49 protein-coding genes and 2 pseudogenes (2 of these 51 running past the window's edge) are annotated in these 57,671 nt (G+C 34.1%); 44 read left to right on the forward strand and 7 right to left on the reverse strand.

Going from position 1 to position 57,671, the window contains the following annotated elements; all coding sequences use genetic code 11:
* The 24 genes and pseudogenes from ILT06_RS06330 to ILT06_RS06445 all read left to right on the forward strand — a co-directional run.
* Positions 1-185, forward strand: the end of a protein-coding gene (locus tag ILT06_RS06330; RefSeq protein ID WP_000574107.1) for a DUF3388 domain-containing protein. 601 nt of this gene lie to the left of the window's left edge; only the last 185 of its 786 coding nucleotides appear in the window; its start codon lies beyond the left edge, outside the window; the stop codon is at positions 183-185.
* 21 nt (positions 186-206) lie between these two features.
* Positions 207-1,118, forward strand: a complete 912-nt coding sequence (locus ILT06_RS06335) for a helix-turn-helix domain-containing protein (RefSeq protein ID WP_064475028.1) — start codon at positions 207-209, stop codon at positions 1,116-1,118.
* A 63-nt stretch (positions 1,119-1,181) separates the two neighbouring features.
* The gene (pgsA, locus tag ILT06_RS06340; RefSeq protein ID WP_048563304.1) at positions 1,182-1,760 is read left to right on the forward strand and encodes a CDP-diacylglycerol--glycerol-3-phosphate 3-phosphatidyltransferase; all 579 of its coding nucleotides are present in this window, start codon (positions 1,182-1,184) and stop codon (positions 1,758-1,760) included.
* A gap of 20 nt (positions 1,761-1,780) precedes the next feature.
* Complete coding sequence (cinA, locus tag ILT06_RS06345; protein WP_088047316.1) at positions 1,781-3,019, forward strand: competence/damage-inducible protein CinA; 1,239 nt, start codon at positions 1,781-1,783, stop codon at positions 3,017-3,019.
* 142 nt (positions 3,020-3,161) lie between these two features.
* A pseudogene (gene recA / locus ILT06_RS06350) lies at positions 3,162-3,770 on the forward strand (recombinase RecA); the annotation flags it as partial.
* A gap of 97 nt (positions 3,771-3,867) precedes the next feature.
* Entirely contained in the window at positions 3,868-4,491 is a 624-nt protein-coding gene (locus tag ILT06_RS06355; RefSeq protein WP_088047317.1) for a PDDEXK family nuclease, read from the forward strand.
* Between the two features lie 268 nt (positions 4,492-4,759).
* Positions 4,760-5,182 (forward strand): annotated as a pseudogene (locus ILT06_RS06360) (recombinase RecA family protein); the annotation flags it as partial.
* Between the two features lie 482 nt (positions 5,183-5,664).
* The gene (gene rny, locus ILT06_RS06365; RefSeq protein ID WP_064475030.1) at positions 5,665-7,227 is read left to right on the forward strand and encodes a ribonuclease Y; all 1,563 of its coding nucleotides are present in this window, start codon (positions 5,665-5,667) and stop codon (positions 7,225-7,227) included.
* A 164-nt stretch (positions 7,228-7,391) separates the two neighbouring features.
* Positions 7,392-8,186 carry a TIGR00282 family metallophosphoesterase gene (locus ILT06_RS06370; protein ID WP_001221093.1) on the forward strand — a complete coding sequence of 265 codons (795 nt, stop codon included), beginning with the start codon at positions 7,392-7,394 and terminating at the stop codon, positions 8,184-8,186.
* A 149-nt stretch (positions 8,187-8,335) separates the two neighbouring features.
* Complete coding sequence (gene spoVS / locus ILT06_RS06375; protein WP_000404341.1) at positions 8,336-8,596, forward strand: stage V sporulation protein SpoVS; 261 nt, start codon at positions 8,336-8,338, stop codon at positions 8,594-8,596.
* Positions 8,597-8,654: 58 nt separating this feature from the next.
* The gene (locus ILT06_RS06380) at positions 8,655-9,578 is read left to right on the forward strand and encodes a dipeptidase (RefSeq protein WP_222654928.1); all 924 of its coding nucleotides are present in this window, start codon (positions 8,655-8,657) and stop codon (positions 9,576-9,578) included.
* 227 nt (positions 9,579-9,805) lie between these two features.
* Positions 9,806-11,563 (forward strand): 2-oxoacid:acceptor oxidoreductase subunit alpha, encoded by a 1,758-nt coding sequence (locus tag ILT06_RS06385; RefSeq protein WP_000625413.1) that lies wholly within the window; start codon positions 9,806-9,808, stop codon positions 11,561-11,563.
* Positions 11,550-12,416: a 2-oxoacid:ferredoxin oxidoreductase subunit beta gene (locus ILT06_RS06390; RefSeq protein ID WP_000190158.1), complete on the forward strand. Its 867-nt coding sequence runs from the start codon at positions 11,550-11,552 to the stop codon at positions 12,414-12,416. Before ILT06_RS06385 ends, ILT06_RS06390 begins: the two co-directional genes overlap by 14 nt.
* Before the next feature lie 429 nt (positions 12,417-12,845).
* Complete coding sequence (gene miaB, locus ILT06_RS06395; protein WP_001005383.1) at positions 12,846-14,375, forward strand: tRNA (N6-isopentenyl adenosine(37)-C2)-methylthiotransferase MiaB; 1,530 nt, start codon at positions 12,846-12,848, stop codon at positions 14,373-14,375.
* Positions 14,376-14,378: 3 nt separating this feature from the next.
* Positions 14,379-14,810, forward strand: a complete 432-nt coding sequence (locus ILT06_RS06400) for a YlbF/YmcA family competence regulator (protein ID WP_000649386.1) — start codon at positions 14,379-14,381, stop codon at positions 14,808-14,810.
* A gap of 125 nt (positions 14,811-14,935) precedes the next feature.
* On the forward strand, positions 14,936-15,478 hold the full coding sequence (gene cotE, locus ILT06_RS06405; protein ID WP_001288802.1) for an outer spore coat protein CotE: 543 nt from the start codon (positions 14,936-14,938) through the stop codon (positions 15,476-15,478).
* Between the two features lie 181 nt (positions 15,479-15,659).
* Positions 15,660-18,332 carry a DNA mismatch repair protein MutS gene (gene mutS / locus ILT06_RS06410; protein ID WP_064475033.1) on the forward strand — a complete coding sequence of 891 codons (2,673 nt, stop codon included), beginning with the start codon at positions 15,660-15,662 and terminating at the stop codon, positions 18,330-18,332.
* Between the two features lie 8 nt (positions 18,333-18,340).
* Positions 18,341-20,284 (forward strand): DNA mismatch repair endonuclease MutL, encoded by a 1,944-nt coding sequence (mutL, locus tag ILT06_RS06415; RefSeq protein WP_149173484.1) that lies wholly within the window; start codon positions 18,341-18,343, stop codon positions 20,282-20,284.
* A gap of 269 nt (positions 20,285-20,553) precedes the next feature.
* Entirely contained in the window at positions 20,554-21,258 is a 705-nt protein-coding gene (locus ILT06_RS06420; protein WP_000138158.1) for a lantibiotic protection ABC transporter ATP-binding protein, read from the forward strand.
* A gap of 3 nt (positions 21,259-21,261) precedes the next feature.
* Positions 21,262-22,014 (forward strand): lantibiotic immunity ABC transporter MutE/EpiE family permease subunit, encoded by a 753-nt coding sequence (locus ILT06_RS06425; protein ID WP_064475035.1) that lies wholly within the window; start codon positions 21,262-21,264, stop codon positions 22,012-22,014.
* Between the two features lies 1 nt (position 22,015).
* Complete coding sequence (locus tag ILT06_RS06430; RefSeq protein WP_000279847.1) at positions 22,016-22,774, forward strand: lantibiotic immunity ABC transporter MutG family permease subunit; 759 nt, start codon at positions 22,016-22,018, stop codon at positions 22,772-22,774.
* A gap of 41 nt (positions 22,775-22,815) precedes the next feature.
* Positions 22,816-23,478: a response regulator transcription factor gene (locus ILT06_RS06435; protein WP_064475036.1), complete on the forward strand. Its 663-nt coding sequence runs from the start codon at positions 22,816-22,818 to the stop codon at positions 23,476-23,478.
* Positions 23,466-24,827: a sensor histidine kinase gene (locus ILT06_RS06440; RefSeq protein WP_222654929.1), complete on the forward strand. Its 1,362-nt coding sequence runs from the start codon at positions 23,466-23,468 to the stop codon at positions 24,825-24,827. Before ILT06_RS06435 ends, ILT06_RS06440 begins: the two co-directional genes overlap by 13 nt.
* 214 nt (positions 24,828-25,041) lie before the next feature.
* The gene (locus ILT06_RS06445) at positions 25,042-26,028 is read left to right on the forward strand and encodes a choloylglycine hydrolase family protein (protein WP_064475038.1); all 987 of its coding nucleotides are present in this window, start codon (positions 25,042-25,044) and stop codon (positions 26,026-26,028) included.
* 468 nt (positions 26,029-26,496) lie between these two features.
* Here ILT06_RS06445 and ILT06_RS06450 read toward each other — a convergent pair whose 3' ends face one another.
* Complete coding sequence (locus ILT06_RS06450; protein WP_000461129.1) at positions 26,497-26,682, reverse strand: hypothetical protein; 186 nt, start codon at positions 26,680-26,682, stop codon at positions 26,497-26,499.
* Between the two features lie 482 nt (positions 26,683-27,164).
* Between ILT06_RS06450 and ILT06_RS06455 the strand changes: the two genes are divergently transcribed.
* A complete protein-coding gene (locus ILT06_RS06455; RefSeq protein ID WP_064475039.1) occupies positions 27,165-29,948 on the forward strand; it encodes a dynamin family protein in 2,784 nt (927 codons plus the stop codon).
* Between the two features lie 98 nt (positions 29,949-30,046).
* Here the strand turns inward: ILT06_RS06455 and ILT06_RS06460 are convergent, their stop codons facing one another.
* From ILT06_RS06460 to ILT06_RS06470, 3 genes are all read right to left on the reverse strand, one after another.
* The gene (locus ILT06_RS06460; RefSeq protein WP_222654930.1) at positions 30,047-31,966 is read right to left on the reverse strand and encodes an LTA synthase family protein; all 1,920 of its coding nucleotides are present in this window, start codon (positions 31,964-31,966) and stop codon (positions 30,047-30,049) included.
* Between the two features lie 465 nt (positions 31,967-32,431).
* Entirely contained in the window at positions 32,432-33,769 is a 1,338-nt protein-coding gene (locus ILT06_RS06465; protein WP_064469397.1) for an NAD(P)/FAD-dependent oxidoreductase, read from the reverse strand.
* Positions 33,770-34,033: 264 nt separating this feature from the next.
* Entirely contained in the window at positions 34,034-34,831 is a 798-nt protein-coding gene (locus ILT06_RS06470) for a cell wall hydrolase (protein ID WP_064475041.1), read from the reverse strand.
* Between the two features lie 290 nt (positions 34,832-35,121).
* Here ILT06_RS06470 and ILT06_RS06475 point away from each other — a divergent pair, with 290 nt between their 5' ends.
* The 12 genes from ILT06_RS06475 to ILT06_RS06530 all read left to right on the forward strand — a co-directional run bounded on the left by ILT06_RS06475 (position 35,122) and on the right by ILT06_RS06530 (position 47,416).
* A complete protein-coding gene (locus ILT06_RS06475; RefSeq protein ID WP_064475042.1) occupies positions 35,122-36,963 on the forward strand; it encodes a S8 family peptidase in 1,842 nt (613 codons plus the stop codon).
* A 177-nt stretch (positions 36,964-37,140) separates the two neighbouring features.
* The gene (locus ILT06_RS06480) at positions 37,141-38,121 is read left to right on the forward strand and encodes a phosphatidylinositol-specific phospholipase C (protein WP_064475043.1); all 981 of its coding nucleotides are present in this window, start codon (positions 37,141-37,143) and stop codon (positions 38,119-38,121) included.
* Positions 38,122-38,354: 233 nt separating this feature from the next.
* Complete coding sequence (locus ILT06_RS06485; RefSeq protein WP_222654931.1) at positions 38,355-40,070, forward strand: methyl-accepting chemotaxis protein; 1,716 nt, start codon at positions 38,355-38,357, stop codon at positions 40,068-40,070.
* Positions 40,071-40,301: 231 nt separating this feature from the next.
* Positions 40,302-41,711 carry a glycoside hydrolase family 1 protein gene (locus tag ILT06_RS06490; RefSeq protein ID WP_064469402.1) on the forward strand — a complete coding sequence of 470 codons (1,410 nt, stop codon included), beginning with the start codon at positions 40,302-40,304 and terminating at the stop codon, positions 41,709-41,711.
* 30 nt (positions 41,712-41,741) lie between these two features.
* A complete protein-coding gene (locus ILT06_RS06495; protein WP_064469403.1) occupies positions 41,742-42,449 on the forward strand; it encodes a GntR family transcriptional regulator in 708 nt (235 codons plus the stop codon).
* Between the two features lie 214 nt (positions 42,450-42,663).
* Positions 42,664-42,855, forward strand: coding sequence for a hypothetical protein (locus ILT06_RS06500; protein WP_000006469.1), 192 nt, complete (start codon positions 42,664-42,666; stop codon positions 42,853-42,855).
* 53 nt (positions 42,856-42,908) lie between these two features.
* Complete coding sequence (bshB2, locus tag ILT06_RS06505; RefSeq protein WP_064469420.1) at positions 42,909-43,589, forward strand: bacillithiol biosynthesis deacetylase BshB2; 681 nt, start codon at positions 42,909-42,911, stop codon at positions 43,587-43,589.
* A gap of 23 nt (positions 43,590-43,612) precedes the next feature.
* Positions 43,613-44,386 (forward strand): alpha/beta fold hydrolase, encoded by a 774-nt coding sequence (locus ILT06_RS06510; RefSeq protein ID WP_064475045.1) that lies wholly within the window; start codon positions 43,613-43,615, stop codon positions 44,384-44,386.
* A gap of 67 nt (positions 44,387-44,453) precedes the next feature.
* Complete coding sequence (pdxR, locus tag ILT06_RS06515; RefSeq protein WP_064469404.1) at positions 44,454-45,887, forward strand: MocR-like pyridoxine biosynthesis transcription factor PdxR; 1,434 nt, start codon at positions 44,454-44,456, stop codon at positions 45,885-45,887.
* Positions 45,888-45,917: 30 nt separating this feature from the next.
* Positions 45,918-46,274, forward strand: a complete 357-nt coding sequence (locus tag ILT06_RS06520; RefSeq protein WP_000878487.1) for a CidA/LrgA family holin-like protein — start codon at positions 45,918-45,920, stop codon at positions 46,272-46,274.
* Positions 46,275-46,297: 23 nt separating this feature from the next.
* Positions 46,298-46,969: an LrgB family protein gene (locus ILT06_RS06525; protein WP_048545914.1), complete on the forward strand. Its 672-nt coding sequence runs from the start codon at positions 46,298-46,300 to the stop codon at positions 46,967-46,969.
* A 21-nt stretch (positions 46,970-46,990) separates the two neighbouring features.
* Positions 46,991-47,416, forward strand: a complete 426-nt coding sequence (locus ILT06_RS06530; RefSeq protein WP_064469405.1) for a YfmQ family protein — start codon at positions 46,991-46,993, stop codon at positions 47,414-47,416.
* A 22-nt stretch (positions 47,417-47,438) separates the two neighbouring features.
* Here ILT06_RS06530 and ILT06_RS06535 read toward each other — a convergent pair whose 3' ends face one another.
* Positions 47,439-47,852: a CBO0543 family protein gene (locus ILT06_RS06535; RefSeq protein ID WP_088047322.1), complete on the reverse strand. Its 414-nt coding sequence runs from the start codon at positions 47,850-47,852 to the stop codon at positions 47,439-47,441.
* On the reverse strand, positions 47,815-48,993 hold the full coding sequence (locus ILT06_RS06540; RefSeq protein WP_222654932.1) for a DUF2515 domain-containing protein: 1,179 nt from the start codon (positions 48,991-48,993) through the stop codon (positions 47,815-47,817). The genes ILT06_RS06535 and ILT06_RS06540 overlap by 38 nt, the downstream gene beginning before the upstream one ends.
* Positions 48,994-49,303: 310 nt before the next feature.
* Here ILT06_RS06540 and ILT06_RS06545 point away from each other — a divergent pair, with 310 nt between their 5' ends.
* Genes ILT06_RS06545 through ILT06_RS06560 form a run of 4 tightly spaced genes read left to right on the forward strand, consistent with a single transcriptional unit; the run spans position 49,304 to position 52,657 of the window.
* Positions 49,304-50,290 carry a UDP-N-acetylglucosamine 4,6-dehydratase family protein gene (locus tag ILT06_RS06545; protein WP_064475047.1) on the forward strand — a complete coding sequence of 329 codons (987 nt, stop codon included), beginning with the start codon at positions 49,304-49,306 and terminating at the stop codon, positions 50,288-50,290.
* Positions 50,287-51,198 carry an SDR family oxidoreductase gene (locus ILT06_RS06550; RefSeq protein WP_064469409.1) on the forward strand — a complete coding sequence of 304 codons (912 nt, stop codon included), beginning with the start codon at positions 50,287-50,289 and terminating at the stop codon, positions 51,196-51,198. The genes ILT06_RS06545 and ILT06_RS06550 overlap by 4 nt, the downstream gene beginning before the upstream one ends.
* A gap of 25 nt (positions 51,199-51,223) precedes the next feature.
* Entirely contained in the window at positions 51,224-51,544 is a 321-nt protein-coding gene (locus ILT06_RS06555) for a DUF6572 domain-containing protein (protein ID WP_064475049.1), read from the forward strand.
* Positions 51,545-51,592: 48 nt separating this feature from the next.
* On the forward strand, positions 51,593-52,657 hold the full coding sequence (locus ILT06_RS06560) for an undecaprenyldiphospho-muramoylpentapeptide beta-N-acetylglucosaminyltransferase (RefSeq protein ID WP_064475050.1): 1,065 nt from the start codon (positions 51,593-51,595) through the stop codon (positions 52,655-52,657).
* A gap of 99 nt (positions 52,658-52,756) precedes the next feature.
* On the opposite strand, the gene ILT06_RS06565 is transcribed toward ILT06_RS06560, so the two are convergent.
* Complete coding sequence (locus tag ILT06_RS06565) at positions 52,757-55,477, reverse strand: sensor domain-containing phosphodiesterase (protein ID WP_142289353.1); 2,721 nt, start codon at positions 55,475-55,477, stop codon at positions 52,757-52,759.
* 438 nt (positions 55,478-55,915) lie between these two features.
* Here ILT06_RS06565 and ILT06_RS06570 point away from each other — a divergent pair, with 438 nt between their 5' ends.
* The 3 genes from ILT06_RS06570 to ILT06_RS06580 all read left to right on the forward strand — a co-directional run.
* On the forward strand, positions 55,916-56,731 hold the full coding sequence (locus tag ILT06_RS06570; RefSeq protein ID WP_064469413.1) for an alpha/beta fold hydrolase: 816 nt from the start codon (positions 55,916-55,918) through the stop codon (positions 56,729-56,731).
* A 30-nt stretch (positions 56,732-56,761) separates the two neighbouring features.
* Positions 56,762-57,337 carry a histidine phosphatase family protein gene (locus ILT06_RS06575; RefSeq protein WP_064469414.1) on the forward strand — a complete coding sequence of 192 codons (576 nt, stop codon included), beginning with the start codon at positions 56,762-56,764 and terminating at the stop codon, positions 57,335-57,337.
* A gap of 318 nt (positions 57,338-57,655) precedes the next feature.
* Positions 57,656-57,671: the beginning of a hypothetical protein gene (locus ILT06_RS06580; protein ID WP_064475052.1), read on the forward strand. 302 nt of this gene lie beyond the right edge of the window; only the first 16 of its 318 coding nucleotides appear in the window; it begins with the start codon at positions 57,656-57,658; its stop codon lies off the right edge, out of view.

A 57,671-nucleotide genomic window follows, 5' to 3' on the forward strand; every position in this document is an offset into this window, starting at 1 on the left:
TGAGATTACCTGCAACGAAAGTTGTGGAACATCCTGACGTATTTGTGAGTCAGTCAGAATACACATTGGATGATTTTGATTATATTATCGAGTTGCGTAACGATTATGATGAAGAAATCCAATATAATTTAGTAGATGAAATTGAGCAAGGTACGCAAAATAATTTCTCTATGTTTGACTTTTAAAGAAATATTGAGGTGTTAGTAGTGACAGAATTAGGACAAAAGCTGAAAGAAGCAAGAGGAACGAAGGGCTTGTCTATGGATCAGCTGCATGAGATTACAAAAATTCAAAAACGCCATTTAGTAGCGATTGAGGAAGGCAATTATGATGTATTGCCCGGAGCTTTTTATGCGCGTGCATTCATTAAACAATACGCAGATGCGGTTGGGTTAAATGGAGAGGAACTGCTTGTAGAATATCAGAGTACGATACCACAATCTGAAAAACGCGACGTTCCACAAGTATCAACAGGACAGAAAACGCAAGAAACAATGCAAAAATCTTCATCATGGCCAATTGCAGATCATATGCCGAAAGTTTTAGTTGCGCTATTAGTAATTGCATTTGGAGTGGTAATTTGGTTTGTTTTCCAAGCGTTAACTGGAAAAGGTGATGAGAAAGTTCCGAATGCTCAAAGTGAGAAAATTGAAGTTAAAAAAGCAGAAAACTCTCCGTTAGATACGAAGAAAGATGAAGTGAAAGCGGAAGAGCCGAAAAAAGAGGAACCAAAGAAAGAAGAGCCAAAGAAAGAGGAACAACCAGCACAACCAACGGGACAAGAAGAAGTAAAAGTAGTTGGTACAACTGGTAAAGTATCTACTTTGGAAATTCATAACAATAAAACATTAGAACTGGAAATATCGGGTAAAGGTGCGAGCTATGTAGATGTTAAAGATGATGCGGGGAATGTGATTCTAAACGCTACAGTACAAGAGGGCCAAATAGAAAAACGTGATGTATCAACATTAAAAGAAGTGCGACTTAATATTGGGAATGCAACGAATGTTGAAGTTAAACTGAATGGCCAAGTGGTCGCTTATCCATTGAATCCAGAAAAAGAACTTCACCAAAGATTGGTGATAAAAAACCAAGGGATAGGGCAACCTGCACAATAATAGTCATCGCCTCGATGACTTTTTTCAATGAACAAATGTTTTTGATATGATGGAGGAATAGCTGTGAATTTACCAAATAAAATTACAATATCTAGAATCTTCTTAATTCCAGTTTTTATGGTAATTATGTTAGCGCCCTTTGATTGGGGTTCATACACAATTGGTGATGTTGATTTACCAATTCAACATTTAGTAGGGGCACTTATCTTTATTATTGCTTCGGCTACAGATTGGATTGATGGACATTACGCAAGAAAGTATAATCTTGTAACGAATTTAGGGAAGTTTCTTGACCCGTTAGCTGATAAATTACTTGTTTCAGCAGCACTTATTACATTAGTTGAGATGCAATACGTACCTGCTTGGATCGTTATTGTAATTATCAGCCGTGAGTTTGCAGTAACTGGTTTACGTCTTGTACTTGCTGGAACAGGAGAAGTAGTGGCAGCAAATCAGTTAGGGAAAATTAAGACGTGGACACAAATTATTGCAATTGCGGCGTATTTATTACACGATGTACCTTTAAATTTAATCCATATCCCAGTTGCTGATATTTTCATATGGATTGCATTAATCTTTACTGTTATTTCAGGGTGGGATTATTTCTGGAAAAATAGAGCTGCTTTTGTAAACTCAAAATAGAAGTTTATGGGGGAATTGGGATGAATGCTGAAATTATTGCGGTTGGAACTGAATTATTACTTGGACAAATTGCAAATACAAATGCCCAGTTTTTATCTGAAAAGTTAGCTTCAATCGGAATTAATGTGTACTACCATACTGTAGTTGGAGATAATAACAAGCGATTACAGCAGGCGATTGAAGTTGCGGAAGAACGTGCTGACATACTTATTTTCACAGGTGGATTAGGCCCGACAAAAGATGATTTGACGAAAGAAACGATATCTTCTAGTTTGGGTGAAGAGCTTGTATATGATGAAAAGGCATTAGCATCGATAAGCGAGTACTTTAAGCGTACAGGTCGCGAGTTCACAGAGAATAATAAAAAGCAAGCGCTCGTTTTGAATGGAGCAACTGTATTTGCGAATGATCACGGCATGGCACCTGGTATGGGGCTAAATAAGAACAGGAAAGTTTATATTTTATTACCAGGACCACCGAAAGAGATGAAGCCGATGTATATAAGTTATGTAGAGCCTTTTTTACGTAACTTTACAACAGGAGAAAACATTTATTCTCGTGTGCTTCGCTTTTTCGGGATTGGGGAATCTCAATTAGAAGTGAAAGTTCAAGATTTAATTGATGGACAAACGAACCCGACAATCGCCCCCCTTGCGAATGATGGAGAAGTGACACTACGTTTAACTGCCAAACATCAAAATGCTGATGAAGCTGCGAAACGCATTCAGCATATGGAAGATTTGATTTTAGAAAGAGTAGGAAAATTTTTCTACGGGTATGATCAAGAGTTTCTGCATGATAAGGCAATAGAGTTATTGAAGAAAAAAGGATTAACTTTAGCGTGTGCAGAAAGTTTAACCGGTGGTCTCTTCGGCAATCAAGTAACAGAAAGTGCTGGTGTGTCTTCAGTATTTAAAGGCGGTGTCATTTGTTATCATAATGATGTGAAGCAACATGTTTTACATGTACCTGCGGAAGTGTTGTCTACTGATGGTGCAGTTAGTAAAGAATGTGCTCGTTATCTTGCTGAAAATGTTAAGGGCTTATTAAAAGCGGATATCGGAATTAGTTTCACTGGGGTAGCAGGACCGGATGCTTCAGAACATAAAGAGCCGGGAACAGTATTCGTTGGATTGGCGATGAAGGATGAACCAACTGTAGTCTTTCCTCTTATTTTAAGTGGAAGTCGTCAACAAATTAGGGAACGTTCGGTGAAATATGGATTTTATCATTTATATAAAAAGCTAGAAGAGATATAAGTTTCTTCTAGCTTTTTTTATGGTTAAATTCATTTTTATTTAATGGAAAATAAAAAAATCGAATAAATGTTCGATTTTGTTGGCAAATTGAATTGAAAATAGGTATAATAAGATTAGCAATTCAGTTAAGGAGGAATTTTGAATGAGTGATCGTCAAGCGGCGTTAGATATGGCGTTAAAACAAATAGAGAAGCAATTCGGTAAAGGTTCAATTATGAAATTAGGAGAACAAGCGGAGCGTAGAATTTCTACAATTTCAAGTGGTTCTTTAGCACTTGATGTGGCATTAGGGGTAGGCGGATACCCACGTGGCCGTATTATCGAAATTTATGGACCAGAAAGTTCAGGTAAAACAACAGTTTCATTACACGCAATCGCGGAAGTACAGCGTCAAGGTGGACAAGCAGCGTTTATTGATGCGGAGCATGCAATGGATCCTGTATATGCACAAAAATTAGGCGTTAACATAGATGAATTACTATTATCACAACCTGATACAGGAGAGCAAGGACTAGAAATCGCAGAAGCACTTGTACGAAGTGGCGCGGTTGATATTATCGTAATTGACTCTGTAGCAGCACTTGTACCGAAAGCTGAGATTGAAGGAGACATGGGGGACTCACACGTAGGTCTACAAGCTCGTTTAATGTCTCAAGCACTTCGTAAGCTGTCAGGTGCAATCAATAAATCAAAAACAATTGCAATCTTTATTAACCAAATTCGTGAAAAAGTTGGGGTTATGTTCGGAAATCAACCACAAGTTGCTTAATCAGAGCGTAGTACTTGAATCTTTATTTGTCTTCTTCATTTAAGTCTTTATAAGGGATTTCTTATAAGGAGAGATTAAGGTGGCAGTGACAATTGGAAATAGAACTTATCGAAACATAGAACAATGGCAAGTGGATTTTATCGCGACACATGCGGAGAGAAAATTAAAAGATATAGGTAAAGAAATTAATCTTGATGAAAGGCGAGTAGGTGAAATATTAAAGTTACTCGGAATTAAAAGAACCAGACATAGGAAGGTTTATTTACCTAAAACCGCAGAAGTTGAACAGGAGTTAAAAAATCCATATTTATCACATGTTGAAATTGCCGTTAAGTATGGCGTATCCTATACATGTGTTGCTAAAAGGAGAAAAGAGCTTAATGTAAAGGTCAGAAAGAAAAATTATGATACTTTACTGGAACAACAGGTTGAACAGATATTATTAAGCTTAGATCTGGCGTTCATTAAGCAAAAAAGAATCGATAAGTGGTCTATTGATTTCTACTTAGGTAGAAAATATTGTTTAGACGTCCATGGGAAATGGGCACACTCACTCAAAAAAATAAAAGAACGAGATAAAAGAAAACTTTTATTTATGGAAGAGAGCTGCTATAAATATCTTGTTATACATGAAGAAGAGTTAGTAAATAAAGAAAAAGTCGCACAAAAGATTAAGGAGTTTACCATGGGTTTCCCTTGCTAGTGATAGCATGTTAAAAAACCTTGTGAACCTTATTGCCTAAGGGTGTAACTATTTATATAGTTGCTAACGGTGAAGCCCACCATTATTTAGGGTAATACCGTGCCAAGCTTCATATTTATATGGGGAAGGTGTAGAGACTACCGAAAAGGACTTTTAGTTAACTGAGTAGGGTACGGCAGATGATAGGCTACTGCTGGAAGTGCAAGGCTCTCTGTAAAGAGATGAAGAGATAGTCCGGACTATAGAGATGGAAAATCTATAGATAGTGCCAGAAACAACTCCAGGTGGTCGTGCGTTGAAATTCTATTCAACAGTTCGTCTTGAAGTACGTCGTGCGGAGCAATTAAAGCAAGGCAATGACATCGTTGGTAATAAAACAAAAGTAAAAGTAGTTAAAAATAAAGTGGCACCACCATTCCGTGTTGCTGAAGTTGATATTATGTATGGAGAAGGTATTTCAAGAGAAGGTGAAATCTTAGATATGGCTTCTGAACTTGATATCGTTCAAAAGAGTGGTGCTTGGTACTCTTATAATGAAGAGCGTTTAGGGCAAGGTCGTGAAAATTCGAAGCAATTCTTAAAAGAGAATACGGATTTAAGAGAGGAAATTGCCTTCTTTGTTCGTGACCATCACGGAATTGGTGAAGACTCTGGTGCTGAAGACACGGAAGATTCAAATCTTCAAGATTAAAAAATAAAAGACACGGTTCCGTGTCTTTTATTTTTTAATCATTATGAAAGCGTTGTATATCATTGGAGATAAAATATTTAATCTGCCTAAAAGGCTATGTATAAAGAGGGATATATGCATGTTTTGTATGCATAAACTGGAATTTACTAAGGTTTTCCAGGATAATATGCTGTCTTCTTTTTAAATTCATATATGAATTAGGGCTGAAGGTAAAGAAAGTAAAAGTAGACAACGCTTGACAATGAAAATTGCGATAGATACAATGAGAATGTATATTTTTTCTTATATACGAAACACTCTTCTCAAGAAGAGAAGTAATATTCGGAGTAAGACTTAAATCTTGCCGAAATAATAATATGACATTTTAATTGTGAAATGAAGAAAGTCCCTTAAAAAAGCGGGACGACGGTCTTTGCTGTATGTTGGTATTCAATGTACATGCCGACAGTCTTTTTTCATTCATAGCAAGGGGAGGTGAAATCATGAGTAGTACAGTTTGGATACTCATCTCCATTTTGCTTGCAACAGTCGGTGCAGTTGTTGGCTTTTTTGTTCGAAAGTCTATTGCTGAAGCGAAGATTAATGGTGCAGCTAATGAAGCGAAACGTATTCTAGACGAAGCGAATCGTGAGGCTGAAGCACTTAAGAAAGAAGCGCTTTTAGAAGCAAAGGATGAAATTCATACACTTCGTACAGAAGCTGAATTAGAAATTCGTGACCGTAGAAGCGAATTACAAAAACAAGAAAATCGTTTAATGCAAAAAGAAGAGAACCTTGATCGTAAAGACGAAACGCTCGATAAACGCGAGCAACAGTTAGAAAAGAAAGAGGATTCTTTTGTAGCGAGACAACAACAGATTGAAGAGTTGGAAAGCAAAGTGGGAGAGTTAGTTCAAAAGCAACAAACAGAATTAGAGCGCATTTCCAATCTGACACGCGAACAAGCGAAAGCAATTATTCTTGGTAAAGTAGAAAGTGAAGTTTCTCATGAAATTGCCGTAATGGTAAAAGAAAGTGAAGTTCGTGCGAAAGAAGAAGCGGATAAGAAAGCAAAAGAGATTTTATCTCTTGCAATGCAAAGATGTGCAGCTGATCATGTTGCTGAAACAACCGTTTCGGTTGTAAATCTTCCAAATGACGAAATGAAGGGACGTATTATCGGACGTGAAGGTCGAAATATTCGTACGTTAGAAACGTTAACAGGTATTGACCTAATTATCGATGATACACCAGAAGCAGTTATCCTTTCTGGATTCGACCCAATTCGTCGTGAAACAGCTCGTATCGCTCTTGATAAACTAGTACAGGACGGACGTATTCACCCAGCGCGTATTGAAGAGATGGTCGAAAAATCAAGACGTGAAGTGGACGAGTATATTCGCGAAGTCGGAGAGCAAACAACGTTTGAAGTGGGTGTTCACGGATTACATCCAGATTTAATTAAGATTTTAGGTCGTTTAAAATACCGTACAAGTTACGGACAAAACGTCTTAAAACATTCTATGGAAGTTGCATATTTAACTGGACTTATGGCAGCGGAGCTTGGTGAGGATGAAAAACTAGCAAGACGTGCTGGTCTATTACATGATATCGGTAAAGCAATTGATCATGAAGTAGAAGGTAGCCACGTTGAAATTGGTGTCGAACTCGCAACGAAGTATAAAGAGCATCCTGTAGTTATAAACAGTATTGCATCTCACCATGGGGACACAGAACCAACTTCTATCATTGCAGTTTTAGTTGCAGCAGCAGATGCATTATCAGCTGCAAGACCTGGAGCTCGTAGTGAAACACTTGAGAACTATATTCGTCGTCTTGAAAAGTTAGAAGAGATTTCAGAGTCTTATGAAGGCGTAGAAAAATCTTTCGCAATTCAAGCAGGACGAGAAGTTCGTATTCTGGTAAAACCAGATACAATTGATGATTTAGAAGCTCATCGTTTAGCTCGTGATATTCGAAAACGTATTGAAAATGAACTGGATTACCCAGGACATATTAAAGTAACTGTTATTCGTGAAACACGTGCAGTGGAATACGCAAAATAAAGTGGTGAAACACCACTTTATTTTTTTGTGTTGGAATTGGTTAAAATAAAGGAAATTAGTTATACCTAGTATATAAGTGAAACAAACTTATAATAAATATATTGTAAGGAAATCACTTGAAGCTATAGTAATAAAAAATGTAGTACATAGGAAGGGTAAGACATATGAGAATATTATTTGTTGGGGATGTAGTAGGATCTCCTGGTAGAGGTATGATTCAACAATACGTACCGGCATTAAAAAAGAAATATACACCTACAGTAACCATTATTAATGGAGAAAATGCAGCAGGTGGACGTGGAATTACGGAAAAAATATATCGAAACTTTTTAGAATGCGGGGCACAAGCGGTTACACTTGGAAACCACGCTTGGGATAACCGTGAAGTATTTGAATTTATTGATGACGCAAAATATCTTGCAAGACCAGCTAACTTCCCAGAAGGAACTCCAGGAAAAGGACTTATCTTTGTGAACTGTAATGGAACAGAAGTTGCAGTTATTAACTTACAAGGACGTACATTCCTTCCTCCGATTGATTGCCCATTCCGTAAAGTGGATGAATTGATTAACATTGCAAAAAAACGTACGAATATTATCTTTATTGATTTTCATGCGGAAACTACAAGTGAAAAACAAGCGTTAGGTTGGTATGTAGATGGTCGTGCTACGGCAGTAGTGGGTACACATACACATGTTCCTACAGCAGATAATCGTATTTTACCAAGCGGAACCGCATATATCACAGATGTTGGTATGACAGGACCTTACGATGGGATTTTAGGTATGGATCGAGAAGCGGTATTGAAGAAGTTTTTAACAAACTTACCAGTACGATTTGAAGTGACAAGTGGTAGAACACAATTAAGTGCAGTGTTAGTTGATGTGGATCCTAATACAGGAAAAGCTAAGAAAATCCAGCGTATCTTAATTAATGATGATCAGCCATTTTTTGAGTAATTCCTGGATAGAATTTAGAAAAGTTATTATTTTTTAATTTTTTAGAAAAATTACAGAAATTTAGCAGGAATACGCGTCATTCCTCGTGAATATAAGTTAAAGTGAAATAATTGCTAATACTTTTTATAGAAACGAGGAGGAAACGCGGAATGGAAATATTAAAAGTTAAAGCAACGTCGGTCCCTAATTCTGTAGCTGGTGCACTTGCAGGTGTTATTCGCGAACGCGGAACAGCAGAAATTCAAGCCATTGGTGCAGGTGCATTGAACCAAGCGGTAAAGGCAGTAGCAATTGCAAGAGGATTTGTAGCGCCTAGTGGTTTGGACCTGATTTGTATCCCAGCGTTCACAGATATTATGATTGATGGGGAAGAGCGTACAGCAATAAAATTAATTGTAGAACCTCGTTAAGTTTAAACAACCTGTTTGCAGTATGCAAACAGGTTGTTTTTATAATGGAGGAATGGAAATGAAAATTTTTGATGCTCATTGTGATGTACTCTTTCAGTTATGGAGTGCACAGGGGAAAAAGGATTTTAAAAACGATCCGCAATTACATATTACATTTGAACAGTTAAAGAAAAGAAAAGGAAGTATACAATGTTTTGCTATATATGTGCCAGAAACGGTGCTATATGAAAAACGATTTGAAGCGGCATTACAAATGGTAGATATTTTTTATAATGAAATTTTATCATTACCGGGTGTAAAGTTTATTCAGACAAAAGATGATATTAACATGTTAAAACAGGACGAGATTGGAGCGATATTAACACTAGAAGGATGCGAAGCAATTGGAAAAGATGCAATGAAATTACGGTTGTTTTATCGTCTAGGAGTACGTTCTTTTGGACTAACATGGAATTATGCCAATTTATTAGCTGATGGTGCGCTAGAGACACGTGGGGCGGGTTTAACGACCTATGGTAAACATGTTGTACAAGAACTTAATACGTTACATGTATGGACTGATGTGTCGCATCTGAATGAAAGAAGCTTTTGGGATGTGATAGAAATTGCAAAAAATCCTATTGCCTCCCATTCAAATAGTATGAAACTTTGTCAGCACCCACGTAATTTAAACGATGAACAACTTAGAGCTCTTATAAAGCGAAATAGCATGATTGGTGTTACTTTCGTACCACAGTTTCTAATAAGTGAAAAACAAGCGAATATAGCAGATATAGTAAAACATATCGAATATATTTGTTCATTAGGTGGAGAGAACAATATAGGGTTTGGTTCGGATTTTGATGGGATATTAGAAACAGTTGTAAATGTATCAGCGTATGGAGAATATGAAAATGTAATTAATGAGCTTTGTAAACACTATGCTGCATCTACAGTAGAGCGATTTTTATATGATAATTTTGTTGATCATATAAGCTTTTAAGATTTTTGTTTTAAAAATCCAGAAAAATTAGAATTAATTCATTTGATATTATTGCTTTTTTTAAGACCTAATACTAGAATGAAAAACAAAATAGCTTTATACTAAAGATTCAGGGAAATCAGAAGAGGCATAATTTGCGTCCGTTGTAGTTTATTTGTATAAAAAATGCTAAACTATTACTGTAAAAAAATACACTACAATGAATGCAGCCAAAAGGGGTGTAGGAGATGATTAGTCAACTTTCATGGAAAGTTGGAGGCCAACAAGGTGAAGGAATTGAAAGTACAGGAGAAATCTTCTGTATTGCATTAAACCGATTAGGATATTACCTATACGGTTACCGCCACTTCTCATCACGTATTAAAGGCGGCCATACAAATAATAAAATTCGCGTAAGTACAACAGAAGTACGCGCGATCTCAGATGATTTAGATATTCTAATTGCTTTTGATCAAGAAACAATTGATTTTAACTTCCACGAACTACGTCCAGGTGGAATTGTAGTTGCGGATGCGAAATTTAATCCAACAATACCTGATAATACAGATGTAAATCTATATGTGATACCGTTTACAGATATTGCTTCAGAATTAGGCACATCATTAATGAAAAACATGGTTGCTGTTGGGGCATCAAGTGCGGTATTAGGATTAGATGAAACAGCTTATTTAGATGTTGTTGAAGAAATCTTTGGTCGTAAAGGAGAGCAAGTTGTTCAAAAGAATATGGACGCAATTAAGCGCGGCTCTCAATATATGAAAGAATTGCTAGGTGAGAAAGTAAACATGATGCAGCTTGAAAAAGCTGATGGTAAGAAACGCATGTTTATGATTGGAAACGATGCAATCGCATTTGGTGCGGTAGCTGGTGGTGCTCGCTTTATGTCTGCATATCCAATTACACCTGCATCTGAAATTATGGAATACTTAATTAAAAAATTGCCAAAAGTTGGCGGAACAGTAATCCAAACTGAGGATGAAATCGCAGCTTGTACAATGGCAATCGGTGCAAACTATGCTGGTGTTCGTACATTAACTGCATCTGCTGGTCCGGGTCTATCTTTAATGATGGAAGCGATTGGTTTAGCGGGTATTACAGAAACACCATTAGTAATTGTTGATACACAACGTGGTGGTCCAAGTACAGGATTACCAACGAAACAAGAGCAGTCGGATTTAATGGCGATGATTTACGGTACGCACGGTGAGATTCCAAAAATCGTAATGGCGCCAAGTACAGTTGAAGAAGCTTTCTATGATATTGTAGAAGCATTTAACCTAGCTGAAGAATATCAAGTACCTGTTATTTTCTTAACGGATTTACAGCTTTCTTTAGGAAAACAAACTGTAGAACCGCTTACGTTAGATAAAGTGGAAATTCGTCGCGGTAAGCTTGATTTAGAAGCGGAATTACCAGAACGTGAAAATAAAGCATACTTCAAGCGTTATGAAGTAACCGAAGATGGCGTTTCACCACGTGTTTTACCTGGTATGAAAAATGGTGTTCACCATGTTACAGGTGTAGAACATGATGAAACTGGTAAACCATCTGAATCAGCAATAAACCGTAAAGATCAAATGGACAAACGTTTCCGTAAAATGGAGAACTTGAAGTTTAACACCCCTGTCTATAAAAATGTTAAGCATGAAGAAGCGGACGTATTGCTTGTTGGATTTAACTCAACTCGTGGTGCGATCGAAGAGGCAATGGAGCGCTTAGAACAAGAGGGTATGAAAGTAAACCATGCTCATGTGCGTTTAATTCACCCGTTCCCAACAGCTGAAATCGATCCACTTGTGAAAAATGCGAAGCGTGTTGTAGTAGTAGAAAACAATGCAACAGGTCAGCTTGCTAACATTATGAAAATGAATCTTGGTAACGGTGAGAAAATTTCTAGTCTTTTAAAATATGATGGGAACCCATTCTTGCCGAAAGAGATTTACAACGAATGCAAAAAAGGGGTTGTATTAAATGGCAACATTTAAGGACTTTCGTAACAGTGTAAAACCAAACTGGTGCCCAGGTTGCGGAGACTTCTCGGTGCAAGCTGCAATTCAACGTGCGGCAGCTAACGTTGGCTTAAATCCAGATGAACTTGCTGTTATCTCCGGTATCGGCTGTTCAGGTCGTATTTCGGGTTATATTAATTCATATGGTGTGCATAGTATTCATGGTCGTGCCCTTCCAATTGCACAAGGTGTGAAAATGGCAAATCGTGATTTAACAGTTATCGCATCAGGTGGTGACGGTGATGGATTTGCGATTGGTATGGGACATACAATCCATTCTATTCGTCGTAACATAGACATTACGTACATCGTAATGGATAACCAAATTTACGGATTAACAAAAGGGCAAACTTCACCGCGTAGTGAAGCTGGATTTAAAACGAAAAGTACACCACAAGGTTCAATTGAACCGTCACTAAATGTTATGGAAATGGCTTTAACAGCTGGTGCGACATTTGTGGCGCAAAGCTTTTCAAGTGATTTAAAAGAACTAACACAAATTATTGAAGCTGGTATTAACCATAAAGGATTTTCATTAATTAACGTATACAGCCCATGTGTTACTTACAATAAAGTAAATACTTACGATTGGTTTAAAGAAAATTTAACAAAACTAAGTACAGTAGAGGGATATGATCCGTCTAATCGCATGATGGCTATGCAAACGTTAATGGAAAATAACGGATTAGTAACAGGTTTAATATATCAAAATACAGCGCAACCTTCATACCAAGAACTTGTAAAAGGCTATAGTGAGAAGCCTTTAGTGCAAGCTGATTTAAATATGGATCAGAAAATGTTTGATGAACTTGTTGCTGAATTTATGTAATATAAGAAGAGGAGGTTGCCATTTGGTAACCTTTTTTTATGAGTAAAAAATATAGGGTAGTCTTATTTACTTAGAAAATTCAGAATGGTAAAATAATATATAAATCGTTGTATGAAAATGGCGAGTTCATTGCTGATGAAATGTAAGATCAGACAGAGCCTCTTTCTTGTTAAAATTGGCGCAACGCTTCATACTATGGTAATGTTTATAGGGATAAAGCAATATGCTTTTGGATAGGACAAAAAGAAGTATGAAAAGGGAATGTCTATTTGTGTGGGGAAGACTTCATTCTTATGAATGATTAGATTGATTACTCAAGTTTCAAAGGACAAGTTATCTCTCAAGCTATCTAACCATTTTTGAGGTGAGTCAAAGCGCATTAAAATGGACTATAGAGTGTGTATAGTTAAGGGTGAAAGGAGATTACCGATGAACGAGCAACAACGATTAGCAAGTCAACAAGCAAATTCCTCTACGAAAAAAGAAGAGAAAGATTATAGTAAATACTTTGAAAGTGTATACCAGCCACCTTCCTTAAAAGACGCGAAAAAACGAGGGAAAGAAGAAGTTAAAATTGAACGGGATTTTGGCTTACCTGAAGAATTTCGCAATTTTGGTACAGGAAGAAAGTTCTATATTCGTACATATGGTTGTCAAATGAATGAGCATGATACGGAAGTAATGGCGGGTATTTTCACCGCACTTGGATATGAGCCAACCTTTTCAACTGAAGATGCAGATGTAGTTTTATTAAATACTTGTGCAATTCGTGAAAATGCTGAAAATAAAGTGTTCGGTGAACTAGGTCATTTAAAGTCATTAAAAAGAAGAAATCCGGACCTTTTAATTGGTGTATGTGGTTGTATGTCTCAAGAAGAATCTGTTGTAAATAAAATTATGCAAAAAAATCAGCATGTAGATATGGTGTTTGGAACGCATAATATTCATAGATTGCCGTATATTCTAAAAGATGCAATGTTCTCGAAGGAGACGGTAGTTGAAGTTTGGTCAAAAGAAGGGGATGTAATTGAAAACCTTCCGAAAGTACGCCGTGGTGATATTAAAGCTTGGGTAAATATTATGTATGGCTGTGATAAGTTCTGTACATATTGTATCGTGCCGTATACACGTGGAAAAGAGCGAAGCAGACGTCCAGAAGACATTATCCAAGAAATTCGTCATTTAGCTGCGAATGGTTATAAAGAAATTACGTTACTTGGCCAGAACGTAAATGCATATGGTAAAGACTTTGAAGATTTTGAATACGGACTTGGCGATTTAATGGACGAACTCCGTAAAGTTGATATTGCTCGTATTCGTTTTACAACGAGCCATCCACGTGATTTCGATGATCACTTAATTGAAGTGCTTGGAAAAGCTGGAAACTTAGTAGAACATATTCACTTACCAGTTCAATCTGGAAGCACAGATATGTTAAAAATTATGGCGCGTAAATATTCACGTGAGCATTATTTAGAACTTGTAAGAAAAATTAAAGAAGCAATTCCAAATGCAGTATTCACAACTGATATTATCGTTGGTTTCCCAAATGAAACAGATGAGCAATTTGAAGAAACGATGTCGTTATATCGTGAAGTAGGATTTGATACTGCCTTTACCTTTATTTATTCTCCGCGCGAAGGTACACCAGCTGCAAAAATGAAAGATAATGTACCGATGGAAGTGAAAAAAGAACGTCTTCAACGCTTAAATACACTAGTAAATACGTTGGCAATTGAAAAGAATAATCGTTACAAAGGTCAAATTGTAGAAGTGTTAGTTGATGGGGAAAGTAAAAATAATCCAGAAGTACTCGCAGGTTATACTCGTACGAATAAACTTGTAAACTTCGTCGCTTCAAAATCTTTAATTGGTCAGCTTGTGAAAGTAAAAGTAACGGAAGCAAAAACTTGGTCTCTTAACGGGGAATTAGTTGAAGAGCCGATTGAGGTGGAATAATAGATGAAAGCATATTCGAAAGATGAAATTGTTGAACAAGCGAAAGAATTAGCAAAAATGATTTCTGAAACAGAAGAAGTTGATTTCTTTAAGAAAGCAGAGGCGCAAATTCATAAAAATGAAAATGTAAAGCGCGCAATTGATGAAATTAAAGCACTGCAAAAACAAGCAGTAAACTTGCAGCATTACGGGAAATGGGAAGCTTTGAAAAAAGTAGAAGCTGACATTGATGCATTGCAAGATAAGTTGGATAGTATCCCAGTTGTGCAAGAATTTAAATCTTCACAAACATATGTAAATGACTTACTACAGCTAGTTGCAAGTACGATTTCTAACAACGTAACAGATGAAATATTAATTTCAACTAATGGCGATGTATTGAAGGGTGAAACGGGTGCGGCGGTAGAAAGTAAAAAAGGAAATTGTGGTTGTTAAAGAGATGTCGAATTGACATCTCTTTTTTTAGTGGGTTAAACGTAAGTTCTTCTCGAAAAAAGAATGACACATTCCGCTATTGTCACGCATATGATTAAGTGAATAGTGATTGAGGAGGGTTACGAATGTCCGAATTTAGAGAGATTATTACAAAAGCAGTGGTTGGAAAAGGACGTAAGTATACAAAGTCAACGCATACATGTGAATCGAATAATGAGCCAACAAGTATTTTAGGGTGCTGGGTAATTAACCACTCGTACGAAGCAAGAAAGAATGGAAAGCATGTGGAAATTGAAGGTTTCTATGATGTGAACACTTGGTATTCATTTGATGGTAATACAAAGACAGAAGTTGTAACAGAACGTGTGAACTACACTGATGAAGTGAGTATTGGGTATCGTGATAAAAACTTTTCTGGTGATGATTTAGAAATTATTGCTCGTGTCATTCAGCCACCAAATTGTTTAGAAGCTCTTGTATCACCAAATGGTAATAAAATTGTTGTAACTGTAGAACGTGAATTTGTAACAGAAGTAGTTGGGGAAACGAAAATTTGTGTAAGTGTAAATCCTGAAGGTTGTGTAGAATCAGACGAGGATTTCCAAGTCGATGATGATGAGTTTGAAGAATTAGATCCGAACTTTATCGTCGATGCAGAAGAAGAGTAATAGAAAGCTAGGGAGAAGTTCTTCCTAGCTTTTTACTTTACATAAGTGATGCTTGAATGAACATGATTCCTTATGAAATGTGCTATAATGAGGAAAGACTCCTGAAATAGGAGATATGGATGTCCGTGAAGTGTGACATATATGAAAATTGATTACTATGTAAGAATTATGGAGGAAAAGTATGACGCAATATACCCCTATGATACAGCAATATTTAAAGGTTAAGGCAGACTATCAAGATGCCTTTTTATTTTTCCGATTAGGTGATTTTTATGAAATGTTCTTTGAAGATGCGGTTAAAGCAGCTCATGAACTTGAAATTACATTAACGAGCCGAGATGGTGGTAGTAGTGATCGTATACCGATGTGCGGTGTACCGCATCATGCAGCTAAAAATTATATTGAACAACTTGTTGAAAAAGGATATAAAGTAGCTGTTTGTGAGCAAGTGGAAGATCCAAAAACAGCTAAAGGTGTAGTGCGCCGTGAAGTCGTACAACTAATTACGCCAGGAACGATGATGGAAGGGCGTACTATTGATGAGAAAGAAAATAACTTCTTAGCAGCATTAACACATTTTGAAGATGGATCGTATGCTTTAGCTTGTAATGATTTAACGACTGGACAAAATACAGTAACGTTGTTAACAGGTTCAGTAGAAGATATTTTATTAGAAGTGTATGCAACTGGTTCAAAAGAAATTGTTGTAGATTCTACATTTTCAAAAGATGAATTAAATAAATTAACTGCAACATTAAAAATGACGATTTCGTATGAAGATGCAACAACGATTCCGGAAGGGTTAGAACATCTTGTGAAAAACGTTTCGCAAGCAAAGTTAATTAAAGCAGTTGGACGCTTATTTAACTATGTGATAAGAACGCAAAAACGTTCGTTAGACCATTTGCAACCAGTGGAAATTTATTATACGAATCAATTTATGAAAATTGATGTGCATTCAAAGCGAAATTTAGAGCTGACAGAAACACTTCGAACGAAAGAAAAAACAGGATCATTATTATGGCTATTAGATAAAACGAAAACAGCTATGGGTGGTCGTATGTTAAAACAGTGGATGGAACGTCCACTGATTCAAAAAGAAAAAGTAGAAGAGCGTTTAGAAATGGTTGAAACATTTGTAAATGATTACTTCTTACGTGAAGATTTAAAAGAAAAATTAAAAGAAGTATATGATTTAGAACGTTTAGCAGGGAAAGTTGCATTTGGTAATGTGAATGCACGGGACTTATTACAGTTAAGACGATCTTTACTTCAAGTACCAGCTATTTTAGAAGCGATTAGTCTATTAGATAATGCTTATGCAGCAAGGTTAATTCAAGGTGCGGATCCATGTGAGAGCTTAACTGAATTACTAGGAAGAAGTATTCAAGAAAACCCACCACTTTCTATTAAAGATGGAGATATTATTAAAGACGGTTATAATGACAAGCTTGATCAATATCGTTACGTTAGTAAAAACGGGAAAACGTGGATCGCTGAGCTTGAAAAACGAGAGCGTGATATTACAGGAGTTAAATCATTAAAAATCGGGTACAACCGTATTTTCGGCTACTACATTGAAGTGACGAAGGCGAATCTTGCAGCACTTCCAGAAGGCCGCTATGAGCGTAAACAAACGCTTGCTAATGCGGAACGTTTCATTACAGATGAATTGAAAGAAAAAGAAACATTAATCTTAGAAGCAGAAGAAAAAATTGTACAATTAGAATACGATTTATTTACAGCGCTTCGTGAAGAAGTAAAAGTATTTATTCCGAAATTACAACATTTAGCGAAAGTAATTAGTGAATTAGACGTACTGCAAAGTTTCGCGACAGTTAGTGAAGAAGAACAGTTTGTAAAACCTGTTTTAACAACTAAGCGCGAAATCTTTATAAAAGATGGTCGTCATCCTGTCGTTGAAAAAGTATTGAACGGGAAATTGTATGTACCGAATGATTGTATTATGCCGGAGAAGATGGATGTCTTTTTAATTACAGGACCGAACATGTCTGGTAAAAGTACGTATATGAGACAATTAGCACTTGTAACTGTTATGTCACAGATTGGTTGTTTCGTACCAGCAACAGAAGCGGTATTACCTGTATTCGATCAAATCTTTACGAGAATTGGTGCAGCGGATGATTTAATTTCGGGTCAAAGTACATTTATGGTCGAAATGTTAGAAGCGAAAAATGCAATTGCAAATGCATCAGAAAGAAGTTTAATTTTATTCGATGAAATTGGACGCGGTACATCTACTTATGATGGTATGGCACTTGCACAAGCAATCATTGAACATATTCATGACCAAATTGGTGCGAAAACGTTATTCTCTACGCATTATCATGAATTGACGGTGCTAGAAGAAAGTTTAGGACAATTGAAGAATGTACACGTTTCAGCTATTGAAGAAAACGGAAAAGTAGTATTCCTTCATAAAATTCAAGATGGAGCAGCTGATAAAAGTTACGGAATTCACGTTGCGCAACTTGCGGAGCTTCCAGATAGCTTAATCGCTCGTGCGAAAGAAGTGTTAGCGCAACTAGAAGGACAAGAAGAAATTATTATTCCAAAGCGTACAGAAGTGAAAGTACAAGAAGTGGCTCCAGAACCAGCTGTTGTAAAAGAAGAACCAGCAGAAATACAAGAGCCGAAAGTAGAGACTGAGGAAGAATCGCAATTATCATTCTTTGGTGGAGAACAGTCTTCAAAAAAACAAGACAAGTCAGTGCTAGATGCAAAAGAAACGACGGTACTTGCACAAATTAAAAAAATTGATTTACTTGATATGACACCTTTAGAGGCGATGAACGAACTGTATCGCTTGCAGAAAAAGTTAAAGAAAGGATGAGTAAGTAGATGGGGAAAATTCGCAAACTCGATGATCAACTCTCTAACTTAATTGCGGCAGGGGAAGTAGTAGAGCGCCCTGCCTCAGTCGTAAAAGAACTTGTGGAAAATTCTATCGATGCGAATAGTACATCTATTGAAATCCACTTAGAAGAAGCTGGTTTATCAAAAATTCGCATCATTGATAATGGGGATGGCATTGCAGAAGAAGATTGTATCGTCGCTTTTGAACGACATGCGACGAGCAAAATTAAAGATGAAAACGATCTGTTTCGCATTAGAACACTCGGTTTCCGCGGTGAGGCATTGCCGAGTATTGCCTCAGTTAGTGAATTAGAATTAATCACAAGCACAGGTGATGCGCCTGGTACACACCTTATGATTAAAGGTGGAGACATTATAAAGCAGGAGAAAACAGCGAGCCGAAAAGGAACAGATATTACAGTACAAAACTTATTCTTTAATACACCAGCGCGTCTTAAATATATGAAAACCATTCATACAGAGCTTGGGAATATTACGGATATCGTGTATCGTATTGCAATGTCACATCCAGAAGTATCATTAAAGCTGTTTCATAATGAAAAGAAATTGCTTCACACATCAGGAAATGGTGATGTAAGACAAGTACTTGCATCGATTTACAGCATTCAAGTTGCGAAAAAGCTTATTCCAATTGAAGCTGAATCTTTAGATTTCACAATTAAAGGTTATGTAACACTACCAGAAGTAACGAGAGCATCTCGAAATTATATGTCAACGATCGTAAATGGTCGTTACGTTCGAAATTTCGTATTAATGAAAGCAGTTCAGCAAGGATACCATACATTATTGCCAATTGGACGATATCCAATCGGTTTCTTATCGATTGAAATGGATCCAATGCTTGTTGACGTTAACGTACATCCTGCGAAATTAGAAGTCCGTTTTAGTAAAGAACAAGAATTGCTAAAACTTATCGAAGAAACATTGCAAGCAGCATTTAAAAAAATACAGCTCATCCCAGATGCAGGTGTAACAACGAAGAAAAAAGAAAAAGATGAAAGTGTGCAAGAACAGTTCAAGTTTGAGCATGCGAAGCCGAAAGAGCCATCTATGCCGGACATCATTTTACCGACGGGCATGGATGAAAAACGAGAAGAACCACTGGCTGTGAAACAGCCAGCACAACTGTGGCAACCGCCGAAACAAGAATGGCAACCAACACAGTCGCTCGTAAGAGAAGAACAAAGTTGGCAGCCATCTACTAAACCGATAATAGAAGAACCAATTCGAGAAGAGAAATCGTGGAACAGTAACGATGAAGACTTTGAATTAGAGGAATTGGAAGAAGAAGTTCAGGAAATAAAAGAGATTGAAATGAACGGTAATGACTTACCACCGCTTTATCCAATTGGACAAATGCATGGAACATATATTTTCGCTCAAAATGATAAAGGTTTATATATGATTGACCAACATGCCGCGCAGGAACGTATTAATTATGAATACTTCCGTGACAAAGTAGGAAGAGTAGCGCAAGAAGTACAAGAGCTACTTGTACCATACCGTATTGACTTATCTCTTACTGAATTTTTACGTGTCGAAGAGCAACTAGAAGAACTGAAAAAAGTTGGACTGTTCTTAGAGCAATTCGGTCATCAATCCTTTATCGTCCGCTCACATCCAACGTGGTTCCCGAAAGGACAAGAAACAGAAATTATCGACGAAATGATGGAACAAGTCGTCAAACTAAAAAAAGTTGATATTAAAAAATTACGTGAAGAAGCAGCCATCATGATGAGCTGTAAAGCGTCCATTAAAGCAAATCAATATTTAACGAACGATCAAATATTTGCTTTATTGGAAGAACTACGTACAACAACAAACCCATACACATGCCCGCACGGAAGACCAATTCTTGTGCATCATTCTACTTATGAGTTGGAGAAGATGTTTAAGAGGGTTATGTAGGGATACTGTCATTTTGGATATGATTTAATAAAAAAGAAGCGATGAAATAAATCGCTTCTTTTTTGTTTGCATTTATATTAAAAGCTTTTCATTTTTTTATAAATTTTTCATTTGTAACCATGTGTAGAAAAATCAAGTGAATCTATAGTTTCATACATATAGCATTTGAAAAAGCTTTTCCTTTTTCTCTATGTTTTTTTATTTTCCTTATAGAATCCTTATAATTGTCGTTTACTCTAGAATTACAATATACGAGGAGGAAGTTTAGGATGACTGAGATGATGTTAGAAACAAAAAATCTTTGCAAAACATTTAGAAAGCAAAGTGTAGTACAAAATATTTCGCTTTCTGTACCAAAATATGCAATTTATGGATTGTTAGGTCCTAATGGGGCAGGGAAATCGACAACTTTAAAAATGATAACAGGTATGCTTATACCTACTTCTGGTGAGATTTATTTTGATGGTCATAAATGGACGCGGCAAGATTTACATTCTATTGGTGCTTTAATTGAGTCTCCGCCACTTTATGAAAATTTAACAGCAAGAGAAAATCTGTTGGTTCGTACGACTGTTTTAGGATTACCTAAATCAAGGATTGATGAAGTATTGCATGTTGTGGAGCTAGAGAATACAGATAGGAAAAAAGCGAGGGAATTCTCTATGGGGATGAAGCAACGATTGGGAATTGCGATTGCATTGCTGAATCATCCGAAGTTTTTAATATTAGATGAACCGATGAATGGACTAGATCCTTTTGGGATTCAGGAATTAAGAAAATTAATCCTTTCCTTTCCCACAAAAGGAATTACTGTCATTTTATCCAGTCATATTTTAAGCGAAGTAAGTCAAATTGCAGATCATGTTGGGATTATCTCAGGCGGTGTGTTGGGGTATCAGGGGAAACTGAATAAGGATGATGACCTGGAAGATTTATTTGTACAAGTGGCTGGAAAGTATAGAAGGGAGGCATAAGAAATGAATTTATATATTGCATCTGAAAAAATTAAAATTAAACATACTTTTTTGAACAAACTTATATGGCTAGTTCCATTTGCCACAATACTAATTGCTTTTTTATTATCGGCGGATTATTTTCAATTATCTAGTTACAATTGGTGGTACATTACGATGCTTCCAGGAATGATTTCTTTAAGTTGTGTACTTCTTGCGGAGAAAGATAAGAAAATGAATAATCGTTCTATCTTATCGTTACCAGTTTCATTAAAACGAGTATGGATTTCTAAAGTATTACTAATTTTAGGGATTTTGAGCTTTTCATGCATACTTTTTTTCTGTGGAATCCAGTTATCTAGTTTACTATTAAATAAGGAGAACTTCCAAATCATTCCTACAGTAAATGCGCTATTAGGAAGCGTTCTTTTAATCGTTACTTTTATGTGGCAAATTCCACTCTGCTTGTTTTTAGGTAACAAAATAGGTCTATTTCCGACGCTTCTGTTGAATGTAGGGGCAAATGGAATTTTTGGAGTTGTATTGGCAACAAAAAATATTTGGATGATTAGTCCATACACATATCCAAGTAGACTTATGATTCCTATTTTGAAAATACTACCAAATGGTCTATATGCAGAAACCGGAAGTGTAACGTTCAAACCAGAACTCCTTTCCTACGATGTAATTTTGCCAGGCGTGGCAATTTCTGTCGTGTTGTTCTTTTTGTTTACTTATATGACGGCAAAATGGTTTGAAAAGCAGGAGGCAAAATAATATGGCGGTTTTGTCGAGGATAGTAAGAGCTGATTTTATAAAAATGAAACATACGATTTTTTTCTGGATACATATAGCGATGCCAATCATCGGTATTGCTCTTTTTTTAAGTTATTATTCCATTTCAAAAGTTGATTCTATAAATAAGGTTTCAGGATATATTCAAGTATTATCGATATCTTTTCCGTTGCTAATTAGCATTGTGTGCTCTTCTGTTGTGGAACAGGAGGCTGTGGCAGGGAATTTTAAAGAACTTTTATCAACGGAATACGGAAGGCGTAAAGCATTTATTAGTAAAGTATGTTTACTTTTAATATGTGGGTTTTGTTCAACTATGTTGGCAGTCGTTGGGTTTGCGGCAGGGTTTCATTCTCTGTTAGGACAAAATAACTTTCCATTTGCTTTGTATGTTGAAATTTCCTTCATTCTTTTTGGTTGTCAAATCTTTATGTATATATGGCATCTGTTCTTAAATTTTCGCTTTAGTAAAGGTGCTTCCATTGGGATTGGAATTATAGAAAGCTTGCTGGTAGCTTTAATGCTTACAGGGATGGGAGATGTGATTTGGAAATACACGCCATGTGCGTGGAGTGTGAGATTATGCAATTATTTTTTGGAGCACAAATTGAGCCCCGCTTCTATTCATGTCTTACAAGTAGAGGGGAAAATTGGAGCAGTGATTTGCGTTTGTTTCACGATCATTGCATTTGTTATTTCCCTTGTATGGTTTTCCTTTTATGAAGGCCGTAAAGAAATGTAAGTGCATTTGTATTATAATGGAAGTGAGAGGAGGGATTCTATATGGCAAGAATATTAGCAATTGATGATGAAGAAGGCATCCTTTATATTATAAAAAGTGCTTTAGAGAAAGAAGGCCATGAGGTAACTGCCGTTAGTAATCCTCTTACTATACCAAAGGAGAAATTTTGTCATTATGATTTAATTCTATTAGATGTCATGATGCCAGAAATAGATGGTTTTACACTTTGTAAGGAAATACGGGATTTGGTTGATAGTCCAATTGTATTTCTAACAGCCAAAACAATGGAGAAGGATCTGATCACAGGGCTTAGTCTCGGTGGAGATGACTATATTACAAAACCTTTTGGAATTGGAGAACTGCGTGCGAGGGTATCCGCACATGTAAGGCGTGAGCATAGAGAAAAGCAAAATGCATTTTTCCTGTCAGGTCTTACATTTCATCTGTCATGTAAAGAAATATGGCATGACGATACATCTATCGCATTTACGAAAAGTGAGTATGGAATTTGCGAATATTTAGCTTTGAATCATGGACAAGTATTTTCAAGAGAAAAGATTTACGAAAATGTTTTTGGTTATGAGGGAGAAAGTGATAACCAAGTAATTGTGGAACATATTAAAAATATCCGTCAAAAATTATGTAAGCATAACATGAATCCAATAGAAACAGTATGGGGAATTGGTTATAAATGGAGAAAGTGAAAAAGCAAGTCAATCTTAGTAAGATTTTAATACAGTATATTTTTGCATTTTCAATAGGGACGATTGCATTAGTTACTTTTTTTATGATTCTATTCCAAGTTGGAGTTAACGCAGAGGTAATCTTGCCAGCAAATTATTATGAAAAGCAGATTGAGTCGCAAAGAGATGCTATAGTTAAAGCGGAGCAGGACGATGATCAAATTTTAAAGCAATATAAATATGTTGTGTATGATTTTTCTGGAAACGTTATTCAAGGGAGTATTAATAAAGATTATGCGGGACAAATATGGAATAACATACATAAGGATGAAAAAGGTGATAGTAAGTACTACTATGCAGTTATAGAACGTGATAAAGATATTTGTGTCATTATATATACGTTACATGCTACTTTTAAAAATCCTTTTTTGAAGAAGTATTTACCAAGTCCGGAAGTTTGTGAAATTGTTCTTTTTATTCTATTATTTGTTGCCGAAGTGATATTTCTATCTCGCTCTTTTGGTAAAACATTGTCAAAGGAAATGCTGATTTTGAGAAATGTAACAGATAAAATTCAAAAGGAAGATTTAGATTTTCAAGTGGAACAATCTAAAATAAAAGAAGTGAATGAAGTATTAACTTCTTTAGTAAAAATGAAAGATGAATTAAATCATTCGTTACGTACACAGTGGAATATGGAAACAAATAGAAGAGAGCAGATTGCTGCTTTGGCACATGACATTAAAACGCCATTAACGATATTGAGAGGGAATGCAGAGCTATTAAATGAATCAATGCTAGATTCAAATCAGAAGAAATGTAATGAGCATATTTTGAAAAGTATTGATGAGATGGAAATATATATGAAATCTTTGCTCGATATTACGAAATGTGAGGAAGGCGCTTCACTTCAATTCAAGCAAACAGATCTCCGCGACTTTATTCGTAATATTATAGAAGAAAGTGCAATTTGTGTTTTAGGCAAACAGTTAAATCTAATTGAAAATGTTCAGGACATACCAAATTTTATTCCTATTGACGAGACCGCTTTGAAAAGAGCAATTATGAATATAATGATGAATGCAATTGAATATTCTCCAACAAAGGGTGACTTGATGTTCTCAGTGGAAATGATTAGTGAAAAACTGCAATTTATTGTAGAGGACTCGGGAAGAGGGTTTACAGAAGAGGAAATGCATTCAGCTACAGAGCAGTTTTATAGAGGAGATAAAAGTAGAAACTCCAAAGATCATCATGGAATGGGGTTATACATTGCTAAAAGCTTTGCAAAGCAACACGGTGGAAACCTTTACTTAAGTAATTCGGAAAAGCTGCACGGTGCAAAAGTTGTTTTGGAAATATCAGCGTAGTAGAGAGGGTACAGATTATAACAAGTCGCTCCTTTTTAATATAATTCTTTTGCAACTACATTTTAAAAATTCATTTATAAACTAGAGATAACCTCAACCTATTTGTACTTTATATGTGCCTTCTCAATTTTTTTGTAAGGAAAGAGGTTTTCAATTTACAGATTTATCAGAATTATGTAAAGTGTAGATAAAACCATAAAACGGGGTGTTCTTTATGTGTACTAGTTTGACATTACAGACAAAAAACGGTCAGCATCTTTTTGCAAGAACGATGGACTTCACATTAGATATGAATCAAGAAGTAATAATCATTCCTCGACATTACCAGTGGAATAATATAACTGGTGAAATTATTAATACGAAACATGCTACGGTCGGAATGGGGATTAATCATCACGGAAGGGTCATTATGGCGGACGGAGTAAATGAAGCTGGTATGACATGTGCAACACTCTATTTTCCAGGATTCGCTGCTTATAGTCAAAGCATAGATGACAACAAAACGAATTTGGCTCCATTTGATTTTGTGACTTGGAGTCTCACGCAATTCAATTCTGTCAAAGAGTTAAAGAAATCTGTAGATAGCCTTACCTTTTTGGATATACCATTACCGGATTTAGGACTTACGCCACCACTACATTGGATTTTAGCGGATAAATGGGGAGATTGTATTGTACTGGAGCCGACAAATGAAGGATTAAAAATGTATGATAACCCACTAGGAGTGATGACGAATAGTCCGGAGTTTAATTGGCATTTGCAAAATTTAAGACAATATATAGGCCTTAAATCGCAGCCATTCGCGCCAACTGAGTGGAGTAACTTATCATTAAGTGCTTTTGGTCAGGGCTCAGGCTCAATGGGACTTCCAGGGGATTTCACCCCGCCATCAAGGTTTGTGCGAGCAGCATATGGCAAACAAAACATTCAAGGTATAGATAGTGAAGAAGAGGGAGTATCGGCCCTATTTCATATTTTATCAAATTGCGAGGTTCCTAAAGGCGGAGTAATAACAGAAGAAGGTGCATTAGATAATACCATATATACAAGCGTAATGTGTATGGAGTCCGGAACATATTATTATCATACCTACGATTGTAGACAAATTATAGCCATTCATTTATTTCATGAAAATTTAGATACAAATGAGATTAAAGCCTATCCGTTCCAACGGAAACAAAAAATATTTTATGAAAATTAGGTAGCTTTGAAACAATGTTTGGTAAATATAATAGAGCAATAATGCCTATATAATTCTTGGGTACTTCTTTAACTTTGTGATTCACCATAGATCTACTCCTTTCTTCAATGACTCCAACAAGTAAAACTTTGCTGGTAGAAGCATTGGCTAAGGTGCAGTGATGGTGGACTTTATTGCCTAATGTATTTGAATAGTATTATCCTGAATATCTCTAAAAACGCTAAGAAACTTATTTCTTCTAGAAGGCCCATTAAAGTGCTATTAGGTAAAATGAACATGGACGTACTCCATTTATAAATAGTAAAGAACAAAAAAGGTGTGGAAAATATCCATACCTTTTTTGTTTTTCTATTATCTATGTATAAAAAAGCGCTGTATATCAGCACTTTTTAAAAGTACATGAGCTGTATAAAAAGTATAAATTACTTAAAACGTAACTATGCAGCGTCAAAATGAAGAACTATACGCTTATTTATTTTTATTATTATTAATTTTTTCCGTATATAACACTTGTTCTTTATAGTGTTTTTTAATTGGGAAAGTATGTGTACCAGAGCCGTTTTTGAAAGTTTTATTGATGGGGTTTTTTAGCGGGATTGTTGTAGTTTCAGTAAATTCATATGGGTAATTTATTTTAGATTTATCTTCAAACATGAAAATGCCTCCTTTTAGGATTTCCTGAATTCTTTACTATAACATGATATGCATATAGATTTTTTTTGGACTAGTTATTTATATAGGTTAATGGAATTAAATTACGTAACTACTGAAATATTTCAAAGGAAAACAATGTGAGAAATATATGATAATGCTTCTTTTATTTATTAGGGAAGGAAATATTGCATATATATTCGTTATAAATTGTTTTTATAATATGGTTTATATAGATTTTTCCTGATAATATAATGCGGGAGATTATAGTCTTATTAGGTTATTAGGAACATTTAATGCTGTTTCACAACTGAAAGGAAAATGAAAAAAAACTGAAACTTTTCTCATAAAAATTCAATCTAACTTAAAAAATGAAAGGAAAATGAAATTTTCCAAAAGATATTCTTTGTTAAGATAAAAAGCATACATACAAAAAGTATTGACATATCTTAAAAATGTATTTTCAAGATATAGTGGGGGAAAAGATGAGAGTAGAAAAACAATTAATAAAAAAGATGTATTATGAAACATTCCTAATGGAGAATGAAACAAAACCACCTATTGACGTACTTGGAGAAGCTTATGTAAACGAAGAAAGAAATGAGATTTCTGATGGATCTTACATTCGTTTTGCACAAGGTGAATTTTATTATCGCCATCAAGATTTTGAAGCAGCTATTTTTAAATGGGAGAAGGTTAGTAATGAATTAGCACCATGGGCACAAAAAAATATTGCCGATGCTTATTTCGAGCTTAATCAATTACCAGTTGCTGAAAATGTTTATACTTCCATTACTACTGATAATATAATATTGATGACGGAGATTAGATTACAATTACTTTCTCTTTACATAGAGCAAAATAATTTTGACTCTGCTTTCGCTGTTATTAAAGAAGCAGTTTCTTTAAATCCGGATTATCCAAATGTTACAAAAATTGCACGTTCCTTTTATGAGGAGCAGCAAGATTTTGATAGTGCAGTAGAGCTTGCTGTCAATGAGTTAATTCGAACAGAATCTTATCCGTGGTTTGAGGTTTTAAAAGGATATATCGATAAAAGATTTACTAAACATATTTCACCAGATTATTTTTATGAAGTATTAGTTACGTTAAATAATGTAGATCAAGTACAATTTACGCAAATGGTTTCATCACTTTGGAATAGTTATAAAAACGAACAAAATTACTTATCATGGCTTAACACAATAAATGAATTTTTCTTACATATTGAAATACATTCGTCCGATATATGGGACAAAATTTCTTCTCTTTACGAAGGAACGTACTTTGAATTAATTCAAGGTCAATATAAGCTTAAACAATTACACGACATCATTCCAAACTTGTTAACAAATTGGTTAAAGGTAGTCAATCCATCTTATGCTGTATTTCCATCTGCAGCTGTGTTGGCATGGGATGAGATTTTCCCTTCTAAAATAGATGCAGCAAATATAAAACATGCTGAAAACCTGTTGTTATATTCTATTAATCATGTGAACGGCTTAGAGTATAGTTTGCATCTTTTTGAATCTATTACAGAGTGGGCACAAAAGCATAATATAGAAATGGGTCACCGATTTAGATGGTTAGTTGGCGAGCTCGCAGATTTAAGCACAAATCGCATTTTAGTAACGGGAACTTCAGGAAACGGAAAAACTACATTTATTAACTCTATATTAGGAGAAAATATATTAGAAAAATCAATTTCAAATGTAGTAGTTTTAAAAAATGATGAGCATACAGAAATTAACGCCATAACAGACTCTACAATTACAACAACGGAAGATGTCTCTGATTACTATAATATGATGTCTCAGCACCATCAAACATATAGAGATAGAGCGTGTGTTGAATTTAAATTACCATGCAGATTTTTAAGTGAAAATAAACTTACATTTGTAGTTACACCTGGCTTTAATAGAAATAACGATACTAGGGATGAGATATTCGAATATTTAAATTCTGTAGACGAATTACTATTTGTATTAAATGCGGATTCACCTTTTACTGACAAAGAACGTGATATTCTATTAAGCATTCAAGAACATACACCAAATTTACAAATTCATTTCTTATTAAATAAAATCGATAACATATACAGTGATGCAGAAGTGAAAAGAGTATTACATGATACGCAAGCGAGAATAAACACATATTTCCCGCATGCGAGAATTTTCCCTTACTCTTCGCTATATACAAGTAGTCAACAATTAAATGATTTAACTGAGTTTATTCATTTTAACTGTAATCATAAAAATATCGATGCAGAACGTACGGAAAAGCTATTGTTTTTCATTCGAAAAACAATTACATATCTTTTGGATAAACGCGTTGAGAAAGAAAATAATCTAGTGGATGCGATTAATTGGAACGAAGATATGCTAGTGAAACTAAATGGTAGTATTAATAATCTTACTGCTTTTGAGAAGGAAAAAATTCATTTCATTACAAAATCATATCGTACAATGAAAACTGAAATTATGAATGACCTTACTGAAAATATTCCGAAGATATTACAGAGTTGTTCGGATTTAATTAGTGAAGAAAGCGATTTCGGGCACATTGATACGGAACTAAATAAAGCGATGAATGAAAGAGTACATAAATATTTAGAGCAAACTGTATTACCTAATTTTGCTCTTTCTATGCAAAATTGGATTGCGATTTCTAATAATGAGCTCCTTCAAAGTCAATCGTACTTAGAAGAACTTAGTGAAGGGCTTAATTCTTTATTTGGAGAAAATCGAATACAGTTAGAATGTGATTTTAAAGTGCTTGATGACTGGCGCAGAGATACTGACAGAATGACGACTAGAATACAAATGGATGAAGTAAATATTTTACGTCGCTTTACGCCAGCGCAATTTTTACTGAAAAGTGCCGGTAAATTATTTGGAGTTCTTCCTAAAAACAAAGGTATGCTATATAACAAATACAAACAGTATGTAGAAAATGAAGATTATACCGAGGTAACGGCTTCTATTATGAAGAAATTTTTCTTGCAATTTGAGCTATTTGAAAACACGCAAGAGCGGGATATTAACATATTCTTTAGAAATCCATTTAACTCCTTGAAACAAGCTGTAGAAAACACTCATTTAGAAATACAAGAAAAACAAGAGATGTTACATAAGATGAAATCACAACCTGAAGTTTATCAAGATTCTATCATGCTCTTTGAATTGAGATTACGTCAATGTGAAGTAATTTTAAATATAGGTGATGATCATACCTATACAGATGTAACTTTAGAAACAAGCGTAGAATAAAAGTAAAATATACGAGGTTTTTATATGACATTGCATCATATGTTATAAGAGAGTGAAAGGGAGCAACTGTAATAAGTTGCTCCCTTTTCGTATTTAGATTATTTTTCAGTCTCTTTAATTTTAGTTTGTACTTTGCCAGTTTTAATTTTATTACTTTCTGAGAAACGTAATAAATCGCCTTCAATAATTTTGTCGGACATTCGTAATTCATTTTGTGCACGGTTAATGAGTGCTTGTGCTTCTTTTTTTGGTAAATCTACAATTTCACCTGTTATGCGGTCATAGAAAGTATTGTTTGTGTATGCATACTTGTCTGTAATAAAGCTACCATCACGTAAAACGACAAAACCGGCATATTCATCTGAAAACATATCATGACCAAAACGGATATCGTTCGTAGTATCAATCCCTAATAAATTTAGAATAGTAGGTTTCATATCGATTTGTCCCGTAGGCTTTGAAATCGTTTGACCTTCTGTTTGGCCAGGTACATGAATATATAAAGGTGTGCGTTGTAAATTTAAAGTATCAAATTTTGTTATTTGATCTTTTTCTAAAAACTGTGCCATTGCACGATTATGTTTTTCAGAAATACCATAATGATCACCATACAACACAATAATAGAATCATCATACATTCCTTCGGCTTTTAAACGCTCAATAAACTTTTTAATTGATTCGTCTAAGTAACGTGCTGTTACGATATAACGATCAAATACGCCATTACCAGAGTTATATGGTTCAATGAATTTTGTATCTTCATCATACGTAAATGGATAATGGTTCGTTAACGTAAGGAAACGAGCGTAAAATGGTTGATCAACAGTTTTTAATATATCTACTGATTGATCGAAGTATTCGATATCTTTTAATCCCCAATTTAAATTTGTTTCGGGTGTAATTTTGTAATCAAGTTCGTTATAGTAACGATCATAACCAAGAGCGGAGTACATAATATTACGATTCCAAAATGTTGCGTTATTCGCATGGAATACAGAAGTGAAATAACCTTGCTGACGTAAAATTTCTGGAGTCGCAGTATAATCATTGTTACCGTGTGTGAAAAATACAGCTCCTCGATTTAATGGATACAATGACGTATCGATTAGAAATTCAGAATCGGATGTTTTTCCTTGCCCAGTTTGGTGGAAAAAGTTATCGAAGTAATAGCTTTCATTTATGAATTCATTCAAGAATGGTGTAACTTCTTGACCGTTAACTGATGCGCCTATTAAAAAGGTTTGTAGGGATTCAAGAGTGACAACAATTACGTTTTTTCCTTTTGCTGCACCAAACATGTTAGGGTTTGGCTCACTTTGGTTTGCCTTTACGTAGTTTTCAGTTTCTTGTAATTTACTACTATCAGCAAGTGCTTTTTGTGATCCTGCTTTTACTTGTAGTGTTAAATCATATACTTGATGAGTGTATAGTCCCAAATTTTTAACAAGCATGACTCGGTCGAATGATCTCGTTAATAGTTTAGGGCGTTCTTTTTCTGCAAGGTGTAGATTCGCAAAAAATACACCAAACGTTAAGAGAAAATATAACAAGCGTGCCGGATGAGTTACACGTCCTGTTTGGAAGACTAGTGCCTTCTTCTTTAACAAAATAAAGAAGAAAATAATGTCTACGAAAGCGAGTATAATTTTATAGTTCAATATTTCTATAATACTGCCGCCTAATTGGCCAAAGTTTGATGTTTGTCCAAGTACTGGTAACGTAACGAAATCACTATAAAAATCATAGAACATTACATTCCCAACAAGTATGATTGTTAATAAGAGATTAATACATAGCGCTATATAATTTCGCTTTTCACCGGTTGCAAATAATGCTAATCCGACAAAAGCTAATGATGCAGCGAGAGGGCTAATAAACAAAATAAGCTCTTGCGTTGAAGACTCAATTTTTAAATCAAAACTGAATCTTGTAATAAGATATGTTTTTAACCATACTGCTAAAGCAATTATTAAAACAAAGCTTATATTTTGCATTTGTAAATTGATTTTATTTTTCATTTTTACACCTTCTTTATACAATTTATTTAACTTGTGTTATATATTATATTTTCATAACTATTAGAGTGTAATGTACCATTTAATGGTTTCTAAAGGTAACAATATGAAGTATTCATATACGTACAATGAGGAATTTTAAAGCGCAAATCTATTTTGGGAAACAGAACAGAAAAAGTCATAGTTGTAGTAAAAAATACTTATAGACATCCTAACATATTAAACACTATGATGATGTTACAAAATACCGAACAAATGAAAGTGGAAATGAATAGAGGCTTTTAAAACTGTTGACATTCAATTTTTTAGAATTGAATGTCGATAGTTTTACCATACATAGTTATGTTAAAAATGTATCTCGTAAAATCCCGATTTTTGGCGGGATAATCATTAGCGGGGGAAGGACAAGGTACATAAATAAAGCGTTATGGAAGTTAAAATATTTGATTGATATCTTAATGAAAGAAATTAAATATGAGATAAATATTTTCCAACATACAACCCACTTGCAGCAGCTTGAGATAATGAATGAGTGACGCCTGAACAATCTCCAACTAAAAATAGTCCATGCACACTTGTTTCAAAATGGTTATTGATTTTTATCGTAGGAGCATAGAACTTTCCGTCAATTCCATATAACAAAGTATCTTTATCGATCGGTTCTTTGATAAATCGTTCTAAGCGTAATAAAAACTCTTTTAGTCCTTCAATATATAATGGGGGAATTTCTGTATTCAAATCTCCATAATCTCCTTGTAGTGTAGGTTGTATACGGTTATGTTTCATGTCGTTCTTTATTGTAGGTTGTTTATTTAGTAAGTCCTCTAAGCGCTGTATAACAATCCGATCTCGTCCTTGGTTAATGTTTTTTATAATTGAACTTGCGTATACATTTGCTTCTTTGAGAGTTGAAAAATAGCGCGGGATAAATAAAGTGAAATTTAAGTTAGGTGTGCCAGTTCCTTCCTCTCGAAAATTTTGACCGTCAGGCATAACTAAACCTTCTTCGTACTTTCTAATGATGCGTCCTTTTGGATTCATACAGTACGTAGTTGCGGTGAAGTGTTCATGCTCATAAGAAAGTTTTGTCTCAAATGTATCTTTTAATATAGAACGTAATTGGTGTTCTTTCATCTCTACTCTAATCCCTAAATCTACACGAGTTTGCTCCTGAGAAATTTTAAGAGAAGTGCACATTTCTTTTAACCAATCCGCTCCGGAACGCCCAGTTGCAAACACTAGTTGCTTAGATTCAACTATTCCTTCATTTGTCTCTATTGTAAAATGATCTTTCTGTTTCATAATATGTTGTACATCTATATGAAATTGAATATTTATTTTTGTAAGTAAAAATTCATAGAGCTGCTGAAAAATGTCACTTGAAAGGGTAGTACCAAGATGCCTTACTTCTGTTGTTAGCATTTGTAAACCACACGTTTCAGCTCTCTTATTGAGATTTGGATTTTCTGTAGAGTATTTTGAAACAGAACTTCCTCCGAACTGACATAGAATTTCATCTACTTCAGCCATGAGTTGAATAAAGCTTTCTTTACCGACTTTTTGCTCAAGTTCTCCGCCAAATCCGTTTGTATAATTAAATTTCCCTTCAGATTTTCCTAAACCACCAAACCCGAAATATTTATCACATGTAGTACAAGTACACACTTTTCCTTCGTCTAAAGGACAATGGCGATCTTCTAGCGCTTTACCTTTATCAAGAATTAAAACCTTTTTGTTACTTTTAGCTAGTGAATAAGCCATAAAAATGCTACTTACTCCAGCACCGATAATTGTAACATCATACATATTTTTTCACCTACTAACGAATAATTTGTTTTTATTTTTCTAGTGTATAACAATTTTATGAAGTTAAGAAATAGCTTTTATTAATAAAGAGGGAGTTTTTGAACTGGATGCTTTTTTAATTTCTCCGAGTGGTGGGGTAAATACAAATGTTTTTATTTGAAAGAAGAAATAGTTTTAAATGATCACTATGTCATATGATTAATAAAATCTAACATATAAAAAACAGACCTTCCAAGTGAAGAGGTCTGTTAATGATTTTAAATGTTATTTAGCAAACACATGGTTACCAATTACTGCTACTGTTTGACGTGTCGTAATCCATTTGTCTGTTGATGTTTTCGGATTGTAGAAATAAAGCCAATCAGAATGTATTCCATTTGTGGAGATAGCTTCTTCTACTGCCATTTTTGCTTCTGGGCTTGCAGGATGATTGATTCTTCCATCTGTAACAGGAGTAAAGGCATATCCGTATTTAATAGGTTCATAAATAACGCCTGTTATTGTATTTGGAAAACCTTTTGCATTTACACGATTTAGTATAACTTTTGCTACAGCCACTTTTCCTTTATAGGATTCGCCACCTGCTTCAGCGGTAACTAAGCGTGCCATTAAGTCTTTTTCTTTTTCTGAAATGCTTGAGTTAATTTTTAGATGTTGCCCTGTATAAAGCTTGTTTCCGACTGTATTGTTAATTTGTTTTATAGATTGAACGGTAACATTGTAACGCTTTGCTATCGTTTCTAATGAATCTCCCTGTTGTACTTGATAAATAATTTGTCCAGATATGTTCGCAGGTTTGGCGTTTTGACGAACGGTGATTTCATTTGAGTTCGTAGACCCTGGAATATGTAACTGTTCACCAATAAAAGCTTGATCGTTTCCTTTATTATTAGCCTGTTTAATGGATTGTATTGAAACTCCGTATTGTTTACTAATGCCCCAAAGTGTATCATTCTTTTTTACTGTATGAATGGTAGATGCTTCAGCTATGCCTTGATTACATACGAATGTAATTGCCGCTGCAGATAAAGGGAGTATATGTTTTATTTTTAATAATTTCATTGTAAATCCTCCTAGAAAAAATTAAGGTGAAACTGTTAAGTAATGTAGTTCAGAATATCTATGTATAATATTTTAATATAAGTATATTAGCACGTATAAAATAAATAATCATCATAAGTTTTTTATTTATGCAGTGTAGAGTCCAAATATGAAATATTGCATATGAAAATACATTGAAGTTCATATTGCTGATTACTATAATCTATTTAGTAGAAAGGTAACTTTATATGTTATAGAAGTTAAATCATTATAGATTGATATAATGATTTTTAAGTTGGAGGAGTGATGTAATGAATATCTTTAAAAGAATATCTGTTTCAGCTGTAATCATTTCAACATTTTTAGGAATAGGGGACACTGTCAATATTGTAAATGCTGATTCTATAGAACAGCAGAGTAAATTAGGGATAGAACAAGAAACAGATAAACAAATCATTGTAAAATTCAATGCGGATTTGAAATTACCATATGAAGATGGTATTGAAAAACAGATACAAGCTCAAGCAAGTGATAAAGTACTAGAAGATCTTTTGGTAGAATATCCAGATGTAACATTCACTCGTTTATTCACATCTGTAAGTCCAGAAGAAATACAAGACCTTGAAGTGAAAGCACCCAATAATGTATCTACAAGTTTATTAAACTACTATATTCTTCAAACTCAAAATGGTGGGCAGAAAGAAGAACTAGTAGATAAGTTAAAGGCATCTTCTTTAATAGAAGATGTGTATATGAAAAAACAAGAAAAAATAACGCCACCGGAAGTACAACCATTAAGTGTATCTTTTAATCCTAATAACAATCCTAGATATAAAAAACAAGGTTACCTTGAAGCAGCACCATACGGTATTAATGCGCCTTTCGCCTGGGGAGTTCAAGGCGGTAATGGAAATGGTATAACTTTTGTTGATATGGAATATGGATGGTTATTAAATCATGAGGATTTAGTACATCAAAATATTGAATTAATGTCTGGAAGAAATATAGATCAGCATGTTGGACATGGGACGTCTGTACTAGGAATTGTATCCTCCGAAGATAATGAAGTGGGGAATATTGGGATTGCGCCAAAAGCGAAAGCGAAAGTGATTTCTCAAATAAGAGATAACGGACAGTATAATACAGCTGATGCAATATTAAGTGCTGTAAATCATTTAGAAGCTGGGGATGTTTTATTATTAGAGGCACAAGCTTCCTTTGATGGATATGGTGATAAATATTTACCTGTTGAAGTACAACCAGATATCTTTGATGCAATTCGTGCTGGTACAGATAAAGGTGTTGTAATTATAGAGGCTGGAGCAAATGGCTGGAATGATTTAGATCAATTTAAAGATAGAAATGGTAAACAAGTTTTAAATCGTAATAGTAAAGATTTTAAAGATTCAGGTGCAATTATGGTAGGAGCGGGCTCTTCAACATTCCCTCATGAGCGTATGTGGTTTTCAAATTATGGAAGTCGGATTGATGTGTACGGGTGGGGAGAAAATGTAGATACAACTAAAGCCGAGCAAAGTAGAAGTGCTGTAAATCTTTATACTACAAGCTTTAGTGGAACATCTAGTGCTTCGCCAATTATTGCTGGGGCAGCGACTTTAGTACAAAGCATTGCTAAAAAAAATTCAGGACAACCGTATAGACCGAGTGAATTAAGAACGATATTAAGTAACCATAACACTGGAACGAAATCTAAAAATCCATATGCAGATAAAATTGGTGTTTTACCAGATTTGAAGTCTATACTAGTAAACTTAGGGTATGAACAAAGAGAGCCGAACGGTGGGAATGAGTTACAAGTAACAGAAAATGAACCAAATAATGAACCTAGACAGGCAAATAAAGTTAACTTTCATACACCAATGAAAGGAACACTACATAATCGGGATAAGGTAGATGTATTTACTTTCCAAATTGACTCACCAGAGAATATTAATATTTCTCTACTAAATGAACAAAACATTGGAATGACATGGGTACTTCATCATGAATCAGATTTAAACAACTATGTAGCATATGGTGAAAATGAAGGGAATGTAGTTAAGGGAACTTATAATGCAAAGCCAGGTAAATATTATTTATATGTTTATAAGTATGAGAATAAAGATGGTTCATATATATTGAATATAAAATAAACGAAAGGAACTTCAGATGAAGTTCCTTTAAATTTTTCTAATTCAGTATATGTGAATGATTTTTTAACTTTACTTCTATGCAATATTTCATATTGATGAAATATTATTTATTTTTTACTCACCAGATTATATTATATTCAATAAGTTTGATGTAAAACAGAAAAAGGAGGAATAATAATGAGCAATAAGAAGTTTATTTTGAAATTATTCATATGTAGTATGATATTTATCACATCTGTATTTGCTTTACATGATAAGCAAGTCGTTGCAGCTAGTTCTGTTATTGAACTTGAAAATTGGTCAAAATGGATGCAACCTATACCTGATAACATCCCGTTAGCACGAATTTCAATTCCAGGAACACATGATAGTGGTACGTTCAAATTACAAAATCCAATAAAGCAAGTATGGGGAATGACGCAAGAGTATGATTTTCGTTATCAAATGGATCATGGAGCTCGCATTTTTGATATAAGAGGCCGTTTAACAGATGATAATACGATAGTTCTTCATCATGGGCCATTATTTCTTTATGTAACACTGCATGAATTCATAAACGAAGCGAAACAATTTTTAAAAGATAACCCAAGTGAAACAATTATTATGTCTTTAAAAAAAGAGTATGAGGATATGAAAGGGGCAGAAGGTTCATTTAGTAATACGTTTGAAAAAAATTATTTTGTTGATCCTATCTTTTTAAAAACAGAAGGAAATATAAAACTTGGAGATGCTCGAGGGAAAATTGTACTACTAAAAAGATATAGTGGTAGTAATGAATCTGGAGGGTATAATAATTTTTATTGGCCAGATAATGAGACGTTTACGACAACTGTAAATCAAAATATAAATGTAACAGTACAAGATAAATATAAAGTGAGTTATGATGAGAAAGTAAAATCTATTAAAGAGACGATAAATGAAACGATTAACAATAGTGAGGATTTAAATCATCTATATATTAATTTTACAAGCTTGTCTTCTGGTGGTACAGCATGGAATAGTCCATATTATTATGCCTCTTATATAAATCCCGAAATTGCGGCATATATTAAACAAGAGGATCCCAAAAGAGTTGGTTGGGTGATCCAAGATTATGTTAGTGATAAGTGGTCACCGATTCTCTATCAAGAAGTTATAAGAACTAATAAGTCACTTTAAGTTTCACCATAATTTCATAGAAACAATGTAACGCTATTAAAAGTCTTGTGGAATTCCCATAAGACTTTTTAGTATTTAATATTATGAGAATCAAAGTTCTTTGAATAGGTTTATATAGTTAATATAATAATTTAATACGGTTATAAAATCGACACGAAAAAAATTGTCGATAAATGTCGATTAATATTGTAATATAAAACATATAAGTGTAATATACAGATGAGGTGGATTTATTGTCTTTTATTAAAAATAGTAAAATTGGAACGAAATTAAATGTGTTAGTCATTGTATCGAGTTTGGCGTGCATCATGTTATCTTCTCTGGGGTTTCTAGGGCTTCAAAAAGGTGAAAATACATCTTCTAGTATGTATGACGAAAGGCTATTACCAATTGAATGGATAGGAACTGTAGAATCAAATTTTTACCATGTGAATATGAATTTTATGGAGATTATGATATCGAAAGATGAAAAAAGAATGAAAGAACTAATAACAGAAATGGATAAGACTAGGAAAGAAAATGATGAGTTATTAAAACAATTTGAAACTAGAATTAGTTCTCATAAAGAAAAGGGCTTGTATAATGCATTTCAAAGTCAATTCAAAGATTTAAGAATACAAATGAAGAAAGCACAGGACTTGGGACTGACTAATAATGAAGAAGCGTATAGCTATTATTTAAAAGAAATTGAGCCTAATATGGGAAAAACAATTCAGTCTATCCGTGAACTTATTTTATATAATAATACCGCGGCTGAACAACTACAAAAAGAGAATATCAATAGTGTGAAAAATACGATAATAACATTTGTAATTATTTCATTTGTTGGAATCATAATAATTATTTTTATTGGTTTTATAATAAAAAATGTTATAAAAAAACCAATTGTATTATTACAAAAAGATATGGAACGAGTATCTGCTGGAGATTTAACAATTCGAACTTCTTATAAATCCGAGAACGAATTAGGCCATATTGTACAATCCTTTAATAGTATGTTAGATAACTTGCAACAATTAGTCGGTCAGGTGAAGGTTACAGCGAAAGAAGTGATTATTTCAACTGAAAATATGTTACAAGAGACAAAAACGGCAGCACATATATCAAACGAGGTTGTTCGAACTACTTCTGAAATAAATAAAGAAATAGAGGGACAAGTGACTAGTATTCAAGAAAGTTCAACTTCGATGGAAGAAATTGCAACTGGAGTTCAAACAGTAGCTGAATCTTCAGCGATGGTTGCTGAAGTTGCTGTTACAACAATAGACCAAGCAAATTCTGGTAGTGAAGTTATAAAACAATCTATTCGTCAAATGAATAGTGTGAATGAAGTTGTTGAAGAAACTTCTAAGGTCATTGATAGACTTGTTACGCGGACACAACAAATTGAAGAAGCGCTAGATGTTATTACTAATATTGCAGAACAAACGAATTTACTGGCCTTAAACGCTGCAATTGAGGCAGCACGCGCCGGAGAAAATGGAAAAGGATTTGCAGTAGTTGCAGCTGAAGTAAGAGGTCTGGCTGAGAAATCTAAAACATCTGTAAATGATATAAATAATTTAATACGTTTTATACATCAAGATACACAGGATACAGTTCATGTAATGAAAAAAGGTCAACAACAGGCTAGTGGTGGTAAAGAAGCGGCACATAAGGCAGAACTCGCTTTTTCATCTATTATGCAAGATATTAATAGAATAACGTCCCAAATTCAAGAAGTGTCTGCTGCCACAGAAGAAATGTCTGCTGGGACAGAAGAAGTGAATGCCTCTTTATCAATAGTTTCTGAAACTGCAACACAAGTCGCACAAGAAACGAATCGAACGGTACAATCAATTCAAGCACAAGCCACATTGATTCAAGAAATAACGACGAAATCTAATGAAATGAAAAAGAAAGTCGAAAATTTAGAAATGCTCATTTCACAATTCATTATTGAAGAATAAGTTTGTTAACATTTATCAGTAGTATAAACTTTAAGATACTCAATATAGTGCTGCGTTGCACAATTTGAAAAAGGACCTTCATAGGTTCTTTTTTTGTAAATGGTGTGAATGCTATGTTTAATTATAGTGAAAAACAGAAACTTATTATATAATAATTATTTAAATTTGTACCTACAAACTTTATATGTAATAATGAATTTGATTTATTCTAATGAAATGGAGGTATATACTATGAAGTTTCCACATGATTTTTTATTCGGAGCTGCTTCAGCTTCTTATCAAGTAGAAGGTGCATGGAATGAGGATGGAAAAGGTGTTACGAATTGGGATGAGTTTTCAAAAATTCCTGGCAAAACATACAATGGAACAAATGGTGATGTAGCGGTTGATCATTATCATCGATATAAGGAAGATGTTCGTTTAATGGCTGAGATGGGATTGGAATCATATCGTTTTTCGATTTCTTGGGCGAGAATATTGCCGACTGGAGATGGAGAGGTAAATGAAAAAGGCATTAAATTTTATAACAATTTAATTGATGAATGTTTAAAGTACGGGATTGTACCGTTTGTCACTTTATATCATTGGGATCTACCATTACCGTTAGAAAAGGATGGTGGGTGGACGAATAAACGAACAGCAGATGCTTTTGTAAAGTATGCCGAAATTTGCTTTAAGGCATTTGGTGATAGAGTGAAACATTGGATTACTTTTAATGAAACCGTAATGTTTTGTGGATTAGGCTATTTAAAAGGTGCACATCCACCAGGAATACAAAATGATGTTCCAAAGTATTTTCAAGCGACTCATTATGTATTTTATGCGCATGCGAAAACAGTTGCGGTGTACAAGCAGCTGAAACAATATGGGGAGATTGGGATTACACATGTTTTCTTACCTGCTTATAGTGTGGATGATGAAAAAGAAAATATACTAGCAGCAAATCATGCGAATGAATATGAAACGTATTGGTATTATGATCCAGTTTTAAAAGGTGAGTACCCACCTTATGTTGTTCAACAATTAAAGGAAAAAGGGTGGACTCCTAATTGGACGGTTGAAGAATTAGAAATCATTAAACAAAATGCCGAAAAGAATGATTTTATTGGCTTGAATTATTATCAACCAATACGAGTAGAAAGATACGATATGGATATAAAGAGCGATGAGCATTCTCGAGAAAACTCAACACTTGCTCCAGGTAATCCTTCTTTTGATGGTTTTTATCGAACAGTAAAAATGGATGATAAAACATATACAAAATGGGGATGGGAAATATCTCCCGAAGGTTTCTTAGATGGATTGCATATGTTGAAAGAGCGTTACGGTGACATAAAGATGTATGTAACGGAAAATGGACTTGGTGATGAAGATCCAATCATTGAAGGAGAAGTTGTAGATGTTCCGAGAATTAAATTTATTGAAAAGCATTTAAAAATAATAAAGCGTGCAATTGAAGAGGGAATCAATTTAAAAGGTTATTATGCATGGTCAGTAATTGATTTATTAAGTTGGTTAAATGGATATAAAAAGCAATATGGCTTTATTTTTGTCGATCATAATGATAACTTAAAACGTAAGAAAAAACTTTCGTTTCATTGGTATAAACATGTGATCGAAACGAGAGGAGAAGAGTTATAACAGATAAAAGAGTATTTTAGGAGAAAGTGTATGAGTGCAAAGTATAAACAAATTGCAGATGTGTTAGAGCAAAACATTCGAGATGGGCTTTTTAATGAAACGAAAAAACTACCTACAGAAGAAGCGTTGATGAATCGATTTGAAGTAAGCCGTAATACGATACGTAAAGTAAGTAGCCAGCTTGTAAATAGAGGTTATATTTTTCAAGTGCAAGGTAGTGGTATGTTTTTACGCGAAACTTCTGTAACAGATTACATTAATTTAGGAAGTTTACGTGGATTAACGAAAAATCTCGTTTCGCAAAATATTAAAACGAGAGTGTTAGAGCTTGAAGTAATAGATGCGGATGAAGATATAGCAAAGCGGATGCAATGCGAAGCTGGAACTAGAATATATTTTTTGAAGCGTTTAAGAATTGTAGATGGTAAACCATTCTCTATTGAAGTAAGTTATTTCAAAAAGGATATTATTCCATATTTGAATAAAGAAATAGCATTAAGCTCTGTATACAGTTATTTCATTGAAGATTTACGATTAAATATTGGCTTTGCCGATAAAGTTATTAGTTGTGAAAAAGTAAATAAAGAAAACGCGCAGCTGTTAGAATTAAATGAAGGTGAGCCGGCGCTTCTTATTGAAAATACAGTATGTCTTGTAAACGGGACAATTTTCGAGTTATCTCAATCGATGTTTCATTATGAAAAGACTAAACTTTTAAATCGAATTAATTTCAAATAAAAAAAGAAAATAATTTATCGTGTGAAAAGCAACTGAGTCCAAAGTGATCAGTTGTTTTTTATTTTCAAAGTGGATGAGCAAAAAAACACAAAAGTGGTTGGTCCGTTTTTTGCAAACATACATTATGATAAGAGAAGAAAGGTAGTATGTTATTAATGTTTTAAAGAGGAAGTTCTTTATTAAAATAGATTGTCTTTAGAGAGGTGAAAATACAATGAGTTTTGCAATTTCACTAGTGGTTATTATTGTAATTGTATCGCTGTTTGGGACCGTGCTAGTTGCACGAAATGTGGAGGAGAATTACGGCAAGTCTACAAAGAGAAATGTGAAAAACTTATCAACTATTTATATTCTCCTTCTTTTCGTACTACTTGTTGGGGTAACGTGGTATGCGGTAGTGATTTAATAGTTTTGAAAGAAAAAGGTTAATATTGTGTATGATGGAGGAGTATGATTTTGATAAAAAATGAACGCCACGTTTTAATTGTATTTCCGCATCCAGATGATGAGTCATATTGCGTGGCAGGTACAATTTTAGCTTATGCGCAGCGAAATGTTCCTCTTACTTATGTTTGCTTAACGTTAGGGGAAATGGGGAGGACGATGGGAAATCCTCCTTTTGCAACACGTGAATCATTATATGTTATAAGAGAGAAGGAACTAAAGAGGGCTACAAATATTTTAGGGATTAAAGATGTACGTATGATGGGATATCGTGATAAAATCCTGGAATTTGAAACTCCCGGAGAGTTAAGATGTGTAATACAAAAATGTGTAGAAGAATTGAATCCTTCGTTAGTCATTTCTTTTTATCCGGGATATGCGGTTCATCCAGATCATGATGCAACAGGAGAAGCGGTAGCAGAGGTGTTAGCTAATATTCCGGAATATAAAAGGCCAACATTTTATGCGGTAGCTTTTTCGAAGAATCATGAAGCGGAAATAGGTCCTCCGCATTTTAAAAATGAAGTGAAAGAATATGTTCCCAAAAAGTTAGAGGCATTGCAAGCACATGCATCACAATTTGCGACGAAAGTAACGGAACTAAAAAGAGAGTATGAAGAAGGTGTACCGGAAATAGTAGAGTGGTTAGAAAAGGAACCATTTTGGATATATTCATTCAAAGATAAGAGTAAGTGACGTTATAGCTGAAGGTGATGAATATGTATTTTGAATATAATAATTGGAAAATTTCTTACAATATAGAAGGGTCGGGCCCTGTTATATTGTTAATACACGGTCTTGGTGGGAACGCAAACAATTGGCTATATCAAAGGCAATATTTCAAAGAGAATTGGACGGTGATTTCTCTTGATTTACCGGGGCATGGGAAATCTGAAGGGCTGGAAATCCCTTTTAAAGAATATACAAATGTTTTGTATGAGTTATGCAGTTATTTAAAGCTACAAAAAGTAGTTATGTGTGGTCTTTCAAAAGGAGCTAGAGTCGGTATCGATTTTGCTATTCAATATCCAGGCTTTGTTTCTAGCTTAATTGTTGTAAATGCATTTCCCTATTTGGAGCCTGAAGATCGAAAAGAACGAATTGAAGTATATGATTTACTTAGCTTGCACGATGACGGAAAAACATGGGCGGATACATTATTGAAGGCGATGGGAGTAGCAGATAATGAAGTAATTGTCAGGGGATTTTATCAATCTTTACAGTCAATTAATTCGGTGCATATTCAAAGGTTATTTGCTGAATTAGTGGACTATGATCAAAGACCGTTTCTATCAAATATTTCATGTCCTATTTTAATTATAAGAGGGGAAAATGATGATTTTGTCCCTGAGAAATATGTAAGAGAGTTTGAACGACATTTGAAAAATACAACTTTCATTGAGTTGAAAAGTAGTGGTCACTTACCTTATTTAGAACAGCCGACTAGCTTTAATAGGACTGTAAAAATGTTTTTAAATCATGCGCTTAATTAATACTATTATTACAGTCAATACTGTTAGTAGGAAATCAAGTATATTTCGTTTTGAGAGGGGCAAGAAGGTGGAATGGAAACCAAATCGTGCAGATAAGACGCCTGTATATAAACAAATAGCGGATTATATTGAAAGGGGTATTTCTTCAGGTGAGTTTCCTTCTGACAGCAAGTTACCTTCTGAGCGTACGTTAGCGAAAGAATTACAGGTGAACCGAAGTACGATAGTAGCTGCATATGAAGAATTAAAATCACTGGGAGTAGTAGAACGGCAAAAAGGAAGCGGAACACGGGTAAATACAGACATATGGGGTGTTTCACATAAACGAATACCGAACTGGGGTAGGTACGTTGAGGATGGATCGTTCTTACCTAATGTACCACTCGTTCAACAAATTAGAACGGAAACACAAAAAGATGACTTAATTAATTTAGCGAGTGGTGAATTGTCACCAGAATTAATTCCGAGTGATAGATTCCGAACGATTTTGTCGGAGAAAACATTTATGGGGAACCTCGGTTATGACCATCCACTTGGAAATGAAATGTTGAGAAAAACAATTGCAGCACATGTTCAGCAATATAAACAAATTGAAGCGGATTCGAATTCTATCCTTATTACATCTGGCGCACAACAGGCACTTAATCTTATCGTTCAATGCTTATTAAAACCTGGCGATGCGATTGCAATTGAGGACCCTTCGTATTGTTTCTCATTGCCGATGTTTAAATCCGCTGGCTTAAAAATATTCCATTTACCTGTTGATCAGTATGGAATGAATCCAGATGATTTAATTGATTTGCATAAAAAGCATCGTATTCGTATGGTGTTTTTGAATCCAGATTATCAAAATCCAACGGGAACTGTGCTTTCATTGGCGAGACGTAAAAAAATTTTAGAACTGTCTTCTGAATTTGGGATACCGATTGTAGAAGATGATCCGTATAGTTTAACTTCATTTAATGGAGAAGTGAATCCAACATTAAAATCAATGGATCAAAACGGGAATGTTCTTTATATAAGTTCATTATCAAAAATTGTTGCATCAGGATTACGTATTGGCTGGGTAATTGGCCCTACACGTGTAATAGAACGTTTAGCAGATGCGAAGCAGCAAGTTGATTTTGGCCATAGTGTATTTACGCAGTGGGTGGCAAATCAGTTTTTAGAATCAGCAGATTTTCATGCACATATTGCAATGCTTCGTGAACAATTGAAAGAAAGAAGAGATGTGTTAATTAGAAAGCTCGAAGAAATATTGGGGGACCAGGTTGAATTTTTTGTTCCAGAGGGTGGAATACATTTATGGTGCAAAGTGCAAGGAACGTTTGATGAATATCATTTATTAGGCGAATCTATACGAAATGGTGTAGCGTTTGTCCCAGGAAGTGTTTTAGGTACTAAAAGTGAATATATTCGTTTTACTTTTGGAAGAGTAGATGTCGAACAAATTCAACTGGGAATCACGAGGTTTGCGGAAACATTAAACGAGATTTCATAATAGTGATGCATATTGAAATGAGGGAAAGAAATGAAGTACGTGACGCTTTTACTTCAAGTAGGCGTGCTATATGTATTTAGCTTAGTTGGTACGTGGATTCAGGAAGTATTCCATTTATCAATGCCAGGAAGTTTAATAGGAATGTTAATGCTGTTTTTACTCCTTGCTACTCGTATTTTACCATTAAAGTGGTTTGAGGAAGGTGCGGAAAAGTTAATTATATTTTTACCGTTATTTCTAATTCCTTCGACAACAGGGCTGATGGAATATGGGTCTTTTCTTTTCAGTAAGGGGAGTGTTATATTCCTTTTAGTAGTTGCAAGCACAATAGTAACATTGATTGTTTCAGGGTATATAAGTCAATTATTAGTAGCATCAAAAAAATAAAATCGACAAGGTGCAAGATGCAAATGGTCTTAATTATTATTACTGTAGTAATGTATGTATTGGCGACAAAGTTATATAAAAAAATTCCGTTTCCATTTACGTTACCGGTGTTAACAGTTACAGCAAGTATGATTTGCTTATTTCTGATTTTGGGTATTTCTCATCATGAGTATAGAGAAAATGGGGGAGACATTCTTTCCGGCTTATTGAGTCCTGCAATTGTAGCGTTAGCGATACCTTTATTTAAAGAGCGAAATATACTTATGAAAAATTTTTTGTCGATACTTATCGGCGTAGCGGTAGGTATAGTGGCTTTAACGAGTATGAATGTAGTGATAGGCGGAATGTTAAATATAGATAAGGAACTCATATTAACAACACTGCCGCAATTAGCGACGATGCCTATCGCCATTTCATTAGCGGATCAAATTGGTGGTATTCCATCTATGACTTCTAGTTTTGTAGTTGTTGCAGGAATAACAGGTGCTATTATCGGACCAACAGTACTTAAGTTTTTCCGTATAACAAGTACGATTGGAAAAGGAGTGGGGATGGGCTGCGCATCACATATTATTGGTGTGAGCCGTCTCGTGAAGGAAGGCGAGAAAGAGGCGACGATCGGTTCAGTGACGATGATTGTAACCGGAATACTCATTAGTATATTTATACCTTATGGAACGAAATTTATATTTTAAAATATAATGGAGATGATGAAAATGACAACATGGTTTATAGTTACATTATTTATTTTTGGCGCTCTTAAAGTACTAGTTTCTAGTATGCCAACTTCTGTTGTAGAATCAATTATTAGTAGATTTGAATTGCATCAAAAACTTGAAGAAGAGAATACCTCTATATCGATAGATGGAAAAAATATAGTGGGAGAAATGAAACTACAAGTTATTCATGAATTTAATGAGGCTTTATTTTTAGATAAACATTATTTCCCACCGCACGGGGAAGGAACACCAATCGTTATTAATACGAAGAAAGGGAATAAAGAGATTAGATTTTCTCTGTATAGCCATGAGGAACATGTTGATGTAATCAAGCAATATAAGAAGAAAATCGTTGCCTATCGTTTACGTTCAAAAAGTCTTCAAAATCCTATATCATTAACAATAACTGAAGATTATGCTTAAGAAGAGATCGATTATGGTCTCTTTATTTTTGTATGAAATGATATGTTTTCAAAATAAAAGAAAAGAAAATCATATAGCCAAATAAAGAGTATGTATGATTCCAATCTACGCTATGAATAAAGAAACCGAATCTTTCTGCAATCTGTTCAAAAATACTAGCACAAATACCTATTGAAACAATAAATAAAATTCTAGAAACTGCAGATAATGTTTTTGAAATTTGTATGAAAATCGTTGTTAAAATCGGTAGTACAAACAAAGTAAAGCCAATGTTAACTGAAAATATGGATGAGAATGGTCTAACGGGAAAGGAATAGATTTGTTTTGCAACAAAGAAAGCATCTAAGCAAGTGCCGATAATAGAAGAGAGTAAGATTGTAACTGCTAATGCTAGAAAATCATTCTTCTTCTCGAAGGAGGACGTTTTTCTTTGCAAGAATTGCCAACTCAATTTTTTCGAGTGTTTTACAGTAGTCTTCTGTAATTTGTCCATTTATATTTTCCTCCTTATCTACTAAGTAATTTACAACTTGCCAGTCCGTAAACCAATCTTCACTGTCAACTTCTTCATGCTTCATATCTCGCCATGCATAGATAAGTGCAGGACTGTATATACGATAGGTGCCAGTACGCAACTGGCATTTCTTTATTCGACGTTTATAAAACTCACGGGAAAAAGATTCATTTACACTTGAGAATAAATGGGGCCAGTAATCTTTCCTTGATCCTGTATGCGGATGGTGCTGGGCCCAGCTTATTATTTGAGATAAAACATGTGTGTCTCGAAATAATAATGAATACAACCTTTTTCCAATTAAGATTCGTTCGTGTAAGGAAGTAAAATGTTTCATTGTATCACCAAATAGTAATACTTTGTGTTTCTTATCATTTTCGTAGAATGGGAAAAGGATATGATTAAACTGAAAGAAATCAAAGAGTTTAAATCCAATACTATTAAGTACAGTCTTTTTAAATTGTATATTTTGAATCACTCTTTTTTCTAAGTAGTTTTGTTCATTAATAATAGTTGCAATAGCTAATGTTTTTTTGTTACCTGTTTTCCAAAAATCGTTCCACATCGTTTCCATAAATGTAGAAACATTTAGGTGAGGGAGAAGGTGAAATAGCTTTTGTGCTCTTTTTACACTTTGTTCATAAAGCAGAAATTGAGGATATACATCTTGGAAAATAAGCCAATTTCCTCTTTCTAAAAAAGAAAAAAATGTGATTTGATCTTTCTCTGATAAAATTTTCGTATATAAATCGCCCTTTAAATCAGTCATATTCCAACCGCCGTTACGTGATACCATATGCCCAAGTAGTGCCCAATGTATTTCTGGATATTGAATGTAAAATTGGTAGTATGCGCGTGTTCTTGTCACATTATTTTTATTTAGTTGTTCTGTTTGTATTTTTATGTTGTTGATGATGAGTTGCTCTTCTTTCGTTAATTTATACATCGTGCCAGAATGTATGAGTTTGCTTTTTTGTTTTAATTCATTTTTTACATCAAATAGGGAGAGAGGCAGTGCTTTGGAAGGTCCCTTATCTGTATGATTTGAATTGCTTCGGTACATTCCGTTACCTCCATTTTTCATAAATTTAAACATGATTATTGGCTATGAATCATTCTATTTATTTTATTACGAGTATAAGAAATAAATGAGCGGTGTTTTTTACAAAGGTTTAGTTATCATGCAAAAAGTATAAAAAATCTTACTGTTGTGAGGTGAAATAAAAAAACAGAAACTATTTTTAATAGTTTCTGTTTTTTTATTTTGTCAATTAAATGTAACAAACGACGATTATGATTTAAATCAATTGAAAATAATTCAATAAATTTTATAAATACTATATGAATTGAAATGTTTGGTAGGAGGAAAAGAGATGCTGAATAAAATAATTTTAATTACTGGTGGTACAGGTTCGTGGGGACATGAACTTATAAAACAACTATTAGAAAAATCCCCGAAAGAAATTAGGGTTTTTTCAAGAAATGAAACGGTTCAGTTTGAAATGCAGCAACAGTTTATAAATGATGATAGGTTAAAATTTATTATTGGAGATATTCGTGATAAAGATCAAATAGCCTATGCATGCCAAGGTGTACATTATGTATTCCATCTTGCAGCTTTAAAACATGTTCCAGTATGTGAGTATTATCCTTATGAAGCTATAAAAACTAATATACATGGTACACAAAATGTAATTGAAGCATCTATACAGATGCAAGTTGAGAAAGTTATATATGTTTCAACGGATAAAGCAGCTGACCCATCAAATACGTATGGGATGACAAAAGCAATTGGTGAGAAGTTAATGGTTCATGCGAATATGCAAACGAAGAAAACAAAATTTATTTGTGTTCGTGGTGGAAATGTTTTAGGGACGAGCGGAAGTGTGGTACCACTTTTTAAAAACCAAATTAAAAAATCTTCACAAGTAGGGATTACCGATGCAAATATGACTAGATTTTTCTTAACGATTGAAGATGCTGTTGGATTGTTATTTAAAGCCGTATATCAAGGTAGAGGTGGAGAAATCTTTGTCATGAAAATGCCAGCATGTAAAATAACAGATTTAGCAGAAGTGTTAATTGAAGATTCAAAAAAAGAAAACGTGAAGTTAAAAGAGATAGGGATAAGGCCGGGTGAAAAATTAAGTGAAATGCTTTTATCTGAGGTAGAGAGTAAAACAAGTATAAGCTTTGATCAAAATTATTTTGTGGTACTACCGACTATTCCTATAGAAGGGCTGCAAGAATATTATACTAGTTATCCGCTAGTAGATGTGAAGAGTTTTAGTTCTCAACAAGACTTACTTGCAAAACACGAGGTGAAACAAATGTTATTAAAAGGAGGGTTTTTACGATGAAAAAAAATGCGAAGCTCTTAATAACTGGTGCAAATGGCTTCACAGGACGCCATGCTTGCCAATATTTTTTAGAGCAGGGTTTTCATGTAATTCCCATGTTTCAAAATCGTGCGCATAGAGAAATAATTGGGAATGGTATTACTTGTAATTTAACTAATAAGAGCGAAGTAATGAAGGTAATGAAACAAATAAAGCCAGATTATGTATTGCATTTAGCAGGAAAGAATTCGGTCATAGAGTCTTGGACAGCCGCTCTTGAATATGTAGAGATTAATGTAATAGGGACATTATATTTATTAGAAGCAATTAAGCAAGAAGCACCTCATTGTAGGATATTGGTTATAGGATCTGCTTTGCAAGCAGATAGTATGAACAAAATAAAAATTTCAAATCCATATAGTTTAAGTAAAACGATGCAAATCATTATTGCAGAGGCGTGGAGTGAATTAATGAATTCAAATATTATCATTGCAAAGCCCTCGAATTTAATTGGTCCAGGAGTATCGAATGGTATTTGTTCTATTCTTGCAAAAAAAATGATAACTATAGAGTCGAACAAAAGTGAAGCAATTATTGAAGTAAACAGTTTGAAAGATAGTAGGGATTTTCTAGATGTACGTGATGCGGTTAAAGCGTATCATGTGTTATTACGAGATGGGATAAATGGAAAACAATATAATGTCGGGTCAGGAGTGAAACGATCTTTATTAGATGTACTAGAACAATACAAAGAATTAACACAGCTGAATTTTTCCATAAAAGAAGCCGAGCATAGTGGGAGCGAATCAAATGAGAGTTTAGTAATAGAGGATATAAAAAGGTTAGGTTGGGTCCCAGAAATTCAATTCCATCAATCATTAAAAGATGTACTCGAGTATGCGAAGTGTAGTGAAATCTGCATTCAATGAAAAATAAAAAGGGTGTAAGAAATATATGAATGGCTATAAAACAATAGATAATCAAAATACGCTATTTCTTTTAATTGTTGATACGCTGGACTGGAAAGATGAGGAAGAGCATGTTTTGTGTATCTATGAGGCGATAAATAAATGTCGAGCCTATGTGGAAGGTAAAAAGGATGATAGGAAAAATCCAGTAATAGGTCCAGGAACTAGGCATGTAATTCAAGTCTTTGCTCATTATGAATGTAGTGAGTATGGAAATGATTTTTATGATCTCATTAAAGATTTTTTGCAAGATATAGGATTTGAGTTACATGTTTATATAAATAATAGTAAGTTTACTTACATTTAATAGATTAGTATAAAACAAGATTTTTAATGATAAAGGTGGATATAAATTATGAATAAAAAGATTCTCTTTACTGGGGGCGGTACAGCCGGACACGTAATGATTAATATGGTATTGATTCCTAAATTTATGGAAAAAGGATGGGGAGTTGAGTATATTGGATCTCAAAATGGAATTGAAAAACTATTAGTTCAAAATGTGAAATACAATAGTATTTCAACGGGGAAGCTTAGGAGATATTGGGATTGGGAGAACTTTAAAGATCCTTTTAAAATAATAAAAGGTTGCATACAAAGTTATAAATTGATGAAACGAATAAAACCAGATGTTGTTTTTTCGGCAGGAGGATTTGTGTCCGTTCCTGTAGTAATAGGAGCGTGGATGAATAAAGTGCCTGTAATAATACGTGAACCAGATAGTACGTTAGGATTAGCAAATAAAATAGCATTACCTTTTACTACAAAACTATGCACAACATTCCCTCAGACAGGAGAAACTGTCAGTAATGAGAAGAAGGTTTATGTAGGACCAATTGTAAGGGAAGAAATTGAGAGGGGCAACGTATTGCGGGGAAGAAGCTATTGTAAATTTCAGCAAGATAAACCAGTATTGTTAATTATGGGTGGGAGTCAAGGTGCTAAGTGGATAAATGATATGGTAAGGGAAAGTTTGGAAACATTACTATTAAATTTTAATATTGTTCATATGTGCGGTAAAGGTAAGGTGGATTCATCTATTGGTATGGAGGGTTATATGCAATTTGAGTATATAGGGGACGAGTTGCCGCATATACTAAATATGGCGAGTGTTGTAGTTTCTAGAGCGGGTTCTACTGCTATTTCTGAATTGCTATTTTTGAAGAAACCGATGTTGCTTATCCCGTTAACTAACAGTTCCAGTAGGGGAGATCAAGTTTTAAATGCTGAATATTTTTCTCGGCAAGGATATGCGGAAGTTATACTCCAGGACAGAATAAGTACGAATGTATTCATACATGCAATAAATAAGTTGCATACAAATAAGGAGAGATATATTCAAAACATGAATGGATATAAGAAAACAAATGATGAGGGGATTCGTCAATTAATAGATATAATAAATGAAGTGGTGAAGTAATAGAAATTTAAATAAAAAAACAAAAGGAAAGAAGGTATCTTCTTTCCTTTTTACTATAGTTGTTCAAATTCATTATTACTTATCCATATTAGCTATATACTATGGGTGAATACCGATTTCTAATAGCTCAGTAAATGCATGAGTATGGATAGGTTTACTATAATAGTAACCTTGAATAAACTGACATTTATTTTTTTGAAGGAAATTCACATGTTCTTTCGTTTCTACACCTTCAGCAATGACAGACATTTCTAATGTATGTGCTAATGTGATAATCGTTTTAATAATTTCCATTCCATCTTCACACGTTTCAGACATTGTTATAAATTCTCTTGGGATTTTTAACGTATCTATTGGATATAAAGGTAAATACGCTAGTGAAGAATAACCTGTACCAAAGTCGTCGATTGAAATGTGAACTCCTAAACTCTTTAGTGTGCGGAGCTTTATCAATGTTTCTCGCTCATCCATCATTGCAATGCGCTCTGTTAATTCAAGGTCGAGAGAACTTGCCGGTAAGCATGTAGTTGCTAATGTAGAAGAAATAGACTTTATAAAATCTTCTTGTTCAAATTCTTTAGCAGATAAGTTTACACCAATTTTCAAATGAGAATATCCGAGTGTGTGCCAACGTTTCATTTGCTCACAGGCCTGCTGCAATGTCCATTTTCCTATTGGAATAATTTGTAGTGTTTCTTCTGCAATCGGAATAAATTCGTATGGAGAAATAACGCCTAATTCAGGATGATTCCACCTGATTAGAGCTTCTGCACCGATAATTTTATTAGATTCACTATCTACTTGAGGTTGATATAAAAGGAACAATTCTTCATTTTGTATTGCGTTTGGTAAATCTTTTTCTAATCGTAATCGTCTTTCAATTTTTTTAGCGATTACATCGTCATAAATAGAGACAGAGTTAAGCTCTTTTGCCTTTGCATCATACATTGCAACATTAGCGTTTTTCAAAAGTGTAGCGGTATCGATTCCGGAATGTGGATAAATAGCGATGCCGATACTAAGTGATAAAGTTAATGTATGCTCATGTATGACAAACGGTTTTTCCATGCATTCAAATAACTGGTTGCATAAATCGAATAAGGAATCTTCGTCAGTATAGTTTTCAATTAAGATTGTAAATTCATCGCCACCGATTCTTGACAGATGAGTATGTGATGGAAGACATGATTGGAATCGCTTCGCTACTTCTTCTAATATGTGATCTCCTGCCGAATGTCCAAGTGTATCGTTAATCGCTTTAAAGCGATCTAAGTCTAAATATAATAATGCAAACTCGCTTTCTGTCGTTTTAGCATGTTTTATAACTCTTTTTAATTTCTTATGGAAAAAGGCACGGTTTCCAATTTTTGTTACAGTATCATGGAATGCTAAATACTTTATTTCTTCTTGTTGCTTTTTTAGTGCGGTAATATCTTTTACCATAATATAGCTTCCTGAAATTTGTCCGTCTATTATAATAGGGACGATGGTAACGTATAAGAAATAAGTAAAACCATCTTTATATTTAGAACTTAGTTGTAAGTATGCCGATTCTTGTTGTTTCACCTTTTCTAATGCAGATGTTAGTTTATGTTTGTCTTCATCTAAAATAATCGAAAAACATGTTTCACCGAGTAACTCGTTCGTTGGTGCCCCAAGTAGTATACTCCCGGCTTGATTTACATTTAAGAATACGCCATGTAAATCAATTGTAAAAATAGGATCAGGGTGATATTCATATAACGATTTAAACTTTTGTTGTTTTTGAGATAGAGCCTCTGATTTATGAACTAAATCAGAAGTCCGTAAAGTCACTTTTTCTTCTAGTTGCGCATTAAATGCCTGTAAACGTTTCGTTAGGGAATTGTTTTGCATACGTACAATAGAATGACGAATGAGTACGAAAATAAAAGTAATACAATTTCCTGTAATGAGAGTTGAAGATGATGTTTGTTCTTTTAATGTAAACCCAATTAGTATTGCAACAGCAAGATAGGGAAATACAACTAAAGCCTTTTTTCCTATTATAGGGTTAACAATGAAATAATTTTTATGGCTATTACGATCTGCTGAAATAGATCCAGCTATTGCAATAAATAATATAGGTATTCTATATAAAAGACGTAATAATGTTATCGTTTCAGTTGATAAATGGTTATTTAAGTAAAAGTAAATATAGTTAAAAGTTGCAGAACTTATTAATACAAAAATAAAGATATAAATCTTCCGTTTAGAATTAAAAATTGTCGGACGGAAAAAGAGACTAACGCCTAGTAGAAGAAATAATAAATCTGCAATTGGATATAGAAATGAAAGGAATACATCTCCTAGTGAAAGAGAGAATATATTTAAATTTGGCTGATTAAATAAATACCACTCTAATGTGAATATGGAAGTAAGTACTATACATATATCACAAATAAAGAACGCTTTTTCCCATTTATCGCATTCTTTTAAAATTTTATAACTGAAAGCGATAAGACAAAAGAGTAGAAAAAACATGTAAAATACATCAGAAATAGTAAAACGATGTATTGGAATTTCGAAGAAGCTATCTTGATATGTATATACTATTTTTCCTAATAAAAAACTCCCAATTGCTATTGTGATACATACCCAAAATGGATTTGAACTGACTTTTTTAGAATATATAGAATAAATTAGTGATACAAATGTAATGGCTTCAACGATAAGTGAAGCGAAGCGTACATCCGAATTTGAAAAATGAGTAGGGAACAGATAAAAAAATATAAAATAGATTGAATAGCATATTAATGTTCCGATTAATATACATAGTTGTAAATTTTTATTTAATTTCAATGAAATCACCTTCTTTAATTATGCACTATATTCGTAATATCTATACATAATAATATTATTTAAGAATTGTATCAGATTTCCTTGTAAAAATCTTGTTTATAAGGAAACTATTGAAGAGTTTAATACTTCTTAAAATTGAAAAATATTGAGTTTGATAATATGTACTTCATCAAGATTTTAAATGGAAATTGTATATTTAGTCATCCTTTGAATTGTAAAGGTTTTTTAGTAATTTGTAAGTGGAGATGCACAATTGCATATAAAATGATGAGAATCCTCTTTCTAGCTGATCTTTTGATTGTTATAGGCTATTTTAAGTAAGGTTTTTATTTTTAATCTGAAAATTAACATTTGTAAAAATGTTACAAAGGGATATAAAATAAGAACATGTATTCTTACAGAGTGGATAGTATTTTCACTAAATAGGGAGGACTTTTTATGTTATGGCGAATGAAAGGTGCGGAAATATACTATGAAATTGTTGGAGAGGGGAAACCGGTCCTTATCATACATGGCTGTGCGCCGGATCATAGGTTAATGATGAAATGTATGGAATCAGTATTTCAAAAATATGAAGGTTATCAACGAATATATATTGATTTACCTGGAATGGGAAAGTCGAACGCTCCAGATTGGATAAATAGTTCAGATCATATATTAGAAGTGTTAACTATATTTATTGAAGAAATCATTCCAAAGAAAGATTTTTTACTAGTAGGAGAGTCTTTCGGCGGATATTTAGCTAGAGGGATACTTTCAAAAATGTTTGAGAGAGTCAATGGATTATTATTAATATGTCCTGTGGTTGTTGCGCTGCAAAAAGAAAGACGTTTACCGGATAAACAGATAATTGTACAAGATAAGGAGTTTTTAAATACGTTAACTTCTACCGAAAGAAAAGAATTTAGCGAGTTAGCAGTGGTAGCAAATGAATATACATATAAACGATTTAAAGAAGAAATTAAGCCGGGGTTAGATGTTGCTAATTATGAATTTATTGAAAGGTTGCAAAAAAATTATTCTCTTACTATGGAGTTTCACCGAAAGAAATATGAGAAACCCGTTCTTTTATTAGCAGGAAGACAAGATATATCGGTAGGTTATCGAGATATTATAGAAATTATTGAAGATTATCCAAGAGCAACATTAGCGGTGCTTGATATGGCGGGACATAATTTGCAAATTGAACAGCCTGAACTATTCGAGAGTTTAGTAGGAGAATGGATTACACGAACAAAACAACAAAATTTATAAAAAACGAATGAATATTTTCAAGGAGGAAGTATGAATACATATATTTATATGGTTAGGCACGGTGAATCATCAAAATTAGAAGGGAGTGAAAGAACACGTGGTTTAACTGAAAAGGGAAGTTTAGACGCTCACAGAGTAACAGACATATTAAAAACAGAGGGAATCGATACTTTCATTTCAAGTCCGTATAAGAGGGCTGTGTTAACGATAGAAAAATCAGCCGATTTCTATGAAAAAGAAGTAGTAGTATATGAGAATCTCAAAGAGTGTATGTTTTTAAGTGAGGATAAGATTATATCAGATAAAGAGGTGTATCCACTTGTAAAGAAGATGTTCTCTGATCCGGATTTTGCACTAACAGAAGGAGAGTCATATAAGGATTGTCAGGTAAGGGTAGTGAAAATGTTAAAGAAAATATTAATGAATTTTCAAGGACAAAAAATTGTAATTGGCACACATGGACTTGTAATGACATTAATGATGAATTACTTCAATAACCAATATGGGTTTGAATTTTTAATACATACATCAAAGCCTGACATATATAAGTTGGAATTTAAAGAGGAGCAATTCATGAATGTAGAAAGATTATGGATAGGAGAATGAAACTGCATATATGGAGTGTGTTTTAATTTGTACTTATAAAACACACTCTTTTTTATAGAATGCATTTTTATCAACTATTTTTAGAATGTTAAATTAATAAGTAATTATTCAATTTCTGAATAATATAAATGGAAGTTGGTTTAAGGAAACAATTTTAAATGTGACAAAACTCCAAACGTTGGATTTCTATTCAATTGGAAAAAAAGATGTAGAATTTTGTCTTACGGTCCCCGTTTACTTTTCATTTCATTACATATAGGCTTTGTGGTGTAAAGGGGAAAATCACCTTTATACAAAATTTATAAGGAGGACAATGTGATGAAAAAGATTAAAA

The sequence above is a fragment of the Bacillus sp. 17RED48 genome, assembly GCF_019837545.1.
Taxonomy (GTDB): Bacteria; Bacillota; Bacilli; order Bacillales; family Bacillaceae_G; genus Bacillus_A; species Bacillus_A wiedmannii.

What these genes read in the sequence shown, in the direction of transcription:
- cinA (WP_088047316.1), top strand. Translation starts at nt 1,781, where the DNA reads ATGAATGCTGAAATTATTGCGGTTGGAACTGAATTATTACTTGGACAA.
- rny (WP_064475030.1), top strand. Translation starts at nt 5,665, where the DNA reads ATGAGTAGTACAGTTTGGATACTCATCTCCATTTTGCTTGCAACAGTC.
- ILT06_RS06370 (WP_001221093.1), top strand. Translation starts at nt 7,392, where the DNA reads ATGAGAATATTATTTGTTGGGGATGTAGTAGGATCTCCTGGTAGAGGT.
- spoVS (WP_000404341.1), top strand. Translation starts at nt 8,336, where the DNA reads ATGGAAATATTAAAAGTTAAAGCAACGTCGGTCCCTAATTCTGTAGCT.
- ILT06_RS06380 (WP_222654928.1), top strand. Translation starts at nt 8,655, where the DNA reads ATGAAAATTTTTGATGCTCATTGTGATGTACTCTTTCAGTTATGGAGT.
- ILT06_RS06385 (WP_000625413.1), top strand. Translation starts at nt 9,806, where the DNA reads ATGATTAGTCAACTTTCATGGAAAGTTGGAGGCCAACAAGGTGAAGGA.
- ILT06_RS06390 (WP_000190158.1), top strand. Translation starts at nt 11,550, where the DNA reads ATGGCAACATTTAAGGACTTTCGTAACAGTGTAAAACCAAACTGGTGC.
- miaB (WP_001005383.1), top strand. Translation starts at nt 12,846, where the DNA reads ATGAACGAGCAACAACGATTAGCAAGTCAACAAGCAAATTCCTCTACG.
- ILT06_RS06400 (WP_000649386.1), top strand. Translation starts at nt 14,379, where the DNA reads ATGAAAGCATATTCGAAAGATGAAATTGTTGAACAAGCGAAAGAATTA.
- cotE (WP_001288802.1), top strand. Translation starts at nt 14,936, where the DNA reads ATGTCCGAATTTAGAGAGATTATTACAAAAGCAGTGGTTGGAAAAGGA.
- mutS (WP_064475033.1), top strand. Translation starts at nt 15,660, where the DNA reads ATGACGCAATATACCCCTATGATACAGCAATATTTAAAGGTTAAGGCA.
- mutL (WP_149173484.1), top strand. Translation starts at nt 18,341, where the DNA reads ATGGGGAAAATTCGCAAACTCGATGATCAACTCTCTAACTTAATTGCG.
- ILT06_RS06420 (WP_000138158.1), top strand. Translation starts at nt 20,554, where the DNA reads ATGACTGAGATGATGTTAGAAACAAAAAATCTTTGCAAAACATTTAGA.
- ILT06_RS06425 (WP_064475035.1), top strand. Translation starts at nt 21,262, where the DNA reads ATGAATTTATATATTGCATCTGAAAAAATTAAAATTAAACATACTTTT.
- ILT06_RS06430 (WP_000279847.1), top strand. Translation starts at nt 22,016, where the DNA reads ATGGCGGTTTTGTCGAGGATAGTAAGAGCTGATTTTATAAAAATGAAA.
- ILT06_RS06435 (WP_064475036.1), top strand. Translation starts at nt 22,816, where the DNA reads ATGGCAAGAATATTAGCAATTGATGATGAAGAAGGCATCCTTTATATT.
- ILT06_RS06440 (WP_222654929.1), top strand. Translation starts at nt 23,466, where the DNA reads ATGGAGAAAGTGAAAAAGCAAGTCAATCTTAGTAAGATTTTAATACAG.
- ILT06_RS06445 (WP_064475038.1), top strand. Translation starts at nt 25,042, where the DNA reads ATGTGTACTAGTTTGACATTACAGACAAAAAACGGTCAGCATCTTTTT.
- ILT06_RS06450 (WP_000461129.1), bottom strand. Translation starts at nt 26,682, where the DNA reads ATGTTTGAAGATAAATCTAAAATAAATTACCCATATGAATTTACTGAA.
- ILT06_RS06455 (WP_064475039.1), top strand. Translation starts at nt 27,165, where the DNA reads ATGAGAGTAGAAAAACAATTAATAAAAAAGATGTATTATGAAACATTC.
- ILT06_RS06460 (WP_222654930.1), bottom strand. Translation starts at nt 31,966, where the DNA reads ATGAAAAATAAAATCAATTTACAAATGCAAAATATAAGCTTTGTTTTA.
- ILT06_RS06465 (WP_064469397.1), bottom strand. Translation starts at nt 33,769, where the DNA reads ATGTATGATGTTACAATTATCGGTGCTGGAGTAAGTAGCATTTTTATG.
- ILT06_RS06470 (WP_064475041.1), bottom strand. Translation starts at nt 34,831, where the DNA reads ATGAAATTATTAAAAATAAAACATATACTCCCTTTATCTGCAGCGGCA.
- ILT06_RS06475 (WP_064475042.1), top strand. Translation starts at nt 35,122, where the DNA reads ATGAATATCTTTAAAAGAATATCTGTTTCAGCTGTAATCATTTCAACA.
- ILT06_RS06480 (WP_064475043.1), top strand. Translation starts at nt 37,141, where the DNA reads ATGAGCAATAAGAAGTTTATTTTGAAATTATTCATATGTAGTATGATA.
- ILT06_RS06490 (WP_064469402.1), top strand. Translation starts at nt 40,302, where the DNA reads ATGAAGTTTCCACATGATTTTTTATTCGGAGCTGCTTCAGCTTCTTAT.
- ILT06_RS06495 (WP_064469403.1), top strand. Translation starts at nt 41,742, where the DNA reads ATGAGTGCAAAGTATAAACAAATTGCAGATGTGTTAGAGCAAAACATT.
- ILT06_RS06500 (WP_000006469.1), top strand. Translation starts at nt 42,664, where the DNA reads ATGAGTTTTGCAATTTCACTAGTGGTTATTATTGTAATTGTATCGCTG.
- ILT06_RS06510 (WP_064475045.1), top strand. Translation starts at nt 43,613, where the DNA reads ATGTATTTTGAATATAATAATTGGAAAATTTCTTACAATATAGAAGGG.
- ILT06_RS06520 (WP_000878487.1), top strand. Translation starts at nt 45,918, where the DNA reads ATGAAGTACGTGACGCTTTTACTTCAAGTAGGCGTGCTATATGTATTT.
- ILT06_RS06525 (WP_048545914.1), top strand. Translation starts at nt 46,298, where the DNA reads ATGGTCTTAATTATTATTACTGTAGTAATGTATGTATTGGCGACAAAG.
- ILT06_RS06530 (WP_064469405.1), top strand. Translation starts at nt 46,991, where the DNA reads ATGACAACATGGTTTATAGTTACATTATTTATTTTTGGCGCTCTTAAA.
- ILT06_RS06540 (WP_222654932.1), bottom strand. Translation starts at nt 48,993, where the DNA reads ATGTACCGAAGCAATTCAAATCATACAGATAAGGGACCTTCCAAAGCA.
- ILT06_RS06545 (WP_064475047.1), top strand. Translation starts at nt 49,304, where the DNA reads ATGCTGAATAAAATAATTTTAATTACTGGTGGTACAGGTTCGTGGGGA.
- ILT06_RS06550 (WP_064469409.1), top strand. Translation starts at nt 50,287, where the DNA reads ATGAAAAAAAATGCGAAGCTCTTAATAACTGGTGCAAATGGCTTCACA.
- ILT06_RS06555 (WP_064475049.1), top strand. Translation starts at nt 51,224, where the DNA reads ATGAATGGCTATAAAACAATAGATAATCAAAATACGCTATTTCTTTTA.
- ILT06_RS06560 (WP_064475050.1), top strand. Translation starts at nt 51,593, where the DNA reads ATGAATAAAAAGATTCTCTTTACTGGGGGCGGTACAGCCGGACACGTA.
- ILT06_RS06570 (WP_064469413.1), top strand. Translation starts at nt 55,916, where the DNA reads ATGTTATGGCGAATGAAAGGTGCGGAAATATACTATGAAATTGTTGGA.
- ILT06_RS06575 (WP_064469414.1), top strand. Translation starts at nt 56,762, where the DNA reads ATGAATACATATATTTATATGGTTAGGCACGGTGAATCATCAAAATTA.